The organism is Halomonas sp. B23F22_3 (assembly GCF_043496965.1).
Classification (GTDB): Bacteria; Pseudomonadota; Gammaproteobacteria; order Pseudomonadales; family Halomonadaceae; genus Halomonas.
Genome location: NZ_JBIEKG010000004.1, coordinates 110571 through 168241, shown reverse-complemented (window position 1 = coordinate 168241; position 57671 = coordinate 110571). Strand labels below are relative to the sequence as shown.

Below are 57671 nucleotides of genomic sequence, written 5' to 3'. Positions count from 1 at the left end.
CAGTTGTCAAACGACTGAAGGGGAGCGGGCCGATGCGGGTTCAGTCGTCGCTCGACCAGGCCGCCTCCAGGGCGTGGCGCACCTGGTCGAAATCGAAGCCGCGGCCGGCCAGGAAGCGCTCGCGCCGGGCGCGCTCGCGGGGGGTATCGCCGGGACCGGGAAAGCGCCGCGCCAGGGCCTCGCAGGCCAGGGCGAACCAGTCGCCCTCGCCGCGCCCGGCGGCCTCGTCGAAGGCCTGTCGGATCACCTCGCGATCGAGACCGCGACGCTCCAGGTCGAGGCGAATCTTCAGCGGCCCCTGGCCGCGCAGGGTGCGCGAGCGCAGGAAGCCCTCGGCGAATCGCGCATCGGACTGCAGACCCTGCTCGACCAGGGCATCGAGGCACTCGGCGATCGCCTCGGCCTCGTGCCCCTTGGCCGCCAGCCGCTCGGCGAGCTCCTGGCGCGAATACTCACGCCGGGCCAGCAGCCCGATGGCATCACCGCGGGGCGTCGTCTCGCCGCCCCCAGAGGGCCCACCGCGCATGGTTTAGGCCCGGTCGTCGCCGCCGTCCTCGGCGGCCAGCGCGTCATCGGCGGTCTCTTCCTGCTTCGGCTCCACCGGGGTGAGCAGCTGGGCGCGGATCTGGCTCTCGATCTCCTCCATCACCGCCGGGTTGTCCTCGAGGAACTGGGCGGCGTTGGCCTTGCCCTGACCGATCTTGTTGCCCTGGTAGCTGTACCAGGCACCGGCCTTGTCGACCAGCTTGCACTGCACGCCGAGGTCGACCACCTCGCCGGCGTGGTAGATCCCCTTGCCGTAGAGGATCTGGAACTCGGCCTGGCGGAACGGCGGCGCCACCTTGTTCTTGACCACCTTGACCCGGGTCTCGTTGCCGGTGACCTCGTCGCCCTGCTTGACCGAGCCGGTGCGGCGGATGTCCAGGCGCACGCTGGAGTAGAACTTCAGGGCGTTGCCGCCGGTGGTGGTCTCGGGGCTGCCGAACATCACGCCGATCTTCATGCGAATCTGGTTGATGAACACCACCATGCAGTTGGCGTTCTTGATGTTGCCGGTGATCTTGCGCAGCGCCTGGGACATCAGGCGCGCCTGGAGACCGACGTGGGAGTCGCCCATCTCGCCTTCGATCTCGGCGCGCGGCGTCAGGGCCGCCACCGAGTCGATGATGATCACGTCGACGCCGCCGGAGCGCACCAGCATGTCGCAGATCTCGAGGGCCTGCTCGCCGGTGTCCGGTTGGGAGACCAGCAGGTCATCGAGGTTGACGCCGAGCTTCTCGGCGTAGCTCGGGTCCAGGGCGTGCTCGGCGTCGATGAAGGCGCAGGTCTTGCCCTGCTTCTGGGCCTGGGCGATCACCGACAGGGTCAGGGTGGTCTTACCCGAGGATTCCGGACCGAAGATCTCGACCACCCGGCCCAGCGGCAGGCCGCCGATGCCGAGCGCGATGTCCAGGCCCAGCGAGCCGGTGGAGACCGACGGCATCACCACGCGGGGCGCGTCGCCCAGGCGCATCACGGTGCCCTTGCCGAACTGGCGCTCGATCTGGGAGAGGGCGGCATTCAGCGCCTTGCTGCGGTTTTCGTCCTGAGCCATGAAGGAACTCCTGAGAGATAGCGTGAAAGATGACGACGGCGGCTAACCACTGTATGACTGCACAGTAGTATGGCGAAAAATTCCGGCGACGACCAGCGTCGTGAGCGGCGACGCGCGCCAGGGCCGCGTCAGGGCTGCGCCAGGCGCCGCACCAGGCCGGCCAGTGCCTCGTGCACGGCCTGCGCGCGCACGGCGGCGCGATCGCCGGGGAAGCGATGACACCTCGATTCGGCCCCCTCGGCGCTACCCCAGGCCAGCCAGACCGTGCCCACGGGCTTGTCGGCGCTGCCGCCACCGGGGCCGGCGACCCCGCTGATCGCCACGCCGAGCGCCGCGCCGCTGTCGCGGCAGGCACCGGTGACCATCGCCTCGACGACCTCTCGACTCACCGCACCGTGCTCGGCCAGCAGCGCCTCGGGCACGCCGAGCAGGCGGGTCTTGGCGCCGTTGGCGTAGGTCACGTAGCCGGTCTCGAACCAGGCGGAGCTGCCAGCCACGGCGGTGATGGCGCTGGCCACCCCGCCGCCGGTGCAGGACTCCGCCGCGGTCACGGTGATGCCCCGCGCCAGGCAACCCTCGCCGAGCCGCTCGGCGAGGCTCCGCATGTCCTGGCATTCGAGGGTCTCGTCGCGTGCGGCCATGACCTTCCTCCCTGGCGATGGTGGGGCGTCGGCGGCCTGACGTCGACCGTCCTTGGGCGTAGAATACTGGCTTTGCCCGAGACATGCATGGCGTGCTCGACGCCGGTCTCTCCGCCACTCGCCACCCTACTTCACAGGACGTCCAAGGAAGCCCATGTCACAGGCCAGCGCCCAGCATACCCCGATGATGAGCCAGTTCCTGAAGATCAAGCGCGAACACCCCGACGTGCTGCTCTTCTACCGCATGGGCGACTTCTACGAGCTGTTCTTCGATGACGCCAGGCGCGCCGCCGCGCTGCTCGACATCACCCTCACCCAGCGCGGCCAGTCGGCCGGCCAGCCGATCCCCATGGCCGGTGTCCCCTATCACAGCGCCGAGGGCTACCTGGCGCGCCTGGTGGCCGCCGGAGAGTCGGTGGCGATCTGCGAGCAGATCGGCGATCCGGCGACCAGCAAGGGACCGGTGGAGCGGCGCGTGGTGCGCATCGTCACCCCCGGCACCCTCTATGACGAGGCCCTGCTGGATGCGCGCCGCGACAACCTGCTGGTGGCCATGGCGCCGCTCGGCGAGCGCTGGGGGCTTTCCTGGCTGGAGCTCTCCAGCGGGCGCTTCAGCGTGCTGGAGGTCGAGGGTGAGGGCGAGATGCTCGCCGAGCTCACGCGCCTCGACCCGGCCGAGCTGCTGGTCGCCGAGAGCCTGTCGCTGCCGCCGGCCCTGGCGGAGCGGCGCGGCCTGCGGCGCCAGAGCGACTGGCTGTTCGACCTCGAGAGCGCGACTCGCACCCTGTGCGACCAGTTCCAGGTCCAGGACCTGCGCGGCTTCGGCTGCGCCCACCTGGAGGCGGCTCTCACCGCCGCCGGGGTGCTGATCGACTACGCCCGGGACACCCAGCGCACGGCCCTGCCCCACGTCACCGCCATCGGCGTGGAGAGCCGCGACGACGCCGTGGTGATCGACGCGGCCAGCCGGCGCAACCTGGAGATCGACATCAACCTCGGCGGCAGCGCCGACAACACCCTGGCCAGCGTGCTCGACACCACCGCCACGGCCATGGGCTCGCGACTGCTCAAGCGCTGGCTCAACCGCCCGCTGCGCGATCGCGAGCAGGTCGGCGCCCGCCAGGCGGCGGTAGGGTTGCTGCTCGACGACGAGGGCTTCGAGCCCCTGCGCGACTCGCTCAAGGCGATCGGCGACGTCGAGCGCATCCTCGCCCGGGTGGCCCTCTACAGCGCGCGGCCCAGGGACCTCGCCCGCCTGCGCGACGCCCTGGTCGCCCTGCCCGCCCTCGAGGCCGAACTCGAGCGCTATGCCGAGGGCACCACGCTTGACGAACTCAGGCGCCATATCCATCCCTATCCGGAACTCGCCGACACCCTGAGCCGCGCCCTGGTGGAGAACCCGCCGGTGGTGATCCGCGACGGCGGGGTGATCGCCGAAGGCTTCGATGCCGAGCTCGACGAGCATCGCGGGCTCGCCGAACACGCCGGCGACTACCTGGTGGCGCTGGAGACACGGGAGCGCGAGCGCACCGGGCTCGCCGGCCTCAAGGTCGGCTACAACCGGGTCCACGGCTACTACATCGAGATCCCCCGCGCCCAGGCCCGGGACGCCCCGGTGGACTACGTGCGCCGCCAGACCCTCAAGAATGCCGAGCGCTTCATCATCCCCGAGCTCAAGGAGTTCGAGGACAAGGCGCTGTCGGCCAAGTCCCGCGCCCTGGCCCGGGAGAAGCTGCTCTACGACGGCCTGCTCGACACCCTGAACGCCGAGCTCGCCACGCTGCAGGGTACCGGCCGGGCGCTGGCGGGGCTGGACGTGCTGTGCGCCTTCGCCGAGCGCGCCCGGGCGCTGGAGTTCGTGCGACCGTCGCTGCCCGAGTCGCCGGGCATCGACATCCGCGGCGGGCGCCACCCGGTGGTCGAGCGGGTCAGCGAGGCGCCCTTCGTGCCCAACGACCTGGTCATGGACGACGCCCGCCGGATGCTGGTCATCACCGGGCCCAACATGGGCGGCAAGTCGACCTACATGCGCCAGGCCGCGCTGATCACCCTGCTCGCCCACACCGGCAGCTTCGTCCCGGCGGATTCGGCCGCCATCGGCCCGGTGGATCGCATCTTCACCCGCATCGGCTCCTCCGATGACCTGGCCGGCGGGCGCTCCACCTTCATGGTCGAGATGACCGAGACCGCCAGCATCCTGCACAACGCCACCGACCAGAGCCTGGTGCTGATGGACGAGATCGGCAGGGGCACCAGCACCTTCGATGGCCTGTCGCTGGCCTGGGCCAGCGCCGAACACCTGACGCGCAGCCGAGCCTTCACGCTGTTCGCCACCCACTACTTCGAGATGACGGCACTGCCCGAACAGGCCGAGGGGGTGGCCAACGTGCACCTGACCGCCGCGGAGCACCGCGATGGCATCGTCTTCATGCACCGGGTGGAGGATGGCCCGGCCAGCCAGAGCTACGGCCTGCAGGTGGCCCAGCTCGCCGGCGTGCCCCAGGCAGTGATCGCCCGCGCCCGGGAGAAGCTGGCCACCCTCGAGCAGCAGGAGATCGACCAGGGCAGCCGGCTGCCGGCGGCCGCGACCGGCGACGAGCGAGCTACCGGCGCACCCCGCCAGGCCGACCTCTTCGCCAGCACGCCCCATCCGCTGGTCGAGCAGCTGGGCGAACTCGATCCCGACGCGCTATCGCCTCGCCAGGCCCTGGAGCTGCTCTACCGCTGGAAAGCGGCGCTGTGAATGGCCGACAATGGCGGCCCGACGCGCTTGCGGGCGCCCCGTGCCGCGACTAGAATGGCTCGACCAAAAGCCTTGAAATTATAAGAAATGATTTTCTTATAACCAAAATCGAATCAATGACTATCGGCCACGCCCCGGCCGGAGAATGGGAGACTGGCATGACATTCGTCGTCACCGAGAACTGCATCAAGTGCAAGTACACCGACTGTGTCGAGGTCTGCCCGGTGGACTGCTTCTACGAGGGCCCCAATTTCCTGGTGATCCATCCCGACGAGTGCATCGACTGCGCGCTGTGCGAGCCGGAGTGCCCCGCCGAGGCGATCTTCTCGGAGGATGAGCTGCCGGAGGGCCAGGAGGCGTTCATCGAGATCAATGCCGAGCTGGCCGAGGTGTGGCCCAACATCAGCGAGAAGCAAGATCCGCCGGAAGACGCGGAGAGCTGGGATGGCAAGCCGGGCAAGCTGGAGCTGCTCGAGCGCTGAGCAGGCCCGCCAGACACGACGACGCCGGATGTCTCTCGACATCCGGCGTCGTCGTGACCTGAGCCAGGCCGCCCGCCGCTCGGCCAGACGAACCTCTCGGCCACAAAAAAAGGCGGCCCGCAGGCCGCCCGCTCCCAGCCGTTCCTTGAGCGGTTCCCTCCGCTCGACTCCCGTGATGACGTCCCTGCCCGGGGGCGGCGTCCTGCCACGCCGGGCGCATCACTCTTGCTTGCATCCCAATGCATCCTGCCGGAGAGCGTTGCCACTCTCCCCTAATCCCGAAGTCATTGTGCCACGCCGGCCCTGCCACACAACCTCGCCCCTGGCGGCCGGCGAGCCCCCTCGGCACCCGTTCTACCAGGGCAGCCAAACAAAAATTCGTTTTAAATCAGATAAATAAAAAGGGCCGACCCCGCAAAGGGTCGACCCTGTCCGACGCACGAATGGCGAATGTCGTCGTCACCGTGTAAGCGATCTCCTACACGATCTCACGCCAAAGGCAACGCTGTTCGCTTACTCGCGCGCTTACTGGCCCTTGATCGCGCCGCGCCCCGGGTAGCCGGCCCCGTCGCCCAGCTCCTGCTCGATCACCAGCAGGCGGTTGTACTTGGCGACGCGATCCGAGCGGCACAGCGAGCCGGTCTTGATCTGGCCGGCACAGGTGCCTACCGCGAGATCGGCGATGGTGGTGTCCTCGGTCTCGCCGCTGCGATGGGAGATCACCGCGGTGAAGCCGGCATCCTGAGCCATGCGCACGGCCTCCAGGGTCTCGGAGAGCGAGCCGATCTGGTTGAACTTGATCAGGATGGAGTTGCCGATCTGCTCGTCGATGCCGCGCTTGAGGATCCGGGTGTTGGTGACGAAGAGGTCATCGCCCACCAGCTGGACCTTGTCACCGAGCTTGTCGGTCAGCGCCTTCCAGCCGTCCCAGTCGGACTCGTCCATGCCGTCCTCGATGGAGACGATGGGGTACTGGTCGCACAGCTCGGCCAGGTAGTCGGTGAAGCCCGCGGCGTCGTAGGTCTTGCCCTCGCCGGACAGGTTGTACTCGCCATCCTTGTAGAACTCGGAGGAGGCGCAGTCCAGCGCCAGGGTCACGTCGCTGTCGAGCCCGTAGCCGGCATTGGAGACGGCTTCCTTGATCACCGCCAGGGCCTCGGCGTTGGAGGCGAGGTTCGGCGCGAAGCCGCCCTCGTCGCCCACCGCGGTGGAGAGGCCGCGGGCGGAGAGCACCTTCTTCAGGGCGTGGAAGATCTCGGCGCCCATGCGCAGGCCTTCGCGGAAGCTCGGCGCGCCCACCGGCTGGATCATGAACTCCTGGATGTCGACGTTGTTGTCGGCATGCTCGCCGCCGTTGAGGATGTTCATCATCGGCACCGGCATCAGGTAGCGCCCCGGCTGGCCGTAGAGTTCGGCGATGTGGGCGTAGAGCGGCACGCCCTTGGCGGTGGCGGCGGCCTTGGCGGCGGCCAGGGAGACGGCCAGGATGGCGTTGGCGCCCAGCGTGGCCTTGTTGTCGGTGCCATCGAGCACCCGCATGGCATCGTCCAGGCCGTGCTGGTCGCAGGCATCCATGCCGATCAGGCGCTCGCGAATCGCGGTGTTGACGGCCTCCACGGCCTTCAGCACGCCCTTGCCCAGGTAGCGACTCTTGTCGCCGTCACGCAGCTCCAGGGCCTCGCGGGAGCCGGTGGAGGCGCCGCTCGGGGCGCACGCCACGCCGATGGCGCCGCTCTCCAGGCGCACTTCGGCCTGGACGGTTGGATTGCCGCGTGAGTCCAGCACCTCGAGGGCGCGGATGTCGACGATATGGGTCATCTTGTTGGTCCTTGTCGTGTCAGCGTTGGGAAGAATCAGGAAATCTCGAGCGGCGCGAACCCCTTGACCAGGTCATCGAGGGCCTTCAGCTGGGCCAGGAAGGGCTCCAGGCGGTCCAGCGGCAGGGCGCAGGGGCCGTCGCACTTGGCGTTGTCCGGGTCGGGATGGGCCTCGAGGAAGAGCCCCGCCAGGCCCACCGCCACGCCGGAACGGGCCAGCTCGGCGACCTGCGCACGCCGACCATCGGCGCTGTCGGCCCGGCCGCCCGGGCGCTGCAGGGCGTGGGTGACATCGAAGAAGACGGGGTAGCCCGTCTGCTTCATGTCGCCGAAGCCCAGCATGTCGACGATCAGGTTGTTGTAGCCGAAGCTGGAGCCGCGCTCGCAGAGCAGCAGCTTGTCGTTACCGGCCTCCTCGCACTTGCGCAGGATATGGCGCATCTCATGGGGGGCCAGGAACTGCGGCTTCTTGATGTTGATCACCGCCCCGGTCTCGGCCATGGCCACCACCAGGTCGGTCTGGCGGGCCAGGAAGGCTGGCAGCTGGATGATGTCGGCAACCTCGGCCGCCGGCGCGGCCTGCCAGGGCTCGTGCACGTCGGTGATGATCGGCACCCCGAAGCGCTCCTTCACCTCGGCCAGTATCTCGAGCCCCTTGTCGAGGCCCGGGCCGCGGAAGGAGTGGATGGAGCTGCGGTTGGCCTTGTCGAAGCTCGCCTTGAAGACGTAGGGCATGCCGAGCCTGCCGGTCACCTCGACGTAGGTCTCGGCCACCTCGAGGGCCAGCTCGCGGGACTCCAGCACGTTCATGCCGCCGAGCAGCATCAGCGGCAGGGAGTTGCCGGCCTCGAGGCCGGCAATGCCGATGTGACGCTCGGGGGTCTCGCCTTTCGATGCCGACATCGTCCTCACTCCTGGTGGGCGGACTGGGCGCGCGCGCGCGCCGTCTTGTGCTCCAGCGCCGCACTGACGAAACCGGTGAACAGCGGGTGACCGTCACGGGGCGTGGAGGTGAACTCGGGGTGGAACTGGCAGGCGACGTACCAGGGGTGATCCGCCAGCTCGACCACTTCCACCAGGGAGTTGTCGACGCTCTTGCCGGAGACCACCAGGCCCGCCTGCTCGAGCTCGCCGATGAACTGGTTGTTGACCTCGAAGCGATGACGGTGGCGCTCGACGATCTCGTCGCTGCCGTAGGCCTCGCGGGCCTTGCTGCCAGCCTTGAGCTGACAGACCTGGCCGCCCAGGCGCATGGTGCCGCCGAGGTCCGAGGCCTCGTCACGCAGCTCGACCTTGCCCTCTGGGCTCAGCCACTCGGTGATCAGGCCCACGACCGGATGCTGCGTCTCGTGGGTGAACTCGGTGGAGTCGGCGTCGCTCCAGCCGGCCACGTGGCGGGCGAACTCGATCACCGCCACCTGCATGCCGAGGCAGATGCCGAGGTAGGGGATGCCGTTCTCGCGGGCGTAGCGGGCCGTGGCGATCTTGCCCTCGACGCCGCGCTCGCCGAAGCCGCCGGGCACCAGGATGGCGTCCTTGCCGGCCAGGCGCTCGGTGCCGTGGTGCTCGATGTCCTCGGAGTCGATGTAGTCGACGTTGACCTTGATGCGGGACTGGATGCCGGCATGGATCAGCGCCTCGTTGAGCGACTTGTAGGCGTCGAGCAGCTCCATGTACTTGCCGACCATGGCGATGTTGACCGACTTCAGCGGGTTGAGCTTGGCATCGAGCACCTTTACCCACTCGCCGAGGTCCGCCTCGCCGGGCTCCAGGCGCAGCTTGTCGCAGACGATGTCGTCGAGGCCGTGCTCGTGGAGCATCAGCGGGATGCGATAGATGGTGTCGGCGTCCTGCAGCGGGATGACCGCCCGCTCCTCGACGTTGGTGAACAGCGCGATCTTGCGCCGCTCACTCTCCTCGAGCTCCACCTCGCTGCGACAGATCAGGATGTCCGGCTGGATACCGATCGAGCGCAGCTCCTTGACGCTGTGCTGGGTCGGCTTGGTCTTGGTCTCGCCGGCGGTCTTGATGTAGGGCACGAGGGTCAGGTGCATGAAGATCGCCCGGTTCGCGCCCAGCTCGCTTCTGATCTGGCGGATCGACTCCAGGAACGGCAGCGACTCGATGTCGCCGACGGTGCCGCCGATCTCGACCAGCGCCACGTCGAAGCCCTTGCCGCCCTCGTAGACCCGACGCTTGATCTCGTCGGTGATGTGCGGGATCACCTGCACGGTACCGCCCAGGTAGTCGCCGCGGCGCTCCTTGCGCAGCACGTGCTCGTAGACGCGGCCGGTGGTGAAGTTGTTGGCCTGGGTCATCTTCGTGCGAATGAAGCGCTCGTAGTGGCCCAGGTCCAGGTCGGTCTCGGCCCCATCCTCGGTGACGAACACCTCGCCGTGCTGGAAGGGGCTCATGGTGCCCGGATCCACGTTGATGTAGGGATCGAGCTTGAGCATGGTGACCTTGAGGCCGCGAGCCTCGAGAATCGCCGCCAGCGAGGCCGACGCAATGCCCTTGCCGAGAGAGGACACAACGCCGCCGGTCACGAAGATATATCGTGTCATGGAGAACCTGTCGAAACGTGATCGGTAGGCACGGCAGGAAGCCGCGCCAGGATGGGACGACAGACTAGCAGAATGCGACCAAAGGCTCAATTTCAGCGCCGCGCGCCATAGCCCTAAGCGGCCCGGCCCGCGGCTTTCCGTCGACAGGCCCCGGGTGCCGGACCATCGCGGAGGCGCTGTGAACCCTTCCTTGGGCGCTACATTTGCCATCCATGGCAAATGACCTCCGCTTCGACCTGTCCCCGGCGCCGCTCACCGTGGACTGCGCTGCTTCGAGCTTCGAACAGCATGGTAGCGCCGCCCTGCCGGGGGCCCGACGCTCGTCGCCCGCGGCTTACACCTGCAGGTAGTCGAGGATGCCCTCGCCGGCCTGCCGCCCCTCATAGATGGCGGTCACCACCAGGTCGGAGCCGCGCACCATGTCGCCACCGGCGAAGATCTTCTCGTTGGTGGTCTGGAAGGGATGGGCGCCCTGCTCCGGCGCCTGGACCCGGCCGCGTTCGTCGATCTCGATGCCCACGGTCTCGAACCAGGGCGCCGGGCTCGGCTGGAAGCCGAAGGCCACCACCACGGCGTCGGCGGGAATGACCTCCTCGGAGCCGGGCACCACCTCGGGGCGCTGGCGACCGTTCTCGTCGGGCTCGCCGAGCCGGGTGCGCACCACCTTCACGCCCTCGACCTTGCCCTCGCCGACCACCGCCACCGGCTGACGGTTGAACAGGAACTCCACGCCCTCCTCGCGGGCATTGGCGACCTCGCGCTTGGAGCCCGGCATGTTCTCCTCGTCGCGGCGATAGGCGCAGGTCACGCTGGACGCCCCCTGGCGAATGGCCGTGCGGTTGCAGTCCATTGCGGTATCGCCACCGCCCAGCACCACCACGCGCTGGCCCTTCAGCGAGGTGTACTCGTGGGGCTCCTTCTCGAAGCCCAGGCAGTGGTTGACGTTGCCGATCAGGTAGTCGAGCGCCTTGTGCACGCCGGGCAGGTCTTCACCGGGGAAGCCGCCCTCCATGTACTTGTACGTCCCCATGCCCAGGAAGACGGCATCGTACTCCTCGAGCAGGGTGTCGAAGGCGATGTCCTTGCCCACCTCGACACCGAGGCAGAACTCGATGCCCATCTCCTCGAAGACCGCGCGGCGGCGCTTCATCACCGTCTTGTCGAGCTTGAACTCGGGGATGCCGAAGGTCAGCAGCCCACCGATCTCCGGGTACTTGTCGAACACCACCGGCTTGACGCCGTTGCGCACCAGGATGTCGGCACAGCCCAGGCCCGCCGGGCCGGCGCCGATCACCGCCACCTTGCGGCCGGTCGCGGTGACCTTGGAGAGGTCCGGGCGCCAGCCCATGGCGAAGGCGGTGTCGGTGATGTACTTCTCCACCGAGCCGATGGTCACGGCGCCGAAACCGTCGTTGAGGGTGCAGGCGCCCTCGCAGAGGCGATCCTGGGGGCAGACGCGCCCGCACACCTCGGGCAGCGAGTTGGTCTTGTGGCACAGCTCCACCGCCTCGAGGATGTTGCCCTCGCTGACCAGCTGCAGCCAGTTGGGGATGTAGTTGTGGACCGGGCACTTCCACTCGCAGTAGGGGTTGCCGCAGTGCAGGCAGCGATGCGCCTGCCCGGCCGCCTCCTGGGGCTTGAAGGGCTCGTAGATCTCGGCGAACTCCCGCGCCCGGGTCCGCGCCGCCTTCTTGTCGGGGTCCTGGCGACCCACGTCGATGAACTGGAAATCGTTGCTCAAACGGTTGGCCATGGTCTCTGCTCCTCTCTGCCTGGCTTACTCGGGACGCCGACGGGATTCGGCCAGCAGGCTGCTCAGGCTCGCCGCCTTGGGCTTCACCAGCCAGAAGTGGCGAATGAAGTCGCTGAAATCCTCGAGGATCGCCTTGCCGCGCTCGGAGCCGGTCTCGGCGACGAACTCCTCGATGACCTCCCGCAGGTGCCGCCGATAGGCCTCCATGGCCTCGGTGTTCACCCGGTGGATCTCCACCAGTTCATGGTTGTACTTGTCGACGAAGGTGCGGTCCTCGTCGAGCACATAGGCGAAGCCGCCGGTCATGCCCGCGCCGAAGTTGACGCCCACCTCGCCCAGCACGCAGACCATGCCGCCGGTCATGTACTCGCCGCAGTGGTCCCCGGCCCCCTCGATCACCGCATGGGCGCCGGAGTTGCGCACGGCGAAGCGCTCGCCGGCGGTGCCGGCGGCGAACAGCTTGCCGCCGGTGGCGCCATACAGGCAGGTGTTGCCGATGATCGCCGTCTCGTGGCTTTCGAAGGCGCTGCCGGCCGGCGGCACGATCACCACCCGACCACCGTTCATGCCCTTGCCCACGTAGTCGTTGGCATCGCCCTCCAGGTAGAGGTGCAGGCCGCGGGCGTTGAACACCCCGAAGCTCTGGCCGGCCACGCCCTTGAAGCGGGCGGTGACCGGGGCTTCCTCGAGCCCCGCCTCGCCGTAGCGCTTGGCGATGGCGCCGGAGATCAGCGCGCCCACCGAGCGGTCGCAGTTGGTGATGGTGAAGTCGAACTCGCCGCCGGACTTCGCCTCGATGGCCTCCGCCAGGGCCTCGAGCACCTCCTGGTTCTTGGCGCCCGGATCGTGGGGCACGTTGCGGCTCACCCGGCAGAACTGCGGGGCGTCCTCGGGCACGAAGTCGTTGCCCAGCAGGCCCGACAGGTCGAGCTTGCGCTGGGAGGCGGTGACGCCCTCGAGCACCTCGAGCAGGTCGGTGCGACCGATCAGGTCGGTCAGCTGGCGCACCCCGAGCAGGGCCATCAGCTCGCGCACCTCCTCGGCGATGAAGCGGAAGTAGTGCTTGACCATGTCGACGGTGCCGCGGAAGTGCTCGTCGCGCAGGTACTGCATCTGGGTGGCCACGCCGGTCGCACAGTTGTTGAGGTGGCAGATGCGCAGGTACTTGCAGCCCAGCGCGACCATCGGCGCGGTGCCGAAACCGAAGCTCTCGGCGCCGAGGATCGCCGCCTTCACCACGTCGAGGCCGGTCTTCAGGCCGCCGTCGGTCTGCAGGCGGATCTTGTCGCGCAGGCCGTTGATGCGCAGCGCCTGGTGCACCTCGGGCAGGCCCAGCTCCCAGGGGCTGCCGGCGTGCTTGATCGAGGTCAGCGGGCTCGCCGCGGTGCCGCCGTCGTAGCCGGACACGGTGATCAGGTCGGCATAGGCCTTGGCCACGCCGGTGGCGATGGTGCCGATGCCGGGCTCGGAGACCAGCTTCACCGAGACCTGGGCGTCCGGGTTGACCTGCTTGAGGTCGAAGATCAGCTGCGCCAGGTCCTCGATGGAGTAGATGTCGTGGTGCGGCGGCGGCGAGATCAGCGTCACGCCGGGCACCGAGTAGCGCAGCCGGGCGATCAGCTCGTTGACCTTGCCGCCGGGCAGCTGGCCGCCCTCGCCGGGCTTGGCGCCCTGGGCCACCTTGATCTGCAGCACCTCGGCGTTGACCAGGTAGGCCGGCGTCACGCCGAAGCGCCCGGAGGCGATCTGCTTGATCTTGGAGCTTCGGATGGTGCCGTAGCGGGCCGGGTCCTCGCCCCCCTCGCCAGAGTTGGAGCGCCCGCCGGCCTCGTTCATGGCCTGGGCCAGCGCCTCGTGGGCCTCCGGCGAGAGGGCGCCGAGGCTCATGCCGGCGCTGTCGAAGCGTGGCAGCAGATCCTCGATCGCCTCGACCTCCTCGAGGGGCAGCGGCTCGGCGGCCGGCTTGAGGGCGAGCAGGTCGCGCAGGGTGGCCGGATCGCGCTCGTTGACCAGCCGGGCAAACTTCTTCCACTTGGCGTAGTCGCCCTCCTGGACCGCTTCCTGGAGCGCCGTGACCACGTCGGGGTTGTAGGCGTGATACTCGTGGCCATGGACGTACTTCATCAGGCCGCCCTGGGCGATGCCCTTGCGCGGCGTCCAGGCCTCACGACCCAGCAGCTCCTGCTGCAGCTGGAGTTCGCTGAACCCGGTGCCCTCGATGCGCGACGCCATGCCGGTGAAGCAGAGATCGACCACCTCCGAGGAGAGGCCCACCGCCTCGAACAGCTGGGAGCCGCGATAGGAGGCCAGGGTCGAGATGCCCATCTTGGAGAGGATCTTGTAGAGCCCCTTCTGCAGGCCCTTGCGGTAGTTCTCGCGCGCATCGGCAGGGTTGCCGACCAGCTCGCCCGCCTGGTGCATGTCGGCCATCACCTGGTAGGCCAGCCACGGGAAGACCGCGGTGGCACCGACGCCGAACAGCACCGCCATCTGGTGGGCATCCCGGGCGTAACCGGTCTCGACCACGAGGTTACAGCGCGGGCGCAGCGCCAGCCGGCCCAGGTGGTGGTGCACCGCGCCTACGGCCAGCGCCGCATGGATCGGTACCTGGCCCTTTTCCAGCTCGGCGTCCGAGAGCACCAGGATCACCTTGCCATCGTGGGCGGCCTGCTCGGCCTGGCGGCACAGCGCCTGGATCGCCCCCTTGAGACCGATCTCCTGGGGATCGTAGCCAAGCTTCAGGACATGGCTCGTGAAGGCCGGGTCGTCCTGATGCATCAGCGCGGCGAACTTGCGCGGCGAGAGCACCGGCGTGGTCAGTATGATGCGGTGCGCGTGCTCCGGCGTCGCCTTGAAGACGTTGAGCTCGGCACCGATGCAGGTCTCCAGCGACATCACGATCGCCTCGCGCAGCGGATCGATCGCCGGGTTAGTGACCTGGGCGAACTTCTGGCGGAAGTAGTCGGTGAGCAGGCGCTGCTTGCCGGAGAGCACCGCCATGGGCGTGTCGTCGCCCATCGAGCCCACGGCCTCCTGGCCGCTCTCGGCCAGCGGGCGCAGCACCTGGTCGCGCTCCTCGAAGCTGACCTGGAACATCTTCTGCTGGGCGAGCAGCGCGTCGGCGTCCATGGCGTGGAAGCTGGCGAGCTCGGTCAGCGCCGACTCCAGGTACTGGGCCTCCTGCTTCAGCCAGCGCTTGTAGGGATAGGCGGCCTTGAGACGCTGGTCGATGTCGCTGGTATGCAGCACCTCCCCGGTGTGGGTATCCACGGCCAGGATCTGGCCGGGGCCGACCCGCCCCTTGGCGACCACGTCCTCGGGCGCGTAATCGTAGGTGCCGATCTCGGAGGCCAAGGTGATGTAACCGTTCCTGGTGATCACCCAGCGCGCCGGGCGCAGACCGTTGCGGTCGAGCATGCAGACCGCCTGTCGGCCGTCGGTCATCACCACCCCGGCCGGGCCGTCCCAGGGCTCCATGTGCATGGAGTTGTATTCGTAGAAGGCGCGCAGGTCGGCGTCCATGAGCTCGACGTTCTGCCAGGCCGGCGGCACCATCATACGCACCGCACGGTGCAGCTCCATGCCGCCGGTCAGCAGCACCTCGAGCATGTTGTCCATGCTGGAGGAGTCGGAGCCGGTGGTGTTGACGATCTCGTCGAGCTCGGCGATCTCCGGCAGCCGCTCGCTCAGGAAGTTCTCCTTGCGGGAGTTCGCCCAGCCGCGGTTGGCCTCGACGGTGTTGATCTCGCCGTTGTGGGCCAGCAGGCGGAACGGCTGAGCCAGCGGCCAGCGCGGCGCGGTGTTGGTGGAGAAGCGCTGGTGGAAGACGCAGATCGCGGTCTCGAGGCGCTCATCGCCCAGGTCACGATAGAAGGCCGGCAGGTCCACCGGCATCACCAGGCCCTTGTAGGAGACGACTTCGGCGGAGAGCGAACAGACATAGAAGTCCGGCTCGTCACGCAGCCTCTCCTCGGCGCGACGGCGCGCCATGAAGAGATCGACGTCGAAGCGGTCGCTGCCCTCGGTGCCCGGCTCCACGAACAGCTGGCGGATGCGCGGCAGGCAGTCCAGCGCCATGGGGCCACAGACGCTGGGGTCCACCGGGACCTCGCGCCAGCCCGCCACCCGCAGGCCGCGCGCCTCGAGCTCGGCGACGAGGGTCTCGCGGGCGTGGGCCTCGCGGGCGTCGTCGTCGGGCAGGAAGATGGCCCCGACGGCATAGTGCTCGCCCAGGGTCACGCCCAGCGCCTCCTTCGCCACCTCGCGCATGAAAGCATCCGGCATCTGCAGCAGCAGCCCGCAGCCATCGCCGGTCTTGCCGTCGGCGGCGATGCCGCCACGGTGGGTCATGCAGGTCAGTGACTCGATGGCGGTCTTGAGCAGGTCGTGACTGGCCTGGCCCTCCATATGGGCGATCAGGCCGAAGCCGCAGTTGTCACGGAACTCGCCGGGCTGGTGAAGACCTCTGTTCATGGGCGTGCCTCGGGTTGAGTGGTTTCTTTGGCAGTCATCGCATGGTATTGTTGATGGTTTTTCTTTTTTTATGTCGCTCCTGGCGGGAGCGAGGACTGCTCTGCAAAAGGCCGACCAGCATAGCCAGAGGCGCCCCCGCCGCGCAATCGCCCTCCCCCGACACGCCCATCAAAAACCGCTGAAAATCCGTCACTTGCACGACAACCCAGGCAAAAAAACTCGCTAACTCAAAGGCTTGCAAAGTCAGGCAACGGTTCTTCAACGACACGCGAGGATCATTAGACTTTAGTCGTCATACCCCCAAATCTTCCATGCCGATCCGGCATGAGGCATGCGAATGGCTAAAGAATGCGCCACACGAGACGCCGCCGCATCCCACACACGACGACGCCCGCACTGAGGCGGGCGTCGACATTGACGGACTGGGCATGAGGCGAGCGCCGAATCGAGGCGTCGGCCTGGCGCATCGGCAAACGCTCAGCGGCGAGGGAAGGCCTCGATGAGCGCGGCCAGGGTCTGAGGCGGCGTCTCGTCGTGGATGCAGGCATCGCCCAGCGCGCGCAGCAGGATCAGCCGCAAGCGGCTGTCGAGGTTCTTCTTGTCCAGGCGCATGATGGTGAGGAAATCGTCCACCCCCATCTCGGCCGGAGCGGCCAGCGGCAGGCCGGCGGCCTCGATGAGCGTACGCACGCGAGCCACCTCGGCCTCGCCGAGCCAGCCCAGGCGACACGACAGCTCGGCGGCCATCAGCATGCCGGTGCCGACGGCCTCGCCGTGGAGCCAGTGCCCGTAGCCCTGGTGCGCCTCGATGGCGTGCCCGAAGGTGTGCCCCAGGTTGAGCAGCGCCCTCACCCCCTGCTCGGTCTCGTCCTCGGCGACGATCTCGGCCTTGAGCGCGCAGCTGCGCTCGATGGCGCGTGTCAGGGCGGCGGCATCGAGGCCCCGCAGGGCCGTCATCTCGGCCTCGAGCCAGGCCAGGAAGTCGGCGTCGCGAATCAGCCCGTACTTGAGCACCTCGGCGAGCCCCGCCGAGAGCTCGCGCGGCGGCAGCGTGACCAGGGTGTCGGTGTCGATCAGCACCGCGCGGGGCTGCCAGAAGGCGCCGATCATGTTCTTGCCGCGGGGGTGGTTGACGCCGGTCTTGCCGCCGACCGAAGAGTCGACCTGGGCGAGCAGCGTCGTCGGCACCTGCACGAAGGCCACGCCGCGCTGATAGCAGGCGGCGGCGAAGCCAACCATGTCGCCGGTCACCCCGCCGCCGAGGGCGATCAGGGTGCAGCGGCGATTGAAGCCGGCGGCGAGCAGGGCATCCCAGATACGCTCCACGTGGGCGAGCGTCTTGGTGACCTCGCCATCGGGCAGCACCAGGGTGCGCACCTCGAGGTCTTCGGCGAGCCCCCGGGTCAGCTTCTCGAGGTAGAGCGGGGCCACCGTCTCGTTGGTGACCACCATGACCTGGCGGCCGGCCAGGTGCGGTGTCAGCCACTGCGGGTCGCCCAGCAGGCCGGGGCCGATATGGATGGGGTAGCTGCGCTCGCCCAGCGCCACCTCGAGGGTGGACGGGGCAGCGGGGGACTCGATCATGGGCTCAGGCCTTGCATTGCAGGGGATCGACCAGGCGCGTCACACGCCGCACGATCTCGTTGACCACGGCCCGCGGGCCGCGACGATCGGTGCGCACCACCACATCGGCGGTGGCGCGGTAGAGCGGGTCGCGCAGGGCGAACATGTCGCGCAGCACGGCCTCCTTGTCGGGGCGCTGCAGCAGCGGCCGGTTGCGGTCCTTGGCGGTCCGCCGCAGCTGCTGCTCCACGGTGGTGAGCAGGTAGATCACGGTGCCGCTCTCGCGCAGCACCCGACGATTCTCCTCACGCAGCACGGCACCGCCGCCGGTGGCGATGACCACGTTCTCGTAGTGGGTCAGCTCACGGATCATCTGGGTCTCGCGATCGCGAAAGCCCGCCTCGCCCTCGACGTCGAAGATCCAGGGGATATCGGCACCGCAGCGCGCCTGGATCTCGTGGTCGCTGTCGTAGAACTCGCGTGACAGTTCGGCCGCCAGAAGGCGGCCGATGGTGCTCTTGCCGGCCCCCATCGGGCCGATCAGTATCAGGTTGGGAAGTGCCTGCATCAGCGAATGGCCAGGTTGTCGTCCAGTATTCGGGGCGTGATGAATACCAGCAACTCTACCTTATCATTGGTGTTCTCGGTATAGCGGAAGAGGTTCCCCAGTACCGGCAGATCCCCCAGGAAGGGCGTCTTGAACAAGCTACGGGCCTCCTCGGTGGTGAGGATACCACCCAGCACCACGGTCTCACCGTTGTCCACCAACACCTGGGTCTCAATGGAATTCGTATCGATTGAGGGTACGCCGTTGAAGAGCTCACCTACCGTATCGTTGTTGACCACCAGGTCCATGATGATGCGGTTGTCCGGGGTGATCTGCGGGGTGACCTCGAGCGCCAGCACCGCCTCCTTGAACTCTACGTTGGTGGCGCCACTGGAGGCCGCCTCCTGATAGGGAATCTCGGTGCCCTGCTTGATCACCGCTGTGCGCTGATTGGCGGTGATCACTCTCGGCTGGGAGATGGTCTGGCTCTTGCCCTCGCTCTCCAGTGCGCGCAGCTCGAGGTCGAGCAGGATATCGCCAGACAGGTAGCCGAAGCTGAAGGCGGTGGACGATGCGGCGCTGCCGCCCATGTCCACGGTCAGGCCGCCATTGTCCACGCTGCCGTCTGCCGCTCCGGCGACATCGAAGCGACTGTCGCCGATGCGATCGGGGGACGACAGCCCCCAGTTGATCCCGAGCTCCCGGGTGGCGCTATCGCGGGCGATGACGATGCGCGCCTCGATCTGCACCTGGCGTACCGCCACATCCAGCGTCTCGAAGGTTGCCAGGATGGAGTCGATGTTCTCGGCGGTATCTTGAATCAGCAGGGTGTTGGTACGGGCATCCACGGCCACCTTGCCCCGCTCGGAGAGCAGGCCGAAGCCTTCCTCCCCACGCAGCAGGTCGGCCATGACCTCCGCCTTCGCATACTTTATCTGGATATACTCAGACTCCAATGGCGTAAGCGTCTCGAGCTGTTCGCGCGCCTGGAGTTCGACCTGTTCACGTTGGGCGAGCTCTGTGGCCGGCGCCACCACGATGACGTTGCCCTCCTGGCGACTGGCGAGACCATGGCTCTTTAGCACCAGGTCCAGGGCCTGATCCCAGGGCACGTCCTGCAGGTTGAGGGTGACGCGACCGGTGACGCTGTCGCTGGCCACCAGATTGAGGCCGGTGAAGTCGGCGATGATCGCCAGCACCGAGCGCACCTCGATATCCTGGAAGTTCAGGGTGATGCGCTCGCCGGTATAGGGGAACTGCTCGCGGACGCGCTCCTCCTGCTGCGCCTGGGTGACCGGCTCGGCCTCGATCACCAGCTGACGGCCGCTCTGGGTGGAGAGCATGGCGAATCGCCCTTCACCCTCGATGTCCAGGGTCACGCCGTCACGCCCGACGCGGGGGGTGACGCGCTTGAGCGGGGTACCGAAGTCGCTGACGTCATAGACCTGATCCAGAGAGGCCGGCAGTCGAACATCGCGAAGCTCGGCGACGATACGTTGACCGCTCTCGCGCACCCGGGCATCCACGCCGGAGCGGTCGAAGGTCACGACCAGCCGTCCCGCACCGCCGGTGCCGCGACGGAAGTCGAGGTCCTGAATGCTCGGCCGGCTGTAGACCTGAGACGATGCCGGAGTCGACGCCCGGGTCGACGATGCCACCATCCGCGAGGCGGTCGCCGGCGCGGAGGGCGCTACGGCCGGCTGAGCGGCCGCGCCGCCGATGGCGAGCAGCAGGCGATCCCCCTGCTGGCGGGTGTTGTAGGGCAAGGGGCCTTCCAGCTCGAAGACCAGCCGCGTGCGTGATCCCGCCTCCAGGGCCGTGACCCGCTCGACTCCGCCCATGCCGAGCTCCTCGCGGCGGCGCTCCAGGGCGCTGGCGGTGTCCATCAGGTCGATGGTCAGGCGAGCCGGCTCGTCGAGACGATAGCCACGCACCTCGGGCACCGGCCCGCTGAAGTCGAGCTCCACCTCCAGCGCCCCGTCCGCGCCCTGGCGGAAGGCCAGGTCGGTGAGGGTGGAGGCCGCCATGGCAGCAGTGGAGACTGCCAGCAGCGCCACGATGGCGAAACCACGAATCATCGCATGCATTTTTCCCTTCCCCCTGCGGCCCCCAGCCCGCCACCTGCGGCGGCAGGGCATGAATGTGTTATGCACCCTCGCCGAGGGCAATCTGCCTGGAACGTTCCTGCCAGGCATTGCTTTCCAGCACGGTCTCCACCAGCACCAGCGACACCTCGGTGATGCTCACGATGCGCCCATGATCGAGGCCCATGTGATCACCGATCGTGACCCGGTGCACCTTGCCATCCGGCCCTCGCACCAGGGCCGACGGCTTGCCACCGACCATCAACGTTCCCACCAGATCCAACTCGGCGAGATCGTAGGCCTCGAGCGGCTCTCGTGGGCGATCCGGAGGCGGCGCCAGATCACCGGCCCTCGGCACCTCACGCTGATCCTGCATACGGCGAGGGGTGAAGGGGCTGCGAGCCTCGTTGCCGGCATAGGACACCCGCTCGATTGGCGGAATGTCAGGAAGATCCAGCTGGGGAACTTCCCCCGGGTTCGCGCGCACCTCGACCAGCTGCTGCTCAAGCTGGCGAAGGTCGGGGTCTACACAGCCGCTCAAGAGCACCATTCCGAGAGCGAGCAATGCATATCGCACACTTAGGCGAATCACGGTGTCTCCTCGTCCGGCTGGCGGTAGCTGTAGGTACGAGCGAGCATGGAGAGCTGTAATTGCTGCCCCTCCGCTTCCTCGACAGGCTCGAGAATCAGATCGTGCTGGGTAACGATGCGCGGCAAGCCCGCAACCACAGCCAGAAATTCCGCAATGCGGTGATAATTGCCCTGCACCCGGATATCGAACGGTTGCTCGAGATAGAACTCCTGGGCGACGGGGCTGCGCAGGCGGATGAACTCGATGGCAAGCTGATTACTGATTGCCGCTTCGCTGATGTTGTCGATCAACGAGGGAATCTCAGCATCCGTAGGCAGCATCTCGCGCAGATCGCCCATGCGCTCCTCAAGGACGGCCATCTCCTCACGCATCACATCGAGATGGGCCGCCTGTGCTGCCTTGCTCCGATAGTCTCTGATCAACCGCATCTCTTCCGCCCGGGCCAGTTCCAACTCCTCGGCCTTCGGTGCTCCAAGGTACCAGTACATGCCGGCCAGGGTCAGGCCGAGCACCAGCGCACAGCAGATCAGCTGCAACAGGAAGGGCCAACTACCGGCTTCCTTGACGTCCAGCTCGCCCCAGTCCATGTCACGGAGACGACGCACTTCGTTGGATAGATTCATGGCGCCTCCGTGACCGCTTCACTCTCGACACGGTCTGTATCGGGCATGTGCTGGTTGACGCTGAGGTTGAAGCGACGCATCTCGTCGTCGGCGGCTTCGACCTCGGAGAGAACGGGTCTGGAGAGGGAGGAGGCCGCATCCAGCGATCTAAGCTGATCGGAAACCTGGCGGTTATTCTCTGCCACGCCGGCCATCCGCAGCACATCTCCCTGCCGGTTGAGCTGCGTGTAGTACACGCCGTCGACCAGGCTGGCGACCAGATCATTGACCACGTGAACGGTCTGAGCTCGACCCGTCTGAAGCTCCGTGAAGACCCGCACCTGGGCCTCCATGGTTTGTCGAATCCTCTCCAGTTCGCTGATTTCACGTATCGCGGCATCCAGCTTCTGGGCCTCGACTTCGACGAAGCGGTTGCGCTCCTGCTGAGCACTCAAGCGCTGATCATAGTGCCAGGTCATGCCATAGCCACCACCCAGGCCGACCAGCGCGCTCAACACGATGGCCGTGGCAAACCGCTTGCTGCGACGGGCGCGCACTTCCTCCCGCCAGGGGAGCAGATTGATCTCGATGGTCGTCATTTGCCTACCCTCATCGCCAGGCCGCAGGCCGTGAGCATGGCCGGGGCATCGCCGGCCAGGGTCGGGACGTCGATGCGGGCGTTCACCTTCATGCGACGGAAGGGGTTGGCGATCACCACCTCCATGCCGCTCTCCTCGGCCAACCGCTCGGCCAGGCCCGGCAGCACGCTGGTGCCGCCCGCCAGGATCATGCGACGCACCTCCTGCTTGCGCCCGGCGGTGTAATAGAGCTGCAGGGAACGACCCACCTGCTGCACGAGGGTGTCGAGGAAGGGATCCAGCACGCTGCGCTGATAGTCATCGGGCAGGCCGCCCCGCTTCTTGGCCAGGCCCGCCTCCTCGAGCGTCAGCCCGTAGCGGTTGCGGATCTCGTCGGTGAGCTGACGGCCGCCGAAGACGGTGTCGCGACTGTAGGTGACGCGGCCGTCGCGCAACACGTGGAAGGCGTTCATGGTGGCGCCGATATCGACCAGCGCCACGCACTCCTGCTCGCCACCCTCCGACGGCAGCTGATGGCGAAGCTCCTGGAAGGCGCGCTCCATGGCGAAGGTCTCGACATCGACGGCCGCCGGGGTGAGCCCCGCCTGCAGCACGGCCTCGGTCAGCTGGTTGACGTCCTGCTGACGACAGGCCACCAGCAGCACGTCCTGCTGATCGCCGTAGCGCGAATTGAGGCCGAGACGCTGGAAATCGAAGGCGACCTCGTTGAACGGAAACGGGATATGCCGGTCGGACTCGAGCTGGATGCGCGTCTCGATCTCGCCGTCGTCGAGCGACGCCGGAAATGACAGCGTCTTGGTGATGGCGGCACCGGCCGGAACGGCCACCGCAGCGTTGCGCGAGCCGGGTCGCGCGTGATCCACGGCGCGCTTGAGGGCATCCACCACGGCCGGCATGTCACGGATCCGCCGCTCGACCACGGCACCCTCTCGCAACGGCCGCACGGCGTAGCTTTCCACCTGATAGTGGCCGCCCGCGCGCTTTAGTTCGATGACCTTCACGGTAGCCGAGGTGATATCGACACCGATCAGTCCCTTACCGGGTGCTCTCAGTCGCATCGTATGTCATGCCCCTGCCTGATCCCTGCGGCGTGCCGCTCATTATGATTATCCTGCCCAGACCGAGCTATTACGCATGATGCTTATCATACCCAGGTCCGTAAACGCAGATTACATGATATTGCCGAATCTCACACGATTGGCGGTGTCGCCATGAGTCAACGCTGGTGACCACTCCCTCGGCTTCCTATAATGGCTGCCCCGAGGGAAGGCCACTGCATCGCCACCACTCCGCCCCCGTTCCCAGCATGGATACCCCATTTTCATGAAGTTTCTTAGAACCCTGGTCGTTTCCGTCCTCTGGCTGCTGGTCTCGCTGTCCGCCGCCGGCGTCCTGGGCGTGGTGGGTGCCGCGCTCTACTTCGCGCCCGGCCTGCCCGACGTGCGCCAGCTCCAGGACTTCGAGCTGCAGACGCCGCTGCGCATCTTCACCCGCGACGGCAAGCTGATCGGCGAGTTCGGCGAGGAACGCCGCACCCCGGTGGATTATGCCGAGATCCCGGAGGAGCTGATCGACGCCCTGCTGGCCGCCGAGGACGCGACCTACTTCGACCATGCCGGCGTCGACCCGAAGGGCCTGCTGCGGGCCGCGGTGGAGCTGGCGGCAAGCGGCGGCGACATCCAGTCCGGCGGCTCGACGATCACCATGCAGGTGGCCCGCAACTACCTGCTCACCCTGGACCAGACCTTCACCCGCAAGATCCGCGAGATCCTGCTGGCGCTGCAGATGGAGCAGATTCTCTCCAAGCAGGAGATCCTCGAGCTCTACGTCAACAAGATCTATCTCGGCAACCGCGCCTACGGCATCGCGGCGGCCTCCGAGGTCTACTACGACCGGCCGCTCAGCGAGCTGACCCTGGCCGAGAAGGCGATGATCGCCGGCCTGCCCAAGGCCCCCTCGGCCTTCAACCCGCTGGCCAACGCCGAGCGCGCGCTGATTCGCCGCAACTGGATCCTGTTTCGCATGCGCGAACTCGGCTACATCGACGAGGCCGACTACGAGGAGGCCGTGCAGGCACCGGTCACCGCCCGTCGCCACCTCGCCCAGGTCGAGGTGGAGGCCGACTACGTGGCCGAGATGGCCCGCCAGTTCGCCATCGACCGCTATGGCGATCGGGCCTACACCGGCGGCTATCGCATCCACACCACCCTGGACAGCGAGCTGCAGCCGCTGGCCGGGCGCGCCCTGGCGGGCGGGCTGATCGAATACGACACCCGTCACGGCTGGCGCGGCGCCGAGCAGACCGACATTCCGCGCAGCCTGGCCGAGGCCCAGGAGCGCACCGACCGCGAGGGGCTGGAGGAAGAACTCGCCGAGTCGCCGGAGATCATGCAGACCGCCCGGCGCGCCGCCGAGCGCAGCCAGACCGAGATCGAAGGCATCGAGGGCGATGTCAGCAACTGGCTGCAGGTGCTCGAGCGCACGCCCGCCTTCGGGCCGCTCAAGCCCGCCATCGTGGTCGAGAACGAAGGGCGCGAGATGCGCGTCCTGGCTCGCGGCGGTGAGGTCATCACCCTGCCCTGGAGCGGTCTGGAGTGGGCGGATCCCTACCTGAGCCCCTACAGCCGCGGCACGCCGCCGAACTCGGCCGACGACATCGCGAGCCGCGGATCGCTGGTGCGCATCCTCGAGAACGAGGACGGCAGCTGGCGCCTCTCCCAGCGCCCCGGGGCCGAGGGCTCGCTGGTGGTCATGGATCCCGACAGCGGCGCCATCCTGGCCCTGCAGGGCGGCTTCGACTTCGATGCCAGCAAGTTCAACCGCGCCACCCAGGCGCGCCGCCAGGCCGGCTCGATCTTCAAGCCGTTCGTCTACCTCGCGGCACTGGACAGCGGCGAGATGAATCCGGCGAGCGTGGTCAACGACGCTCCCGTGGTGCTGCAGGACGGCAGCAACGAGCTGTGGCGCCCCGCCAACTCCAGCGGCGACTTCCTCGGCCCGACAAGGCTCAGGATCGCCCTGGCGCGCTCGCGCAACCTCGTGACCATTCGCGTGCTGCAGTCGCTGGGCCTGGAGCGCACCATCGAGTTCCTCGAAGGCTTCGGCCTCGACCCCGACCAGCTGCCACGCGGCCTCTCCCTGGCGCTGGGCAGCGCCAGCCTGACGCCGCTGGAGATGACCAACGCCTACGCGGTGCTCGCCAACGGCGGCTTCCAGGTCTCGCCCTGGTTCATCGACCGGGTGACCCGTGGCGACGACGAGGCGTCTTCAGTCGTCGACGAGGCCTCGCCGCGCGTCGCCTGCCGCGACTGCAGCGACGACCAGATGATGGTCGAGATCGATGGCGAGACCTACGAGGTGGCCCCCCGCGTGGCCGACCCGGCCGCCGTCTACATCCTGCGCGACATGCTGCGCGACGTGGTCGAGCGCGGCACCGCACGCCGCGCCCTGGCCCTCGAGCGCGGCGACATCGTCGGCAAGACCGGCACCACCAACGACCAGCGGGACGCCTGGTTCGCCGGCTTCAACAGCGATCTCGTGGCCACCACCTGGGTGGGCAAGGACAACAACGAGAGCACCGCCGAGTACGGCTCGCAGGCCGCCCTGCCGATCTGGATGGACTTCATGGGCCAGGCCCTCGACGGCAAGCCCGAACGCTGGCCCGAGCGGCCGCCTGGCGTGGTCACCGAGCGCATCGACCCCGACACCGGCCGCCTCTTGCGCGACGGCCAGGGCGGCGGCATCGAGGAGCTGTTCATGGCCGATCATCTGCCCGGCTTCCAGCCGCGCCGGGTCGAGCAGGAGGTCGAGCGCGAGAGCGGCTCCCAGGGCACCGGCGCCTACGAGGCCATCTTCTAGGCCGACGCCCTCCTCCCGTCTCGGGCGGCCGCCAGGCCGCCCGCCCCATGCACCGAAGGCGCCGCGTCGGCAGACGCCGACAGCGGCAACCCCAGAGATCACCATGCCGTACCCCACACCCTCCCTCCGACTGCCTCGCTGGCTGGCCATCGGCGGGCTGATGGCGATCGCCGGAGGCGGTCAGGCCAGCCCCTTCTATGCGCCGCCGCCGCCCGAAAAACACGCCGAGGGGCTCACCGGCAGTGCCGAACTGGGCTACACCCACCTGTCGGGCAACACCGACAGCCAGACCTTGATCGCCAAGGGCCGACTCACCTGGCTGACGGGGAAGTGGACCCATACGCTGCGCGGCGAGGTACGCAACGTCTCCCGCGACGACGAGACCAGCGCCGAGCAGTACCTGGTCGCCGGCCGCGAGCGCTATGAGCTCGATGGACCCCACTACGCCTTCGGCTTCGCCCGCTGGGACCGAGATCGCTTCAGCGGCTACGAGCAGCAGTTCACCGCCATCGGCGGCTATGGCCGCGACCTGATCGACAACGAGCGTCAGCGGCTCTCGCTGGAGGCCGGGCCGGGCTATCGTTACGACCGCATCGTGGGCAAGGAAGACGAATCGCTGGGCGTGGCCTACGGCGCCCTGGCCTACGCCTGGGACTTCTCGGAGACCGCCAGTCTCGAGCAGGAGCTCTCGGTGGAGGCCACCGACGCCAACGTCACCTCGCGCTCGCTGACCGCGCTTACCGCGCGCCTCAACGCGCACCTGGCCCTGAAGCTCTCCCACGAGATCAAGGACACCTCGCGCCCGCCCGAAGACGCCGAGGCCCGCACCGATCGCACCACCTCGGCCTCGCTGCTTTACAACTGGTAGGCCGCTTCCAGCGCCCAGACACGACGACGCCGGCCCTCGGGCCGGCGTCGTCATGCCGCGTGAGAGGCGTCAGCGGCTCAGACGCCGTAGACGTCCTCCGCGGAGCGCAGCGGGTAGTGGGAGGGGTAGGGCTTGCGCGCCACCCCGGAGTCCACCGCCGCCTGGGCCACGGCCGCCGGCACCCGCTCCAGCAGGCGGATGTCCACCGGGGTGGGGATGATGTAGTTCGGCCCGAAGGTCATCTCGTCCATCTCGTAGGCCTCCAGCACCTCCCGCGGAACCGGCTCGCGGGCCAGGTCCTTCAGCGCATGGACGGCGGCGACCTTCATCTCCTCGTTGATGCGGGTGGCGCGCACGTCGAGCGCCCCGCGGAAGATGAACGGGAAGCCCAGCACATTGTTGACCTGGTTCGGGTAGTCGGAGCGACCGGTGGCCATGATCACGTCCGGGCGGATCTCGCGGGCCAGGTCGGGATGGATCTCGGGATCCGGGTTGGTGCAGGCGAAGACCACCGGGTTGGGGGCCATGCTGCGGATGTGGTCGGCGCTCATCAGGCCGGGGCCGGAGAGGCCGACGAAGACATCGGCCCCGTCGATGGCATCGGCCAGGGTGCGCTTGTCCGTCTCCACGGCGAACATCGCCTTGTACTGGTTCAGGTCCTCGCGGCCGCTGTGGATCACGCCCTTGCGGTCGAGCATCACGATGTTCTCGGGATGCGCGCCGCAGGAGACCAGCAGCTTCATGCAGGCAATGGCGGCCGCGCCGGCGCCCAGGCAGACGATGCGGGCGCTGTCCAGCGACTTGCCGGCGATGTCCAGGGCGTTGAGCATGCCCGCGGCGGTGACGATGGCGGTACCGTGCTGGTCGTCATGAAACACCGGGATGCTGCACTGCTCGACCAGCGCCTGCTCGATCTCGAAGCACTCGGGCGCCTTGATGTCCTCGAGGTTGATGCCACCCCAGGTATCGGCGATGCGCGCCACGGTGTCGATGAAGGCCTGCGGGCTCTCGGCATTGACCTCGACGTCCACCGAGTTGATGCCGGCGAAGCGCTTGAACAGCACGCCCTTGCCTTCCATCACCGGCTTGCTCGCCAGGGGACCCAGATTGCCGAGACCGAGGATGGCACTGCCATCGGAGATCACCGCGACCAGGTTGCCCTTGCCGGTGTAGAGGTAGGCGTTCTCCGGATCATTGGCGATCTCGCGCACCGGCTCCGCCACCCCTGGGCTGTAGGCCAGAGACAGGTCCCTAGCGCTGGCGGTGGGCTTGGTGAGCTCCACTGACAGCTTCCCGGGGAAAGGTTTCGCGTGGTAATCCAGCGCCGCCTGCTTCTTCGCGTCCGTCATGCTGAGAGTATCCGGTAGCCGATGATGGGCCAGCCAGTGTATACAAGAACACCAGGGGCCTCAACTTACCCAACATCCACCCCGTTCCCGCCTCGTTTGAAGACGTTGCCGGTCATTTGTCGAAACTTATAGCTGAACGCGCCAGCCATAACGTTTTACTTATCGTGGCGGCGACGCGGACAGCGGGCGTCGCCGACAGGGGCCAGACACGAAGAAACCCGCCTCGGCGGGCGGGTTTCTCGATACAGCGGTGCGCCGGTCGGCTCAGCGCTTGATGGCGGCACCGAAGCGCTTGTTGAAGCGCTCGACGCGACCACCGGTGGTCGCCTGCTTCTGCTTGCCGGTGTAGAAGGGGTGGCACTGCGAGCAGACGTCCAGGGAGAAGTCATGGCCAGAGGTGGAGCCGACCTCGAAGGTGGCGCCGCAGGAGCAGGTCACGTTGACCGCCTTGTAATCCGGGTGGATACCTTGTTTCATCTTGAGCCTCACGAAGCTGTATGCCGCCACCTGATCTTCTGCCAGGCACCGCATACGGGTTGTCTGTACATGCGAACCGGTTGCCGCCAGGCACCCAGGGTGTCCGCAGCGGCGAAGTATTCTAGCAGAGCCCACGCCGGAGGCCAATTGCCCGATTTCCCCCTTCCGCCCGCGCCCCGCGTGCTGGGCGTGGCGGTGCCCTCGCCGCTGCGCCGCCTGTTCGACTACCGGCCCGGCCGCGATGCGCCCCCCGGGGGCTGGCAGCCGGGGCTGCGCGTGCGGGTCCCCTTCGGCCGACGCCACGTCGTCGGCGTGGTCGCCGAGTGCCGCGACGCCAGCGAGCTGCCGCTCTCGAGCCTCAAGCCGGTGGACGCCTGCCTCGATGAGGCACCGCTGCCGGCCGACTGGCTGTGGCTCTGCCGCTTCACCGCCCGCTACTACCAGCACGCCCTCGGCGACACCCTGCAGCAGGCCATGCCGGTGCTGCTGCGCCAGGGGCGTGCGCTGGCCTCGCGCACCCGTGAGCGCTGGTGCGTGACGCCGGCCGGCGAACAGGACGACCCGCCGGGGCTCGCCCGGGCGCCCCGCCAGGCCGAGCTGCTGACCATGCTGCGCCAGCACCCCCACGGCCTGGTCAGCCAGGCGATCCTCGCCCAGTCGTTCACCCGCGACCAGCTGCGTGCGCTGGTCGACAAGGGCCTGGTCGTGCGCCATGAGGAGCCGCTCTCGGCCAGCGCGCCGAGCGACGACGGACAGCAGTTACTGGCCGAGCCCGCCCTGCCCCTCAACGGCGAGCAGGCCACCGCGCTGAGCGCCCTGCACGAGCGGCTCGACGCCTTCCACCCCTGCCTGCTCCACGGGGTCACCGGCAGCGGCAAGACCGAGGTCTACCTGCAGCTCATCGAGGCCGTCATCGGGCGTCACCGCCAGGCGCTGGTGCTGGTCCCCGAGATCGGCCTGACGCCCCAGACCCTGGCGCGCTTTCGCAGCCGTTTCCGGGTGCCGGTGGTGGCCCTGCACTCGGGACTCACCGACCACGAACGCCTGGACGCCTGGGAGGCGGCCGCCAGCGGCCGGGCGCCCATCGTCATCGGCACCCGCTCGGCGATCTTCACGCCGCTGGCCCACCCGGGGGTGATCATCGTCGACGAGGAGCACGACGGCTCCTTCAAGCAGCAGGACGGGCTGCGCTACCACGCCCGCGACCTCGCCGTGGCCCGTGCCCACCATCACCGCATCCCGCTGCTGCTGGGCACGGCCACGCCGTCGCTGGAGACCCTCCAGCGGGCCCAGGCCGGCGACTATCGCCACCTGCGCCTGACGCGGCGCGCCAGCCGTCATGCCCCTGCGCGCCTCGAGCTCGTCGACCTGCGCGGCCGCCAGCGCCGGGCCGGGCTGATTCCGCCGGTGATCGAGACCATCGGCGAGACGCTGGCCGCCGGCCACCAGGTACTGGTCTTCATCAATCGCCGCGGCTTCGCCCCGACGCTGGCCTGCCACGCCTGCGGCTGGCTGGCCGAGTGCGAACACTGCGACGCCCGCATGACCCTGCACCGCCAGCCGCCGCTGCTGGCCTGCCACCACTGCGACCGCCGCCGCGCCCTGCCCGACGCCTGCCCCGACTGCGGCAGCATCGACCTGCGCCCGCTGGGCAGCGGCACCGAGCGCACCGAGGAGACCCTGGCGGCGCTCTTCCCCGAGACGCCGGTGCACCGGATCGACCGCGACAGCACCCGGCGACGCGACGCCCTCGAGCAGGTACTCGGTGAGGTCCGCCGCGGCGAGCCCTGCCTGCTGGTGGGCACCCAGATGCTGGCCAAGGGCCATCATCTGCCTCATGTCACCCTGGTGGTGGTGGTCAACGCCGACGCCGGCCTCTACGCCAGCGATTTCCGGGCCCTCGAGCACAGCGCCCAGCTGCTCGAGCAGGTGGCGGGGCGCGCCGGCCGCGCCGCCCATCCAGGCCGGGTGCTGGTGCAGACGATGCACACCGACGACCCGCACCTGCGCCTGCTCGCCGACGCGGGCTACGACGCCCTGGCCGCCCAGCTGCTCGAGGAGCGCCGCGCCGCCCAGCTGCCGCCCTTCCGCTTCCTGGCCCTGCTGCGCCTGGAGGCGCCCCATGAGGCGGCGGTGGTCGAGCTCGGCGGCCTCGCGGCCGAGGCGCTGCGCGGCTGGCTCGTCGAGCGCGGCCTCGAGGTCGACTGCCTGGGGCCGGTGCCGGCGCCCATGGAGCGGCGCCAGAACCGCTATCACCTGCAGCTGATGCTCTCCTCCGCGCGCCGCAGCCGGCTCCACGAGGCCGGCGCCTGGCTGATCGCCTGGCTGGAGGGCCGCCCCGAGGCGCGGCGGGTCCGATGGTCGCTGGACATCGATCCACAGACCCTGGCCTGACGCCACACCTTTAAAGCCCGGCGCCGATTGCCGATAATGGCGCCCCAGACTCGCCCGGGCGGTCGCTTCGCATCGCCCCCGCCACAGGACACCGGACACTTCCATGAAAGAGACCATCATCGCGCTGCTCGAGGGCGCCCTGGACAACCTCCGGCAACAGGGCGTCGTGCCCGCCGAGATCGCCCCCACCATCAAGGTCGATCCGACCCGCGACAAGGCGCATGGCGACTACGCCACCAACCTCGCGCTGATGCTGGCGAAACCGGCCGGGAAGAAGCCCCGCGAACTGGCCGAGACCCTGGTCGCCGCGCTGCCCGAAAGCGACGCCGTGCAGAAGGTGGAGATCGCCGGGCCCGGCTTCGTCAACTTCTTCGCCGCCACCGACGCCGCCGCCCAGGTGGTGCGTCAGGTGCTCGAGGCCGGCGACGCCTTCGGCCGCAACCTGGCGGGCCAGGGCCAGAAGGTGCAGGTGGAGTTCGTCTCCGCCAACCCGACCGGGCCGCTGCACGTCGGCCACGGCCGCGGCGCGGCGATCGGCGACTGCATCTGCCGGCTGCTGGAGGCCACCGGCTTTGATGTCACCCGCGAGTTCTACTACAACGACGCCGGCGCCCAGATCGCCAACCTGGCGCGCTCGGTGCAGGCGCGGGTGCAGGGCATCGATCCCGGCGACGCCGGCTGGCCCGAGGACGGCTACCGCGGCGGCTACATCATCGACGTCGCCAACAGCTACCTGGCCGGCGAGACCGTGCACGCCGACGACCGCCACGTCACCGCCGCCGGCGACCCGGACGACCTCGACGCCATCCGCGACTTCGCCGTGGCCTACCTGCGCCGCGAGCAGGACCTGGACCTCAAGGCCTTCGGCGTCGAGTTCGACGTCTACTTCCTGGAGTCCTCGCTCTACGAGCAGGGCAAGGTCGAGGCCGCGGTCGAGCGGCTGATCGAGAAGGGCCACACCTACGAGCAGGACGGTGCCCTGTGGCTGCGCACCACCGACTTCGGTGACGACAAGGACCGCGTGATGCGCAAGTCCGACGGCCAGTACACCTACTTCCTGCCCGACGTCGCCTACCACCTCGACAAGTGGCAGCGCGGTTTCACCACGGTGATCAACGAGCAGGGCGCCGACCACCACTCCACCGTGACCCGGGTACGCGCCGGGCTGCAGGCCCTCGAGGCCGGCATTCCCAAGGGCTGGCCGGACTACGTGCTGCACCAGATGGTGATGGTCACCCGCTCCGGGGTCGAGGTGAAGCTCTCCAAGCGCGCCGGCAGCTACGTCACGGTGCGCGACCTGATCGACGAGGTGGGACGCGATGCCACACGCTTCTTCCTGGCCGCCCGCCGCGCCGACTCCCAGCTGACCTTCGACATCGACCTGGCCCGCTCGCAGTCCAACGACAACCCGGTCTACTACGTGCAGTACGCCCATGCGCGGGTCTGCAGCATGCTGCGCAAGGCCGACGCCGAAGGCCTGGCCTTCGACCATGAGCTCGCCATGGCCAAGCTCGCGCTGCTCGACAGCGACCAGGAGAAGGCAGTGCTCAATCGCCTGGCCCGTTACCCCGAGGTGGTCGCCCACGCCGCCGCCGCCCACGAGCCGCAGCAGATCGCCCAGTACCTGCTCGATCTCGCCGCCGACTTCCACACCTGCTACAACGCCGTGAAGGTGATGGTCGACGACGATGCCCAGCGCAACGCCCGCCTGGCGCTGGGCCTGGCCACGCGCCAGGTGCTGCGCAACGGCCTCGACCTGATGGGTGTCGGCGCGCCCGAGGAGATGTAAGCCATGGCCACCCGGAAGACCCCCGCCAAGAAGCGCGGCGCCACCAGCACGCCGCGCCGGCGTGCCGCACCGCCCCCGCGCCGCGGCGTGCCGGGCTGGCTGTGGGGACTGGCCGGCCTGGTGGCCGGCTTCCTGCTGGCCCAGCACCAGCACGGCACCGCGCCCTGGCAGGACAGCGACTCGCCGCTGGCGAGGGTGCTCTCCCAGCCGGAGGGCCGCGAGGCGTCCCAGCAAGAACCGAGTCCCGAGACGCCCGACGAGCCGCCGATGCCGACCTTCGAGTTCTACACCCTGCTGCCGGAATCCGAGGTGATCGCCCCGGGCGGCAAGGTGCCGAGCTCCACGGCGACCCCGCCGCCGCGGCCCGAGCCGGCCCAGGCCGCGCCGGAGCAGGCCGAGCGGGCCGAGCCGGCCGCCAGCGACGACCCCATCGCCCGGGTGATCGCCGCCAACATGGAGGCCGACGAGACCGCACGGCCCGCCGCGACGAGCGCCTCGGACGCCGATGCTCGCTTCGTCTTGCAGGCCGCCTCCTTCCGCGAGGCCAGCGACGCCGACCGCCTGGCCGGTCGTCTCAAGGACTTCGGCCTGCTGGCCAAGATCAGCGAGGTCAAGACCGGCGGCGGCGACACCTGGCACCGCGTCCAGGTCGGCCCCTACAGCGACCGGCGCGAGCTCAACCGCGCCCAGGACCTGATGACCACCCAGGGCATCGAGCCGCTGCTGATCCAGCTGCAGAACTGACGCGCCCGCCGCGGGGCACGACCAAGGTTGAATTCCGCGCGCCCCGCCCGCACTTTCCCCAGAGTTCACCCCGGCGCCTCGGCCCGACCGAGGCGCCGCCAGTCATCGGGAGCTTTTCCCTCCCCCAAGGAGTCCCCTCCATGACCACGATCGTTTCCGTGCGCCGCGGCGACCAGGTGGCGCTGGCCGGTGACGGCCAGGTCTCGCTGGGCAACACCGTGATGAAGGGCAACGCCAGCAAGGTGCGTCGCCTCTACCACGGCCAGGTGCTGGCCGGTTTCGCCGGCGGCACCGCCGACGCCTTCACCCTCTTCGAGCGCTTCGAGGCCCAGCTCGAGAAGTACCAGGGCAACCTGGTCAAGGCCGCCGTGGAGCTGGCCAAGGACTGGCGCACCGACCGCGCCCTGCGCCGCCTGGAGGCGCTGCTCGCCGTGGCCAACAAGGACGCCTCGCTGATCATCACCGGCAACGGCGACGTGGTGGAGCCCGAACGCGGCATCATCGCCATCGGCTCCGGCGGCAACTATGCGCTGTCGGCGGCCCGCGCCCTGCTGGAGAACACCGACCTCGGTGCCCGCGAGATCACCGAGAAGTCCCTGGCCATCGCCGGCGACATCTGCGTGTTCACCAACCACAACGTCACGCTGGAAGAGCTCTGATCATGACCCGGATGACCCCCCGCGAGATCGTCCACGCCCTGGACCAGTACATCGTCGGCCAGCAGGACGCCAAGCGCGCCGTCGCCGTGGCCCTGCGCAACCGCTGGCGGCGCATGCAGCTCGACGGCGAGCTGCGCCACGAGGTGACCCCCAAGAACATCCTGATGATCGGCCCCACGGGCGTCGGCAAGACCGAGATCGCCCGCCGCCTGGCCAAGCTGGCCGGCGCCCCCTTCATCAAGGTGGAGGCCACCAAGTTCACCGAGGTGGGCTACGTGGGCCGCGACGTCGAGTCGATCATCCGCGACCTGACCGAGGCCGCCATCAAGCTGGTCCGCGAGCAGGCCAAGGACGAGGTCGGCCACCGCGCCGAGGACGCCGCCGAGGAGCGCATCCTCGATGCCCTGCTGCCGCCGCCCCGCGGCCAGGAAAACGAGCCGCGCCAGGACAGCTCGACCCGTCAGCTATTCCGCAAGAAGCTGCGCGAGGGCCAGCTCGACGACAAGGAGATCGACATCGAGGTCACGCCTCAGGGCCCCGGCGTGGACATCACCACCCCGCCGGGCATGGAGGAGATGACCAGCCAGCTGCAGAACCTGTTCGCCGGCATGGGCAAGCAGAAGAGCGAGACCCGCCGGGTCGCGGTGAAGGACGCCATCGGCCTGCTGCGTGACGAGGAGGCCGGCAAGCTGGTCAACGAGGACGACATCAAGAGCCGCGCCATCGAGGCGGTGGAGCAGAACGGCATCGTCTTCCTCGACGAGATCGACAAGGTCTCCAAGGGCAGCGGCCAGTCCAGCGGCGGCGAGGTCTCCCGCGAGGGCGTGCAGCGCGACCTGCTGCCGCTGATCGAGGGCTCCACGGTTTCCACCAAGTACGGCATGGTGAAGACCGACCACATCCTCTTCATCGCCTCCGGCGCGTTCCACCTGTCGCGCCCGTCGGACCTGATCCCGGAGCTGCAGGGCCGCCTGCCGATCCGCGTCGAGCTCAACGCCCTGACCCCGGACGACTTCAAGCGCATCCTGACCGAGCCTTCCGCGGCGCTGACCAAGCAGTACCAGGCGCTGCTCGCCACCGAAGGGCTCGACGTCGCCTTCACCGAGGATGGCATCGCGCGCATCGCCGAGATTGCCTGGAAGGTCAACGAAGGCACCGAGAACATCGGCGCACGCCGCCTGCACACCGTGATGGAGCGCCTGCTCGAGGAGGCCTCCTACGCGGGCGGCGACTTCGGCAGCCCGCTGTCGATCGACGCCGCCTACGTCGACTCCCAGCTCGGCGAGCTGGCGATGGACGAGGACCTGTCGCGGTATATCCTGTAACACCAGCCGTATACGCACGGCGTCGGGGGCAGCTCGGAGCGGAGGTCCTTTTCCAGGGAAGGAAAAGGTAGCGCCCAGGGAAGGGTTTACAGCGCCTCCGCGAAGGGCTGCCGCCGAGATGCCGCGATATATCAAGGTCTGCTGACACTGCGGAGTCTTGCCATGACAGCCCCGATCCCCACCAACGTGCACTACCACCGCAAGGAGCGCGAGCTCGAGCTCACCTACGCCGAGGGCGAGTCCTACCGGCTCTCGGTGGAGTACCTGCGGGTCTTCTCGCCCTCCGCCGAGGTGCGCGGCCACGGCCCCGACTCCGCCACCCTGCAGGTGGGCAAGAAGGACGTCGGCCTGAAGGACATCACCCCGGCAGGGCGCTACGCGCTGAAGCTGCACTTCGACGACGGCCACGACAGCGGCCTCTTCAGCTGGGACTACTTCTACGACCTGATCCGGCGCCGCGAGGCCAACTGGGCCGACTACCTGCGCCGGCTCGAGGAGGCGGGCGCCTCGCGGGAGCCGCTGGGCATCGAGATCAAGCAGCTCTGAGGCCAAGGTCGCCGGCCCCTCGGGGCTGATCCGGCGGCAGGCCTTCGCGGAGGCGCTGTGAACCCCTCCCTGGGCGCTACATTCGCCATCCATGGCGAATGACCTCCGCTACGACCTGCCCCCGGCGCCCCTCGTGTCTCCATCAGGAGCCGCCTCCGTCAAGACAATCGTCATCGGGGAGGGCTACAATGGCGCCCATCGGCGAGGCCGCCAGGCCCGCCCCCACCGCAGCGATTCGGGAGCCCCACGGCATGAGCGCCAGTGACAAGCACACCACCCACTTCGGCTACCAGGAAGTCCCGGTCGACGAGAAAGCCTCTCGCGTGGCCCACGTCTTCCATTCGGTGGCGGCTCGCTACGACATCATGAACGACCTGATGTCGCTGGGCATCCACCGCCTGTGGAAGCGCCTGGCCATCGAGCGCTCCGGTGTGCGTCCCGGCCATAGCGTGCTCGACATCGCCGGCGGCACCGGCGATCTCACGGCCAAGTTCTCGCGCATGGTAGGACCGCGCGGCCGGGTGGTGCTGGCCGACATCAACGAGTCGATGCTGCGGGTCGGCCGCGACAAGCTGCTCGACCACGGCATCGGCGGCAACGTCGAGTACGTGCAGGCCAACGCCGAGTGCCTGCCCTTCCCCGACAACAGCTTCGACTGCATCACCATCGCCTTCGGCCTGCGCAACGTCACCGACAAGGATGCCGCCCTGCGCTCCATGGCCCGCGTGCTCAAGCCGGGCGGGCGCCTGCTGGTACTGGAGTTCTCCAAGCCGGGCAATCCGCTGTTCTCCAAGGCCTACGACGAGTACTCCTTCCGCCTGCTGCCGAAGATCGGCGAGCTGGTGGCCAGCGACGGCGAGAGCTACCGCTACCTGGCCGAGTCGATCCGCATGCACCCCGATCAGGAGACCCTCAAGGCCATGATGGAGGGTGCCGGGCTCGAGCGGGTCGAGTACACCAACCTCACCGGGGGCATCGTCGCCCTGCACCGCGGCATCAAGCTGTGAGGGCATGATGTCGCTGTCTCCCACTCTGCTGCTCGCCGGTCTCGAACGCACCCTCAACGCCCTGCTCGCCCGGGATCCCGCGGCGCCGGGGAGGCTTGCGCGACTCGCCGGCCAGCGCGTCCTGCTGCGCCTGGAGCGCCCCGAGCTGGCGCTGGCCCTGCACTTCCATCCGGCGGGCATCGACCTGCTGCGCCCCGACCTGACCGACGAGACGGCCTTCGACGAGGCGGCCTTCGACGCCGTGGTCGAGCTGGATGCCGAGACCCTCGGCGAGCTGCTCGGCGGCGCCTCCATCGAGCGCCTGATGTTCCAGGGCAAGCTCGCCGTGCGCGGGCGCACCCACCTGCTGGAGGCGACCCGCGACCTGCTGTTCGACCTCGATCTCGACTGGGAGGGCGAACTCGCCCGCTGGCTCGGCGATATCCCCGCCCATAGCCTGGCCGAGGGCGTGCGCAGCCTCTCCCAGTGGGGGCTGCGCACCCGCCAGGAGCTCTGCGCCGACATCGGCGAATACGTCTTCGAGGAGGCGCGCCTGCTGCCGGGACGCCACCAGCTCGAGGCGCTGCGCGATCACATGACCGAGCTGGAGATCGCCACCGACCGCGTCGAGGCCCGCCTGGCCCGGCTGCGCCGGCGCCTGGCCGCGGCGGAGGCGCCCTCATGATCCTGAGACTGGCGCGCATCGTCTGGGTGATCACCCGCTACCGCCTCGACACCCTGCTGCCCCTGGCGCGCCTGCCCTGGTGGCTGCGCGGCCTGTTCCTGCTCTCGCCGCTGCGCCTGGTGCCGATCGGCGAACGCTCCCGGGGCGAGCGCCTGCGCCTCGCCCTGGAGTCCCTCGGCCCGATCTTCGTCAAGTTCGGCCAGATGCTCTCGACCCGCCGCGACCTGCTGCCCGAGGACATCGCCAACGAGCTCCAGCGCCTCCAGGACCAGGTGCCGCCCTTCCCCGGCCACCAGGCCATGGCGCTGGTCGAGGAGGAGCTCGAGATGTCGCTGGAGGAGGCCTTCGCCTCCTTCGAGCCCGAGCCGCTGGCCTCGGCCTCCGTCGCCCAGGTGCACGTCGCGCGACTGCACGACGGCGAGGCCGTGGTGGTCAAGATCATCCGCCCGGGCATCGATCGGGTGATGCGCCAGGACATGGCGCTGATGTACCGCTTCGCCAGCGTGCTGGCGCGGATTCCCGAGGCGCGCCGCCTGCGTCCCGTGGAGGTGGTCCGCGACTACGAGTCCACGCTGTTCGACGAGCTCGACCTGACCAAGGAGGCCGCCAACACCTCCCAGCTCAAGCGCAACTTCAAGGGCTCGCCGCTGCTCTACGTGCCGGCCATCCACTGGGAGCTGACCCGCCGCCGGGTGATGGTCCAGGAGCGGATCTACGGCGTCCCGGTGGCCGACACCGCGGCGCTGATCGCCCAAGGCACCAACCTCAAGAAGCTCGCCGAGCGGGGCGTGGAGATCTTCTTCACCCAGGTGTTCCGCGACAACTTCTTCCACGCCGACATGCACCCGGGCAACATCTTCGTCGCCTACGAGCACCCCGAGGATCCCCAGTACATCGCCATCGACTGCGGCATCGTCGGCAGCCTCACCCGCGAGGACCAGGACTACCTGGCGCGCAACCTGCTGGCCTTCTTCCACCAGGACTACTACGAGGTGGCCGCCCTGCACATCGAGTCCGGCTGGGTGGGCGAGGAGACCCGCGCCAACGAGTTCGCCGCGGCGGTGCGCACGGTGTGCGAGCCGATCCTCGAGAAGCCGCTCAAGGACATCTCCTTCGGCCAGGTACTGCTGGGGCTCTTCCAGACCGCGCGCCGCTTCAACATGGAGGTGCAGCCCCAGCTGGTGCTGCTGCAGAAGACGCTGCTGAACATCGAGGGCCTGGGGCGCCAGCTCTATCCCGACCTCGACCTCTGGGCCACCGCCAAGCCCTATCTGGAGCGCTGGATGAAGGAGCGCGCCGGCGCCCGCGGCCTGCTGGAGTCCTTGAAGCGCCAGGCGCCCGAGCTCTCCCGCCAGCTGCCGGAGCTGCCGGTGCTCGCCCACCAGGCGCTCTCCCGGGCCGAGCAGGAACATCGCCAGCGTCGTCGCCAGTCGGCCGCCATGGGCGACATCTCGCGCCAGCTGACGCGCCAGGGCCATCGCCATCGTCGGCTGCGCCTGGGCCTGCTGCTGGTCGTCGCCGCGCTGGCCTGGCAGCCGCTCCACGAATGGGCCGCCGGCCAGCCCTGGCCGGCACTCGCCGCCGCCGGCCTCGGCCTGCTGCTGCTGGCCTGGAACTGACCCCAAGCAATGGAACCCCGCCCCATGAGCGATATACTGGACCGACTGCACGACGTGCTCGAACAGCGCCGCCTGGCCGATCCCGACAGCTCCTACGTGGCCGCCCTGCATCACAAGGGGCTCAACAAGATCCTCGAGAAGCTCGGCGAGGAGGCCACGGAGACGCTGCTGGCGGCCAAGGATGCCGAGCACGGCGACGCGGCGGCGCATCAGGCGTTGATCGCCGAAACGGCCGACTTGTGGTTTCATAGCCTGGTGATGCTCTCGCACCTAGACCTCGACCACGGCGCGGTCCTGGATGAGCTGGCCCGTCGCTTCGGCGTCTCGGGACACGACGAGAAGGCCGCACGGCAACCCTAGCGTCAACTGGCCCTTCCGGGCCTCCCCGGAGCCCCAACCTGAGGAAGCAACTATGTTAGGTGGTATCAGTATCTGGCAGCTGCTGATCGTTCTCGGCATCATCATCCTGATCTTCGGCACCAAGAAGCTGCGCAACGTCGGCGGCGATCTCGGCGGCGCCGTGAAAGGCTTCAAGAAGGCCATGCACGACGAGGAGAAGGGCGAGAAAGGCGAGGACGCGCAGGCGGACGATCCCCAGGCCCGCGTCAGCCATGACGACGACGGGGTCAACACCTACGACGTCAAGGCCGAGAAGAAGGCCGAGGACTCGGAAGAGCGCAAGTAAACCGCCATGTTCGATATGGGCTTTCTCGAACTGATGATCATCGGCGTGGTGGGCTTGCTGGTGCTCGGTCCCGAGCGCCTGCCCAAGGCCGCGCGCACCCTGGGGCTGTGGATCGGCAAGATCAAGCGCACGGTCTCGGGCATGCAGAGCGAGATCAGCGCCCAACTCGAGGCCGAGGAGCTGCGCCAGAAGCTCAACGAGCAGCAGAAGAAGCTCGACGAGGGCGTCCAGCAGGTCAAGCGGGGCGTGGAGAGCATCGCCGAGGATGACGACGGCAAGTCAGCCTCGACCTCGCGAAGCAAGGCCGCGCCCGCCGAGCAGCGCCTCGACGATGCCCTGGCCAGGGCCCGCTCGGACACCGAGGGCGATGATCACCAGCGCTCCGCCGATGCCCCCACTGCCGACAAGGATTCCGCCTCCCGATGAGCAAGACCGGTGATCCCCAGGAACAGAATCAGGCCCCGCTGATCGAGCACCTCATCGAGCTTCGCTCGCGGCTGATGCGCGCGGTGATCGCGATCCTGGTGATCTTCCTCGGGCTCTATGCCTTCGCCAACGACATCTACCTGTTCGTCGCCCAGCCGCTGATGGCGCTGCTGCCGGAAGGCTCGCAGATGATCGCCACCGAGGTCGCCTCGCCCTTCCTCGCGCCCTTCAAGCTGACTCTGGTGGTGGCGGTCTTCGCCGCCGTGCCCTATGTGCTGCATCAGGCCTGGGCCTTCGTGGCGCCGGGGCTCTACGACAACGAGAAGGCGCTGGCCCTGCCGATCCTGGCCTCCAGCATCGCGCTGTTCTACGGCGGCGCCGCCTTCGCCTACTACGTGGTCTTCCCGCTGCTGTTCCAGTTCTTCACCCAGACCGGGCCGGAGAACGTGGCGGTGATGACCGACATCAACCAGTACCTGAACTTCGTCCTCAAGCTGTTCTTCGCCTTCGGGGTGGCCTTCGAGATCCCCATCGCCACCTTCCTGCTGATCCTCTCGGGCGCCACCACGGTGGAGAGCCTGTCGAAGAAGCGCCCCTACGTGGTACTCGGTTGTTTCGTCATCGGCATGCTGCTGACCCCACCGGACGTGGTCTCGCAGAGCCTGCTGGCGGTGCCGATGTACCTGCTCTACGAGGTGGGCCTGCTGTTCGGTCGGCTGGTGCGCCGCAAGCGCGACAGGGACGCCGGCGAGACGGCGAGCGACGACGAGGGATAAGGGCCTGGGGCGGTGCCGCGCGCTGCAACAGGCGCGCCTCGCCACTCACACGCCCACGCAACAAGACGCCCAGCGGCATCGCCGCTGGGCGTCTTGCGTATCGGGGAGCGAGCCTCTTCGGCCTCGCCCCTTGCGGCCTTCGCGTCTAGAGGTCCATCAGCTCGTCGATGCGATCGACCAGCTTGAAGATGCCGGTCGCCGCCTCGCTGATGCGGGTCACCAGCATGTAGGCCGGCGTGGTCACCACCCGGTTCTCGAAGTCCAGCACGATGTCCTCCACCCCGCAGCTGCGGTGCAGGCCGCCCATGGCGCTGATCGCGCCGGCGACGCCGGGATCGCTGCCCACGGTCACGGCGATGCCCGGGCCGAGCAGGCGCGGCACCAGCACCGGGCTGATGCACATCAGGCCGATCGGCTTGCGCGCCTCGTGGAAGCCGGCCAGCGCCTCGGTCAGCGCCTCGATCACCTGCAGGCCATCGCCGGCCACGGCGAAGTCCGAGAGGTTCTTGGCGACGCCGAAGCCGCCGGGCAGGATCACCGCATCGAACTCCTCGGCCTCGAGCTCGTCCAGGGGGGAGATCTCGCCGCGGGCCAGGCGCGCCGACTCGGTCAGCACGTTGCGGGTCTCGCCCTCGACCGGCACGCCCCGACGATGATCGATGACATGGTGCTGCTCGATATCGGGGGCGAAGCAGCGATAGCCCAGGCCCAGCTGATCGAGGCGCAGCAGCGTCAGGGTCGTCTCGTAGATCTCGGATCCATCCTGCACCCCGCACCCCGAGAGGATCACCGCCACCTGTTTGCTCATGCCTTTCTCCTTGAAGGTAGGCGCCTGTCGAAGCCAGGCCCTGAAATCACAAGGCCTTCACTTTAGAGAGTCGACAGGGGTGCGACAAGGCGCGACTTTCGACGCCTGTCGACACTGATATACTCGAGGGCAGTCGACCCCATGTCATCGTTTCGTCATCTTGCGCCGCCACCATCGTACCGTGGCGGCCTCGATCCCCACTTCCGGAGAGACGCCTTGAGTTTCACGACCCCACGCCAGTTTCCGACCGCCCGCCCGCGCCGCATGCGCCGCGACGACTTCTCGCGTCGCCTGATGCGCGAGCACACCCTGACCGCCGCCGACCTGATCTGGCCGGTCTTCGTGCTGGAGGGCGAGGGCCAGCGCGAGGCGGTGCCCTCGATGCCCGGCGTGGAGCGTCTCTCCATCGACCTGCTGATCGAGGAGGCCCGCGAGGCCCATAAGCTCGGCATTCCGGCCATCGCGCTCTTCCCGGTGGTCGGCACCGAGCTCAAGAGCGAGCTGGCCGAGGAGTCGTACAACGCCTCGGGACTCGTCCAGCGCAGCGTGCGCGCCCTCAAGGCGGCGCTGCCCGAGCTCGGCATCATCACCGACGTGGCGCTGGACCCCTACACCAGCCACGGCCAGGACGGGATCCTCGACGAGGCCGGCTACGTGCACAACGACCGCACCGTGGCGACCCTGATCAAGCAGGCCCTCTCCCACGCCGAGGCCGGCGCCGACGTGGTGGCGCCCTCGGACATGATGGACGGACGCATCGGCGCGATCCGCCGGGTGCTGGAGCAGGAGACGCTGGTCAACACGCGGATCATGGCCTATAGCGCCAAGTATGCCTCGCGCTACTACGGCCCCTTCCGTGACGCGGTGGGTTCCGCCGGCAACCTGGGCAAGGCGGACAAGACCACCTACCAGATGGATCCGGGCAACGGCGACGAGGCGCTGCACGAGGTGGCCCTGGACCTGGCCGAGGGTGCCGACATGGTGATGATCAAGCCCGGCATGCCCTACCTGGACGTGGTGCGCCGGGTGAAGGACGAGCTGAAGGTGCCCACCTTCGCCTATCAGGTGAGCGGCGAGTACGCCATGCACATGGCCGCCTTCGAGAACGGCTGGCTGGAGGCCGACACGGTCATCCTCGAGTCGCTGCTCTGCTTCAAGCGCGCCGGCGCCGACGGCGTGCTCACCTACTTCGCCAAGCGGGCAGCGCGGCTGCTCGCAGGCTAGCCGACGGGAGGGTCGCCCCCCTTCCGCCTGACGACAGGGAGCTCCCATGGACGAGACGCGCGACCCCATCCCCCAGCACGATGCGGGGCAGAACCCGCCGGGCGGCGAACTGCCCGAGCCCCCCGCCCCGCGCCTGAACCAGACCCGCACCGGCATCAAGCCCAAGGCGCTGCCGGACCCGGAGGCCGACCTCACCGATCCCGGCCTCTACTTCAATCGCGAGCTCTCGCACCTGCAGTTCAACGTCCGGGTGCTGGAGCAGGCCCTCGACGAGGCCCATCCGCTGCTCAACCGGCTGATGTTCCTGCTGATCTTCTCGTCGAACATGGACGAGTTCTTCGAGATCCGGGTGGCCGGCCTGAAGCACCAGGTGCTGCTGGGCGACGAGTCCACCGGCGCCGACGGCCGCTCGCCCCGCTCGGTGCTGGCCGAGATCGCGCGGATCGCCCATGAGCAGGTGGCCCGCCAGTACCAGATCCTCAACGAGGTGCTGATCCCGGCCCTGGAGACCCAGCGGCTGCGCTTTCGCCGCCGCGGCGACTGGACCGAGGCCCAGCGCGCCTGGGTGCAGGAGTACTTCGCTACCGAGATCATCCCGGTGGTCAGCCCCATCGGCCTGGACCCCTCCCACCCCTTCCCGCGGCTGGTCAACAAGAGCCTCAACTTCATCGTCCAGCTCGAGGGCAAGGACGCCTTCGGCCGCGAGGGGGGGCTCGCCATCCTGCCGGCGCCGCGCTCGCTGCCGCGGGTAATCGCCCTGCCCGAAGAGCTCTGCGAGGAGGGCTTCGCCGAGTACGTCTTCCTGTCATCGATGATCCACGCCCACGCCGAGGAGGTCTTCCCGGGCATGACGGTGCTCGGCTGCTACCAGTTCCGCCTGACCCGCAACGCCGACCTCTCGGTGGATCCCGAGGAGGTCTCGGACCTCGCCTCGGCGCTGCGCGGCGAGCTGCTGTCGCGCCGCTACGGCAGCGGAGTGCGCCTCGAGGTGGCCGACAACTGCCCCGACGAGCTCGCCGATTTCCTGCTGCGCCAGTTCCAGCTCGAACCGGCCGATCTCTATCGGGTCGACGGCCCGGTGAACCTGACGCGCATGATGTCGGTGCTCGATGCCGTGGAGCGCCCCGAGCTGCTCTACCGCCCCTTCACGCCGGGCCTGCCCAAGTCGCTGCTCAAGGCCGACAGCCTGCTGGGGGTGATCGCCGAGGGCGACATTCTCCTGCACCATCCGTTCCAGTCCTTCACCCCGGTGGAGAAGATGCTCGGCGAGGCCGCCCGGGACCCCGACGTGCTGGCCATCAAGCAGACCCTCTATCGCACCGGCGCCGACTCCCCCATCGTCAACGCCCTGGTCGAGGCCGCCGGCAACGGCAAGGAGGTCACGGTGGTGATCGAGCTCAGGGCGCGCTTCGACGAGGCCGACAACCTGGCGCTGGCCTCACGCCTGCAGGAGGCCGGCGCCATCGTCATCTACGGGGTGATGGCCTACAAGACCCACGCCAAGATGATGCACATCGTGCGCCGCGAGCGGGGCAAGCTGCGCCACTACGCCCACCTGGGCACCGGCAACTACCACTCCAAGACCGCCCGGCTCTATACCGACTACAGCCTGCTCACCGCCGACCCGGTGCTCTGCGCCGACGTGCACAAGGTCTTCCAGCAGCTCACCGGCATGGGCCGGGCACGGCATATCGAGAAGCTGCTCCACGCCCCCTTCACCCTGCACGAGCAGATGGTGGCCAAGATCGACCGCGAGGCCGAACACGCCCGCAAGGGCAAGCGCGCCCACCTGATCATCAAGTGCAACTCGCTCACCGAACCCAAGCTGATCCAGGCGCTCTACCGCGCCTCCCGAGCCGGCGTCGAGTGCGACCTGATCATCCGCGGCATGTGCTGCCTGCGCCCGGGGCTCCCGGGCATCTCCGAGACCATCCGGGTACGCTCGGTGATCGGCCGCTTCCTGGAGCACACCCGGGTGTTCCACTTCCACAACGACGGCAAGCCCGAGACCTGGGGCTCCAGCGCCGACTTCATGGCCCGCAACATGTTCCACCGGGTGGAGACCTGCTTCCCGCTGCTCGACAAGAAGCTGGCCGCCCGGGTCCGCAAGGACCTCGAGACCTACCTGGTGGACAACTGCCAGAGCTGGCTGCTCGGCAGCGACGGCCTCTACGTCAAGCAGCAGGCCGGCGGTGCCGCGCCGATCAGTGCCCAGGAGACCCTGCTCTTCGCCTACGCCGCCCGGGCCTGAGCCCACAACGCCCCCAGAACGAAGCAGGCCCCTGCCGATGGCAGGGGCCTTCTCACGAGCGGAGGCGGCGAGGATCAGACGCCGACCGGGCCGCCGTCACGCTTCTGGATCACCACGGTGGCCGCCCGGGGACGCACCTGGCCGTCGGGGGCGCGGGTGGCATCCTCGGCCGCCGGCCAGTTGCCCGGGTGCTGGATATTGATGAACAGCGCCGAGCGATCCGGAGTGGCGAAGATACCGGTCACTTCGCTGCCGTTGGGCCCCACGGCGAAGCGCCTGAGCGCCTGCTGGTTGCCCGCATTCACCACCGAGGACGCGCCCTCGGTCGCGCCCAGGGCGCCGGGCACCACCGCCAGCACCTGGTCGTTGGTGTGCTCGGCGACGCCCTCATAGCCGTTATCGGTCTGGATCCACAGGATGCCGTCGCCCTCCCCGCGATCATCGAACCACAGGCCGTCGGGGCTCGCGAACTGGTTGGCCTCGGTCAGCCCGGAGGGGTTGTCGGCATCGTCGGCCGCCGCGCCGAAGACGAACACCTCCCAGTCGAAGCGGGTGGCGTCGTCCGCCTCGCGCCAGCGGAGGATCTGGCCGGCGGCGTTGTCGGGGCGCGGGTTGGACGCGTTGACCGGGGCCGTGGCGAAGCCCACGCCGGGCTCGTCGATCGCCTGGCCGTCGCCGGTGAAGGTGGCGTCGGTGCCCTCGGCGGTGCGCTGGCTGTTGTTGGTCAGGGTCATGTAGACGTCGCCCGAGGCCGGGTCCACGGCGCCCCACTCGGGCCGATCCATGGGCGTCGCCCCCATCAGGTCGGCGGCGTCGCAGGTGTGGATGAGGATGCCCGCCCGGTCATCGGCGGCGAGCCCCAGGGCCTCGTGCAGGCGGCGGCCGTCCCGGGTGACGGCGTCCGGGGTCAGGGCGAGCCACTCGCCGCGGCCGTCGGCCTCGAAGCGCGCCGCGTAGAGGGTGCCCTCGTCCAGGTACTTGGCGCCGATGGCCAGGCGATCCATGGGCTCGCCCGGGCGGCTGGCGTCGGCCGGATCCCAGGCGGCGGCGGAGACGAACTTGTAGATGTACTCGTTGCGGGCGTCATGGCCGGAGTAGAAGACCACCGGCTGGCCCGGGACGAGCTGGCCCGGCCAGCAGCCCTCGTGGCGGAAGCGCCCCAGGGCGGTGCGCTTCACGGCGCGCTCGCCGGTGTAGGGATCGACCTCCACCACGTAGCCGAAGGTGCGCGCCTCGTTGCGGTAGTCCTCGCGGGCGTCGGCGCCGGTGGGGGTGGTGTCGAAGCGGGCGAACTCGCCGTCGCGCTCACTGGCGTCGCCGGCCGCGCTCTCCCAGCCGTAGCGGCCGCGCTCGCGGCCGATCCCCAGACGCTCGTCGTCCCGCTCCCGGGCCTCGCGACGAATGAAGTAGTCGGGCCAGTTCTCCTCGCAGGTGAGGTAGGTGCCCCAGGGCGTGTAGCCGCTGGCGCAGTTGTTGTTGGTGCCGCGGGTCAGCCGGCCCTCCGGCGAGAAACGCGTGCGCACGTAGTCGCTGCCGGCCACCGGGCCGCCCAGCGCCATCACCGAGGCGCTGGTATAGCGGCGGTTGTAGGCGGAGTCCGGCACGTGGCGCCAGCGGCCGTCGGCCTGCTTCTGGAGGTGCACCAGGGTGACGCCATGGGCCTGGATCTCGGTGCGCACCTCGTCGGCGGGGCGACGCCCCTCGTCGGCGGCGGTGGGCCCGCCCTGGGGTGCCCAGAGCGCCGCCTGGTCGATGTACTCGTTGTTGAGCGCGAGCAGGAATTCCCGGGAGCCGCCGTCACGGTCGAGGGGGAAGTGGTACATGCCGTCGTGGTGCATGCCGACGCTTCGGGCCTGGCGCTCCGGGGTCATCGCGAGCCCTTCATGCCAGTCGGGCGCCTCGCCGTCGAGCGGCGTGCCCCAGGGCACCAGCACCTGGGCGGTATAGCCCTCGGGCACCATCACGGCGTCGCGCTGGGCCCCCTGGACCGCCGCGAAGGCCAGGCTCAGCGGCGTCTTCTTCGCACCGCTCGCCGCCAGCGCCTGGGCGGCGCCGCCGAACCCGAGCATCGAGGCGGCCGCCAGGCCCAGGCCGCCGCGCATCACGCTGCGCCGCGAGACATGACGGTCGAGAACGGAGGTGAAGGGTTCGTTGCCGCTGGCGTTATGAACGCGATGATCCTCGATTTCCTTGCTCATGCTGCTCTCCTCGTCTGGGGGGCGAGGCGCCGCGGGCGCCTTCGGGTCGACGAGTCGAGCCTAGATCGAGAAGGTGACAGGGCGATGACCCCCTGGCCGCGCCCTACCCCTTGCGAAAACCGCTCAGGTCCTCGAGGTCGAGGCCCTCGACGCGCTCGGGCAGCCCCCGCTCACGCCGGGCGTGACGCACCACCTCGCGCTCGGCCAGCAGCTCGGCGTCGTCGTCGAGGGTGCGCCCCTCGAGCTCGGAGAGCTGGGCCATGCCCTGGTGGTAGAAGGCCAGCACCGCCAGCGCCGCCTCGTCGCCCTCGCCCATGCCGCGACGCAGGGCCGGCAGGTAGGCGCTGACCCGCGCCAGGTGGTGCTTCAGCCGCCAGACGTAGCGGATGGCGGCCATCCAGGGGCGCTGTCGCAGCACGGCGAAGACCAGGCTGGTGGCGGCCAGGCCCAACAGCACGCCCAGGGCGTTGATCCAGAGACTGCCGCCGAAGGCCGCGACGAGCAGCTGCGAGAACAGCAGCCCGAAGACGATCAGCTGGCCGGCCATGGCCAGGCCGGTGAGGCGGGAGAGGCGGCGGTAGGTGGCGGGATCAAAGTGCTCGAAGCGAAACGTCATGGAGGACCTGTGCAATGGGAGGCGATGCGGCGATTATCCGCACATCGCCTCCCCGGGTACAGGCGCGGCCCTGCTTATGCTCGCCCGGGGCCGCTCGGCTTTCTTTACTCGCCCGGGGCCGCTCGGCCCTGCTTAGGCTCGCCCGGGGCCGCTCGCCGCAGGCGTTCCGCCGCGGTCATCAGCAGGTGCTCGGTGGTCTCCCAGCCGATGCAGGCGTCGGTGACCGAGACGCCGTAGCGCAGCCGCCCCGGCACCAGGGGCTGCTTGCCCTCGTGGAGGTGGCTCTCGATCATCAGGCCCACCAGCGAGGCGTCGCCCGCCTCGCGCTGGCCCAGCACGTCGAGCAGCACCTCGCTCTGGCGGCGGTGGTCCTTGCGGGCGTTGGCGTGGCTGCAGTCGACCATGATCCGCGGCGCGAGACCGGCGGCCTGAAGGGCACGCCGCGCCGAGAGGACATGGGCGGCCGAGTAGTTGGGCTCGCCGTGGCCGCCGCGCAGCACCAGATGGGTGTGGGCGTTGCCGGCGGTCTCGCGGACCGTGGGGCGGCCGTCCTCGGCCATCGCGAAGTGGCGATGGGCATGCGCGGCGGACTGCATGGCATCCATGGCGACCTGCAGTTCGCCGCCGGTGCCGTTCTTGAAGCCGACCACAGCCTCCAGGCCGCTGGCCACCTCGCGGTGGAGCTGCGACTCGGTGGTGCGGGCGCCGATCGCCACCCAGGCGAGCAGGTCGTCCAGGTAGGGCGCGAGCATCGGCTGCAGCAGCTCGGTGGCCACCGGCAGGCCGAGCGCGGCGATGTCACGCATCAGCGCGCGGGAGGCGTGCAGGCCGCGGTCCATGTCGCCGCTGCCATCCAGGTCGGGGTCGTAGGCGAGCCCCTTCCAGCCCACGGTAGTGCGCGGCTTCTCAACGTAGACGCGCATCACGATCAGCAGGCGATCGGCGACCCGTGGCGCCAGCTCGGCCAGGCGGCGCGCATAGTCCAGGGCGGCCTCGGGGTCGTCGACGGAGCAGGGGCCGACCACCACCAGCAGGCGGTCGTCATGGCCGTCGAGGATGGCGCGGATCGCACGCCGCTGGGCCGTGACCTGTTCGGCGAGGGCCGGGGCGAGCGGCAACGCTCGGCGCAGCTCGCCGGGGGTGGGCAGCGACGCGTCGGACGTCGAGGCGGCCTGGCGCGGGGCGGGGGTCAGCGAAACGGGGGCATTCATGGGCATCAACTCCGGGTAGCGATCGTACATCGTGTCTGTCGGGAACCACCGATCTCGCTACGGCCGGGCGTGGCGGAGTGAGCCGACCGCAGCTCGCTAAATCGCCAATAGCCGTAATAGCCCACGAAGCCCCGGGTCTGGCGAATGGCGATGGATGCGGTCATGGTCTCTCTCCTTGTCGGTCGTCGTGAAGCTCGAATGCCGTAAAACGCAGAACCCCCGGGCGGGGTTGCCGTCCGGGGGTTCTGGGAGGAGGCAACCCGGTGGGCGTGCCTCGTGGCGCTGTCCTTGGTGCGGCTCAGGACATGGCCACCGGCACACCGGTGCTAAACCAGTAGCCATACCAGCCCTGGAAGCCCTGCAGCTCCGCCTCGCCGATCCAGGCGCCCACGCACGCGTCATCGCGACGCGAGGCGTCGAGATAGGAGCGAAGGATCGGGTGCGAAGCGGGGGTCATGGTCATCTCCTGAGCGTTGTTGCCATCCTGCCGCATCGGGGCGGCCTCGGCAAGGGGCGGCGCGACGGCGATCAGCCGGTCGCAAGCTGGATCCAGCCGATGGTGGCCGGCAGCGCGCTCATGCCCAGCAGCACCGCCAGGCCCAGGAAGACGGCCAGCAGGCCGCTATCATCCTTGAAGTTCTCGTCGTGTCCCGCCATCTCGTGATCCTCTTCGGGGTTGTCATCAGGGGTGCCGGGCATTCTAGCGAAGATGCCGCCCGCCATCGACTGGCAGGGTGATGCCCGTCACGAAGCGATTGTCGAGCAGGTAGCGCAGGCTCTGATAGATCACCCCGGGCCCGGGGATCATCTCCATGGCCGACTTGGCGCGCGCCTTCTCAGCGTAGGCCTCGTCGTCGCCCTGGTTGAGCATGATCATCGCCGGAGCGATGGCGTTGACCTGGATGCTCGGCGCGAACATGGCGGCAAACGACAGCGTCAGGTTATCGAGCCCCGCCTTGGTGGCGGCGTAGGCGGCGTGCTTGCGGGAGCCCTTCTGCACCACGTAGTCGGTCAGGTGAACGATGTCGCGCTGGGGCTCGCTGCAGGCCTCGAGCAGCTCCTGGCCGTGCAGGTTGATCAGGTAGGGCGCCAGCATGTGCACGCGAAACAGCCGCTCGAAGTTGGCGCCGGCATCATCGCCGCGGCTGTCCGGCGCCCAGTCGCTGGCGTTGTGCACGATGGCACGCAGCGAGGAGGTCTCGGCCTTCAGCCGCTCGAGGAAGTCCATGATGCCCGCCTCGCTCGAGAAATCCGCTGGCAGGGTGACGATGCCCCGGGCACGCAGCGCCTCGAGCTCCTCGCGTTCGCGCCGATAGCTGATGATCACCGGGTGGCCGTCGTCGCGCAGGCGCTCGGCGCAGTGGCGTCCCAGGCGCTGGGCCCCGCCGGTGATCAGGATCGGCGAGGCGCTCATGAACCGCTCTCCCTCACCAGGCTCCCCGCGGTGGGCACGATGGGATCCCGGGGGGCGTAGGCGAAGACGTCCGAGAAGACTCGCGAGGCCGAGAGCCCCAATGAGGCCAGCACGTCGACGCAGGCATAGACCATGCCCGGCGAGCCGGAGACGTAGACATCGTGGCCGGAGACGTCCTCGAGGCCGGTCGCCAGTGCGCGGTCGATGCGGCCGTGATGGGCCTGAACGCGCGGCCCGTCGATGGCCTGTTCCGGCGCGACCTCGGTCACGGCATGGAAGCGCACCTTGGCATGCCCTTCCGCCCACTCGCGGGGCAGGCGCTCCAGGTAGAGGTCGCGACGCTCGCGGGCCGCCCACCACAGATCGATCTCGCGGTCGGGATCCTCGTGCAGGGCCGCCTCGGCGATCGCCTTCATCTGCGAGAAGCCGGTGCCGGCGGCGACCAGCAGCAACGGGCGCGTGCTGTCCGGGTCCAGCACGCAGTCGCCGCCGGGCAGGCGCACGGTCAACCGCTCGGCGACCTGCATCAGCTCACGCAGCCGCGCCGAGTTGTCGCGCTCCGGCCAGTGCTGGATGTGCAGCTCGATGGTGCCATCGCCGGCATGGGCGTTGGCGATGGAGAACGGCACCCAGATGTCCTCGGCGAGCTGGAGTTCCAGGTACTGGCCGGGGTCGTGGGCCACGGCCTCGGCGCGGCCCTCTAGCCGGACGCGGAAGACGTCCGGGGTGAGGTCCTCGACCTCGGTGACCAGGCAGGTCAGGGTCCTTGGCGTCATGAATGCCTCGTGTCGTTGTCAGGGGGAAGCGTGATGCCCAGGTCGTTCCAGCGGTCGCTGACGCGGGCCTTGACGGCCTCGTCCATGACGATGGGCGTGCCCCACTCGCGGTCGGTCTCGCCGGGCCACTTGCTGGTCGCATCCAGGCCCATCTTGGAGCCCAGGCCGGCCACGGGGGAGGCGAAGTCCAGGTAGTCGATGGGGGTGTTCTCCACCATCACGGTGTCCCGGGCGGGGTCCATGCGGGTGGTGATGGCCCAGATCACGTCCTTCCAGTCGCGGGCGTCGACGTCGTCGTCGAGCACCACCACGAACTTGGTGTACATGAACTGGCGCAGGAAGCTCCACACGCCCATCATCACCCGCTTGGCGTGCCCAGGGTACTGCTTCTTCATGGTCACCACCGCCATGCGGTAGGAGCAGCCCTCGGGGGGCAGGTAGAAGTCGACGATCTCGGGAAACTGGCGGCGCAGGATCGGCACGAACACCTCGTTCAGCGCCAGCCCCAGGATCGCCGGCTCATCCGGCGGCCGACCGGTGTAGGTGGAGTGGTAGATGGCGTTCTCGCGCATGGTCATGCGCGTCACCGTGAACACCGGGAACTGCTCGACCTCGTTGTAATAGCCGGTGTGGTCGCCGTAGGGCCCCTCGGGCGCGGTGTCGTCCGGGTAGATGAAGCCCTCGAGGATGATTTCGGCGGAGGCCGGCACCTGCAGGTCGGCGTGGCCGCACTCGACGAGCTCGGTGCGCGAGCCGCGCAAGAGCCCCGCGAAGGCGTACTCGGAGAGGCTGTCCGGCACCGGCGTCACGGCGCCGAGGATGGTGGCCGGGTCGGCGCCCAGCGCCACGGCCACCGGGAAGGGCTCGCCGGGATGCGCCTTCTGGAACTCCTGGAAGTCGAGCGCCCCGCCGCGATGGGAGAGCCAGCGCATGATCAGCCGGTTCCTGCCGAGCTTCTGCTGGCGGTAGATGCCGAGGTTCTGGCGCGCCTTCTGGGGCCCCTTGGTGATCACCAGCGGCCAGGTGACCAGCGGCGCGGCGTCGCCCGGCCAGCAGTGCTGGATCGGCAGGCGGTCGAGGTCGACCTCGTCGCCATCAAAGACGAGCGCCTGGACGGGGGCCCGGCGCACCGTCTTGGGGCCCATGCTCATCACCTGCTTGAAGATCGGCAGCTTGCTCCAGGCATCACGGAAGCCCTTGGGGGGCTCCGGCTCCTTGAGGAAGGCCAGCAGCTCGCCCACCTCACGCAGCGCGGCCACCGAGTCCTGCCCCATGCCCATGGCCACCCGCTTCGGCGTGCCGAACAGGTTGCCGAGCAGCGGCATGTCGTGGCCCTTGACGTTCTCGAACAGCAGGGCCGGCCCGCCGGCCCGCAGGGTGCGATCGCAGATCTCGGTGATCTCGAGGTAGGGGTCCACCTCGGCGGTGACGCGCGTGAGTTCTCCCTGCTCCTCGAGCACCGCGATGAACTCGCGAAGGTCCTGGTACTTCATTCGGATATCCCGCTCCAAAACGAGGAAGGGGCAGCATAGCATGCTGCCCCTTCCCGATACCGCCGACAGGACACATCTGCGGAGACGGGCCGATTAGGAGGCGCTGTGGCCCCATCCCTGGGCGCTACCGACGCCATCCCTGGTGTAGGACCTCCTCTTCGGCCCGCCGCCGTCACCGCTTATCGTGGCAAGTCGATCAACGGCGCTTCATGGCCTCGAAGAACTCCAGGTTGGTCTTGGTATCCTTCAGGCGATCGATCAGGAACTCGGTGGCGGCCGTATCCTCCATGGGATTGAGCAGCTTGCGCAGGATCCACATGCGCTGCATCTCGTCCTCGGAGGCGATCAGGTCCTCGCGGCGGGTGCCGCTGCGGCGAATGTTCATCGCCGGGTAGACGCGACGCTCGGCCAGCTTGCGGTCGAGGTGGGCCTCCATGTTACCGGTGCCCTTGAACTCCTCGAAGATCACCTCGTCCATCTTGGAGCCGGTGTCGACCAGCGCCGTGGCGATGATGGTCAGGCTGCCGCCCTCCTCGATGTTACGCGCCGCGCCGAAGAAGCGCTTGGGCTTCTCCAGGGCGTGGGCGTCGACGCCGCCGGTCAGCACCTTGCCGGAGCTCGGCACCACGGTGTTGTAGGCGCGGGCCAGGCGGGTGATGGAGTCGAGCAGGATCACCACGTCCTTCTTGTGCTCGACCAGGCGCTTGGCCTTCTCGATGACCATCTCGGCCACCTGCACGTGACGGGCCGGGGGCTCGTCGAAGGTCGAGGCCACCACCTCGCCGCGCACCGTGCGCGACATCTCCGTCACCTCCTCGGGGCGCTCGTCGATCAGCAGCACGATCAGGTGGCACTCGGGATTGTTGCGGGTGATGGAGGTGGCGATGTTCTGCAGCATCAGGGTCTTGCCCGCCTTGGGCGGGGAGACCAGCAGGCCGCGCTGGCCCTTGCCGATGGGCGCGGTGAGGTCGATGATCCGCGCGGTGAGATCCTCGGTGGAACCGTTGCCGATCTCCATGCGCAGCCGCTCCTGGGGGAACAGCGGCGTGAGGTTCTCGAAGAGGATCTTGTGCTTGGCGTTCTCCGGCTTGTCGAAGTTGATCTCGCTGACCTTCAACAGCGCGAAGTAGCGCTCCCCCTCCTTCGGCGGACGAATCTTGCCGGAAATGGAGTCGCCCTTGCGCAGGTTGAAGCGGCGAATCTGCGACGGCGAGACATAGATGTCATCGGGGCCGGCCAGGTAGGAGCTGTCGGCGCTGCGCAGGAAGCCGAATCCATCCTGCAGGATCTCCAGCACGCCATCACCGAAGATCGGCTCACCGCTCTTGGCATGCTTCTTGAGGATGGCGAAGATGATGTCCTGCTTGCGGGAGCGCGCCAGGTTGTCGATGCCCATCTCGCGGGCGATCTCCAGAAGCTCCGGCACTGGCTTTTGCTTGAGTTCGGTAAGATTCATCGGTGTGTTCAGAATTTGCTCGTGGAAGCCGGGCGGCAGTGCGCCGTGAGGAAAGACAGGAGGCGAGACGATGACGCCCTGTGGATGCGTTCAGAGCCCGGACAGGCTACCTCTCGTCGTGAAGCATCGAATGGCCTGGGCGGGCAGCCGCCATCGAGAGGGGGTGCCGGGCCGATATCGGAAGCGAGGAAGCAGGTTCGTTTTCGCCTGATCAGCGATGCCGGGCACGTGGCCGGGATCGCAGGCTGAAGCAGTGGGCTGTCTGACGACTTGGAAACTGACCGCGACGGGAACGCCGTGGGACGGTCGTGAAGCATTCGGAACAGGCGAACGCCTCGATATTAGTCAAGGGCGCGAGCAAACGCAAGCCCTGCCGCGGCGGCCGTCGCGGGGCAATTGACAACGCCGGATGCCACCCGCAACCTCCTTTCCCATAGCCCATCAGGACTCGCCATGACAGTGCCAACGGACCGGTTCTCAGTCGCCGCGAGCGACCCCGCGATCACCGCCGAGCCCCGCCGCCTCGCCGCCATCGATCTCGGCTCCAACAGCTTCCACCTGCTGGTCGCCAACTACCAGGACGATCGTCTGCAGGTGGTCGCCCGGCTCGGCGAGAAGGTGCAGCTGGCCGCCGGACTCGACGAGGAGGGCGTGCTGCGCGAGGACGCCATGACCCGGGCGCTGGACTGCCTGGCCCGCTTCGCCCCCTTCCTCGAGGGCATCGACCGCCGCGACCTGCGGGTCGTCGGCACCAACGCCCTGCGCGATGCGCGCAACAGCCAGACGCTGATCGACCGCGCCGAGGCCCTGCTGGGCACCCGCATCGAGATCATCGCCGGCCGCGAGGAAGCGCGCCTGATCTATCTGGGCGCGGCCCATGCGGTGGCCGAGGATGGTCGCCGACTGATCGTCGACATCGGCGGCGGCTCCACGGAGTTCATCATCGGCGAGCACTTCGAACCGCTGGCCCTGGAGAGCCTGCGGATGGGCTGCGTGACCTTCACCCGGCGCTTCTTCGACGGCGGCGAGCTCAGCGAGAAGCGCATGCACCGCGCCGAGCTCGCTGCCCTCTCGGAGCTGGCCAACATCCGGCGCCCCTACCAGCGCCTGGGCTGGAGCGATCCGGTGGGCTCCAGCGGCACCATCAAGGCCGCCGCCGCGGTGATCGCGGCGGCCGGCCAGGGACCCGAGGGGGTGATCACTCGCGAGGGCCTCGTGGACCTGCGTCGCCAGCTGATCAAGTGCAAGCATCTGGACAAGGTCGACATGCCCGGGCTCAAGGCCGACCGCTCGCGGATCTTCCCCGCGGGCATCGCGATCCTCGGCGCCATCTTCGAGGCCTTCGAGCTGGAGCAGATGCGCTTCGCCGACGGCGCGCTGCGCGAAGGCGTGCTCTACGACATGGTGGGCCGCCACAGCCCCGAGGATTCGCGGCTCAAGACCCTGGACGGCCTGGCCCGCAACTACCGGGTGGACTCACGCCAGGCCGAGAACGTGGCCGCGACGGCCCTCGCGCTCTGCGAGCAGGTGCGTGAGGCCTGGGCGCTGGACGATGACGAGGTCCGCTTTCTCGAGTGGGGGAGCCGGCTCCACGAGATCGGCCTGGCCATCTCCCACAGCCAGTTCCACCGGCACGGCGCCTACCTGCTGGAGCACTCCGACCTGGCCGGCTTCTCGCGCCCGGAGCAGCGACTGCTGGCCTTCCTGGTGCGCGCCCACCGGCGCAAGTTCCCGGTCAAGGAGTGGCAGGCGCTTCCCGACAGCGAGCAGCGCTCCCACGCCCGGTTGGCGCGCCTGCTGCGCCTGGCCGTGCTGATCAACCACTCCCGGCCCGAGCAGCCGCCCGACGTGTCGCGCCTCGCGGCCGACGGCGAGTCGCTGCACCTGACCCTCGCCAACGAGGAGGACCCGGCCCTGCTGCTCAACGATCTGGAGCAGGAGGTCGACTACCAGGCGGCCGCCGGCTTCACGCTGACGCTGTCACGCGGCTGACCACCCTTCGGCCGCGAGCCGCCAGCGCCCCGACGGCGCCAGCACCGCCACCGCCTCCTCGCCGTGATGGACCACCAGCAGCCGCCCGCGCTCCCAGGGCGGCACCTCGAGTTCCTGCAGCAGCCGCTTGAGGTCGCGCCGACCGCGCCCGGCCAGGCGCAGGCGCTCGCCGCCCCCGCGCGGCGCCACCCTCAAGGAAACCGCGGCGCCGTCGTCCCGACGCAGCGTGACGTTCCACACGCCCCAGGGCGTGGCGAGCGGTGCCTGCCCGTCCCATGCCACCGGCCACTCCAGCCACCCTCCGCCCCGTCCGTCGTCAGACGGTCCCTCCTCGACGGGCCTCAGCAGGTAGAGATGGCCCCGCCAGACCCGCGCCTCGACCCCGGGCCAGGCCACCCGCACCTCGCCGTCCACGCGCGCCTCGAGCTGGTCGAGCAGCGATTCGAGGCGCCGGGCGGGCGGGGTCGAGAGACCCAGGCGCTGGCAGGCATAGCGAATCAGCAGCCGTTGGCGCGGGGCGGAGAGCGCCTGGAGCTCGACCACCGGCAAGAGGGCCGGATCGCCGCCGAGGCGCGCAAGGTCCAGCGCGGCGAGCTCGTCGAGCAGGTCGTCGGCCTCACCGGCCAGCGCCGCGCTGCGCGCGAGGCGAGGCGTCGCCGCGGGCCAGCGGGTCTCGAGCAGCGGCAGCACGCGATGGCGCAGGAAGTTGCGATCCAGGCGCTCGTCCGCGTTGCTGGGATCCTCCACCCAGGCGAGCCCGAGGCGTTTCGCCTCGGCCTCGAGGGCGGCCCGCGACGCGCCGAGCAGCGGACGCGCCAGGCGCCACCCTCGCCCGTCGCGGCTCGATGGCATGCCGGCCAGGCCGCGCACGCCGCTGCCGCGCAGGGCGGCCAGCAGCAGGGTCTCGGCCTGATCGTCGGCGTGCTGGGCCAGCCACAGGGTCTCGCCCGGCGCCAGGCGTCGCGCGAAGGCGGCGTAGCGCGCCTCCCGGG

49 protein-coding genes (1 of these 49 only partly in view) are annotated in these 57671 nt (G+C 68.8%); 20 read left to right on the top strand and 29 right to left on the bottom strand.

The window, feature by feature from the left end:
• Window positions 1-40: 40 nt before the first annotated feature.
• The 3 genes from ACGTNG_RS09950 to ACGTNG_RS09940 form a co-directional block, all read right to left on the bottom strand.
• Window positions 41-526 (bottom strand): regulatory protein RecX, encoded by a 486-nt coding sequence (locus ACGTNG_RS09950; RefSeq protein ID WP_394576864.1) that lies wholly within the window; start codon window positions 524-526, stop codon window positions 41-43.
• Window positions 527-529: 3 nt separating this feature from the next.
• Complete coding sequence (recA, locus tag ACGTNG_RS09945) at window positions 530-1594, bottom strand: recombinase RecA (RefSeq protein ID WP_108445224.1); 1065 nt, start codon at window positions 1592-1594, stop codon at window positions 530-532.
• A gap of 128 nt (window positions 1595-1722) precedes the next feature.
• The gene (locus ACGTNG_RS09940; RefSeq protein ID WP_394576863.1) at window positions 1723-2235 is read right to left on the bottom strand and encodes a CinA family protein; all 513 of its coding nucleotides are present in this window, start codon (window positions 2233-2235) and stop codon (window positions 1723-1725) included.
• A 154-nt stretch (window positions 2236-2389) separates the two neighbouring features.
• Here ACGTNG_RS09940 and mutS point away from each other — a divergent pair, with 154 nt between their 5' ends.
• Both mutS and fdxA read left to right on the top strand, forming a co-directional pair.
• Window positions 2390-4978: a DNA mismatch repair protein MutS gene (gene mutS / locus ACGTNG_RS09935; RefSeq protein WP_394576862.1), complete on the top strand. Its 2589-nt coding sequence runs from the start codon at window positions 2390-2392 to the stop codon at window positions 4976-4978.
• Window positions 4979-5136: 158 nt separating this feature from the next.
• Window positions 5137-5460 (top strand): ferredoxin FdxA, encoded by a 324-nt coding sequence (gene fdxA / locus ACGTNG_RS09930; RefSeq protein ID WP_394576861.1) that lies wholly within the window; start codon window positions 5137-5139, stop codon window positions 5458-5460.
• A 525-nt stretch (window positions 5461-5985) separates the two neighbouring features.
• Here fdxA and eno read toward each other — a convergent pair.
• The 13 genes from eno to pilM all read right to left on the bottom strand — a co-directional run bounded on the left by eno (window position 5986) and on the right by pilM (window position 23112).
• Window positions 5986-7278: a phosphopyruvate hydratase gene (eno, locus tag ACGTNG_RS09925; RefSeq protein WP_394576860.1), complete on the bottom strand. Its 1293-nt coding sequence runs from the start codon at window positions 7276-7278 to the stop codon at window positions 5986-5988.
• A gap of 35 nt (window positions 7279-7313) precedes the next feature.
• On the bottom strand, window positions 7314-8180 hold the full coding sequence (kdsA, locus tag ACGTNG_RS09920; protein ID WP_394576859.1) for a 3-deoxy-8-phosphooctulonate synthase: 867 nt from the start codon (window positions 8178-8180) through the stop codon (window positions 7314-7316).
• 5 nt (window positions 8181-8185) lie between these two features.
• The gene (pyrG, locus tag ACGTNG_RS09915) at window positions 8186-9841 is read right to left on the bottom strand and encodes a CTP synthase (protein ID WP_394576858.1); all 1656 of its coding nucleotides are present in this window, start codon (window positions 9839-9841) and stop codon (window positions 8186-8188) included.
• Between the two features lie 334 nt (window positions 9842-10175).
• Entirely contained in the window at window positions 10176-11594 is a 1419-nt protein-coding gene (locus ACGTNG_RS09910) for a glutamate synthase small subunit GltD family protein (protein WP_394576857.1), read from the bottom strand.
• 24 nt (window positions 11595-11618) lie between these two features.
• On the bottom strand, window positions 11619-16067 hold the full coding sequence (gene gltB, locus ACGTNG_RS09905; RefSeq protein ID WP_394576856.1) for a glutamate synthase large subunit: 4449 nt from the start codon (window positions 16065-16067) through the stop codon (window positions 11619-11621).
• 34 nt (window positions 16068-16101) lie between these two features.
• Window positions 16102-16335 (bottom strand): hypothetical protein, encoded by a 234-nt coding sequence (locus ACGTNG_RS09900; protein ID WP_394576855.1) that lies wholly within the window; start codon window positions 16333-16335, stop codon window positions 16102-16104.
• A gap of 209 nt (window positions 16336-16544) precedes the next feature.
• Window positions 16545-17651 carry a 3-dehydroquinate synthase gene (aroB, locus tag ACGTNG_RS09895; RefSeq protein ID WP_394576854.1) on the bottom strand — a complete coding sequence of 369 codons (1107 nt, stop codon included), beginning with the start codon at window positions 17649-17651 and terminating at the stop codon, window positions 16545-16547.
• Window positions 17652-17655: 4 nt separating this feature from the next.
• Window positions 17656-18198 carry a shikimate kinase AroK gene (aroK, locus tag ACGTNG_RS09890; protein WP_349758847.1) on the bottom strand — a complete coding sequence of 181 codons (543 nt, stop codon included), beginning with the start codon at window positions 18196-18198 and terminating at the stop codon, window positions 17656-17658.
• The gene (locus ACGTNG_RS09885; protein ID WP_394576853.1) at window positions 18198-20264 is read right to left on the bottom strand and encodes a type IV pilus secretin PilQ; all 2067 of its coding nucleotides are present in this window, start codon (window positions 20262-20264) and stop codon (window positions 18198-18200) included. The genes aroK and ACGTNG_RS09885 overlap by 1 nt, the downstream gene beginning before the upstream one ends.
• A gap of 58 nt (window positions 20265-20322) precedes the next feature.
• Complete coding sequence (locus ACGTNG_RS09880; protein WP_394576852.1) at window positions 20323-20853, bottom strand: pilus assembly protein PilP; 531 nt, start codon at window positions 20851-20853, stop codon at window positions 20323-20325.
• On the bottom strand, window positions 20850-21476 hold the full coding sequence (locus ACGTNG_RS09875; protein ID WP_394576851.1) for a type IV pilus inner membrane component PilO: 627 nt from the start codon (window positions 21474-21476) through the stop codon (window positions 20850-20852). Before ACGTNG_RS09875 ends, ACGTNG_RS09880 begins: the two co-directional genes overlap by 4 nt.
• A complete protein-coding gene (locus ACGTNG_RS09870) occupies window positions 21473-22054 on the bottom strand; it encodes a PilN domain-containing protein (RefSeq protein WP_394576850.1) in 582 nt (193 codons plus the stop codon). Before ACGTNG_RS09870 ends, ACGTNG_RS09875 begins: the two co-directional genes overlap by 4 nt.
• Window positions 22051-23112, bottom strand: a complete 1062-nt coding sequence (pilM, locus tag ACGTNG_RS09865) for a type IV pilus assembly protein PilM (protein WP_394576849.1) — start codon at window positions 23110-23112, stop codon at window positions 22051-22053. The genes ACGTNG_RS09870 and pilM overlap by 4 nt, the downstream gene beginning before the upstream one ends.
• Window positions 23113-23377: 265 nt before the next feature.
• Here pilM and ACGTNG_RS09860 point away from each other — a divergent pair, with 265 nt between their 5' ends.
• Window positions 23378-25912, top strand: coding sequence for a penicillin-binding protein 1A (locus ACGTNG_RS09860; protein ID WP_394576848.1), 2535 nt, complete (start codon window positions 23378-23380; stop codon window positions 25910-25912).
• Window positions 25913-26015: 103 nt separating this feature from the next.
• Complete coding sequence (locus tag ACGTNG_RS09855) at window positions 26016-26780, top strand: DUF481 domain-containing protein (RefSeq protein ID WP_394576847.1); 765 nt, start codon at window positions 26016-26018, stop codon at window positions 26778-26780.
• A 77-nt stretch (window positions 26781-26857) separates the two neighbouring features.
• On the opposite strand, the gene ACGTNG_RS09850 is transcribed toward ACGTNG_RS09855, so the two are convergent.
• Window positions 26858-28129: a malic enzyme-like NAD(P)-binding protein gene (locus ACGTNG_RS09850; protein ID WP_394576846.1), complete on the bottom strand. Its 1272-nt coding sequence runs from the start codon at window positions 28127-28129 to the stop codon at window positions 26858-26860.
• 264 nt (window positions 28130-28393) lie between these two features.
• A complete protein-coding gene (gene rpmE, locus ACGTNG_RS09845; RefSeq protein WP_394576845.1) occupies window positions 28394-28606 on the bottom strand; it encodes a 50S ribosomal protein L31 in 213 nt (70 codons plus the stop codon).
• Between the two features lie 147 nt (window positions 28607-28753).
• On the opposite strand from rpmE, the gene ACGTNG_RS09840 reads away from it, so the two are divergent.
• From ACGTNG_RS09840 to tatC, 13 genes are all read left to right on the top strand, one after another.
• The gene (locus ACGTNG_RS09840; protein ID WP_394576844.1) at window positions 28754-31000 is read left to right on the top strand and encodes a primosomal protein N'; all 2247 of its coding nucleotides are present in this window, start codon (window positions 28754-28756) and stop codon (window positions 30998-31000) included.
• 103 nt (window positions 31001-31103) lie between these two features.
• Window positions 31104-32789 carry an arginine--tRNA ligase gene (gene argS / locus ACGTNG_RS09835; RefSeq protein ID WP_394576843.1) on the top strand — a complete coding sequence of 562 codons (1686 nt, stop codon included), beginning with the start codon at window positions 31104-31106 and terminating at the stop codon, window positions 32787-32789.
• A gap of 3 nt (window positions 32790-32792) precedes the next feature.
• Complete coding sequence (locus tag ACGTNG_RS09830) at window positions 32793-33533, top strand: SPOR domain-containing protein (RefSeq protein WP_394576842.1); 741 nt, start codon at window positions 32793-32795, stop codon at window positions 33531-33533.
• 140 nt (window positions 33534-33673) lie between these two features.
• A complete protein-coding gene (gene hslV, locus ACGTNG_RS09825) occupies window positions 33674-34192 on the top strand; it encodes an ATP-dependent protease subunit HslV (protein ID WP_394576841.1) in 519 nt (172 codons plus the stop codon).
• Window positions 34193-34194: 2 nt separating this feature from the next.
• Window positions 34195-35517 carry an ATP-dependent protease ATPase subunit HslU gene (hslU, locus tag ACGTNG_RS09820; RefSeq protein WP_394576840.1) on the top strand — a complete coding sequence of 441 codons (1323 nt, stop codon included), beginning with the start codon at window positions 34195-34197 and terminating at the stop codon, window positions 35515-35517.
• 162 nt (window positions 35518-35679) lie between these two features.
• Window positions 35680-36063, top strand: coding sequence for a gamma-butyrobetaine hydroxylase family protein (locus ACGTNG_RS09815; RefSeq protein ID WP_394576839.1), 384 nt, complete (start codon window positions 35680-35682; stop codon window positions 36061-36063).
• Window positions 36064-36314: 251 nt separating this feature from the next.
• The gene (ubiE, locus tag ACGTNG_RS09810) at window positions 36315-37070 is read left to right on the top strand and encodes a bifunctional demethylmenaquinone methyltransferase/2-methoxy-6-polyprenyl-1,4-benzoquinol methylase UbiE (RefSeq protein ID WP_394576838.1); all 756 of its coding nucleotides are present in this window, start codon (window positions 36315-36317) and stop codon (window positions 37068-37070) included.
• A 7-nt stretch (window positions 37071-37077) separates the two neighbouring features.
• On the top strand, window positions 37078-37734 hold the full coding sequence (locus ACGTNG_RS09805) for a ubiquinone biosynthesis accessory factor UbiJ (protein ID WP_394576837.1): 657 nt from the start codon (window positions 37078-37080) through the stop codon (window positions 37732-37734).
• Complete coding sequence (ubiB, locus tag ACGTNG_RS09800; protein ID WP_394576836.1) at window positions 37731-39353, top strand: ubiquinone biosynthesis regulatory protein kinase UbiB; 1623 nt, start codon at window positions 37731-37733, stop codon at window positions 39351-39353. The genes ACGTNG_RS09805 and ubiB overlap by 4 nt, the downstream gene beginning before the upstream one ends.
• A 24-nt stretch (window positions 39354-39377) precedes the next feature.
• Window positions 39378-39713 carry a phosphoribosyl-ATP diphosphatase gene (locus ACGTNG_RS09795; RefSeq protein ID WP_394576835.1) on the top strand — a complete coding sequence of 112 codons (336 nt, stop codon included), beginning with the start codon at window positions 39378-39380 and terminating at the stop codon, window positions 39711-39713.
• Between the two features lie 52 nt (window positions 39714-39765).
• The gene (gene tatA / locus ACGTNG_RS09790) at window positions 39766-40038 is read left to right on the top strand and encodes a Sec-independent protein translocase subunit TatA (RefSeq protein ID WP_394576834.1); all 273 of its coding nucleotides are present in this window, start codon (window positions 39766-39768) and stop codon (window positions 40036-40038) included.
• A gap of 6 nt (window positions 40039-40044) precedes the next feature.
• Entirely contained in the window at window positions 40045-40464 is a 420-nt protein-coding gene (gene tatB / locus ACGTNG_RS09785; protein ID WP_394576833.1) for a Sec-independent protein translocase protein TatB, read from the top strand.
• On the top strand, window positions 40461-41240 hold the full coding sequence (gene tatC / locus ACGTNG_RS09780; RefSeq protein ID WP_394576832.1) for a twin-arginine translocase subunit TatC: 780 nt from the start codon (window positions 40461-40463) through the stop codon (window positions 41238-41240). The genes tatB and tatC overlap by 4 nt, the downstream gene beginning before the upstream one ends.
• A gap of 145 nt (window positions 41241-41385) precedes the next feature.
• Here the strand turns inward: tatC and elbB are convergent, their stop codons facing one another.
• Window positions 41386-42048, bottom strand: a complete 663-nt coding sequence (elbB, locus tag ACGTNG_RS09775) for an isoprenoid biosynthesis glyoxalase ElbB (protein WP_394576831.1) — start codon at window positions 42046-42048, stop codon at window positions 41386-41388.
• 216 nt (window positions 42049-42264) lie between these two features.
• Here elbB and hemB point away from each other — a divergent pair, with 216 nt between their 5' ends.
• Window positions 42265-43272 carry a porphobilinogen synthase gene (gene hemB, locus ACGTNG_RS09770; protein WP_394576830.1) on the top strand — a complete coding sequence of 336 codons (1008 nt, stop codon included), beginning with the start codon at window positions 42265-42267 and terminating at the stop codon, window positions 43270-43272.
• Window positions 43273-43318: 46 nt separating this feature from the next.
• Window positions 43319-45523, top strand: a complete 2205-nt coding sequence (gene ppk1, locus ACGTNG_RS09765) for a polyphosphate kinase 1 (protein ID WP_394576829.1) — start codon at window positions 43319-43321, stop codon at window positions 45521-45523.
• A gap of 74 nt (window positions 45524-45597) precedes the next feature.
• On the opposite strand, the gene ACGTNG_RS09760 is transcribed toward ppk1, so the two are convergent.
• From ACGTNG_RS09760 to rho, 9 genes are all read right to left on the bottom strand, one after another.
• Window positions 45598-47721: a PhoX family protein gene (locus ACGTNG_RS09760; RefSeq protein WP_394576828.1), complete on the bottom strand. Its 2124-nt coding sequence runs from the start codon at window positions 47719-47721 to the stop codon at window positions 45598-45600.
• Window positions 47722-47824: 103 nt separating this feature from the next.
• Window positions 47825-48337, bottom strand: coding sequence for a DUF3087 family protein (locus ACGTNG_RS09755; protein ID WP_394576827.1), 513 nt, complete (start codon window positions 48335-48337; stop codon window positions 47825-47827).
• Between the two features lie 104 nt (window positions 48338-48441).
• Window positions 48442-49548, bottom strand: coding sequence for a 3-deoxy-7-phosphoheptulonate synthase (locus ACGTNG_RS09750; protein WP_394576826.1), 1107 nt, complete (start codon window positions 49546-49548; stop codon window positions 48442-48444).
• A 298-nt stretch (window positions 49549-49846) separates the two neighbouring features.
• Window positions 49847-50005: a hypothetical protein gene (locus ACGTNG_RS09745; RefSeq protein ID WP_394576825.1), complete on the bottom strand. Its 159-nt coding sequence runs from the start codon at window positions 50003-50005 to the stop codon at window positions 49847-49849.
• A 71-nt stretch (window positions 50006-50076) separates the two neighbouring features.
• A complete protein-coding gene (locus ACGTNG_RS09740; protein ID WP_275668727.1) occupies window positions 50077-50205 on the bottom strand; it encodes a hypothetical protein in 129 nt (42 codons plus the stop codon).
• 43 nt (window positions 50206-50248) lie between these two features.
• A complete protein-coding gene (folM, locus tag ACGTNG_RS09735; protein WP_394576824.1) occupies window positions 50249-50962 on the bottom strand; it encodes a dihydromonapterin reductase in 714 nt (237 codons plus the stop codon).
• Window positions 50959-51738, bottom strand: a complete 780-nt coding sequence (locus ACGTNG_RS09730; protein WP_394576823.1) for an NAD(P)H-flavin reductase — start codon at window positions 51736-51738, stop codon at window positions 50959-50961. The genes folM and ACGTNG_RS09730 overlap by 4 nt, the downstream gene beginning before the upstream one ends.
• Entirely contained in the window at window positions 51735-53231 is a 1497-nt protein-coding gene (gene ubiD, locus ACGTNG_RS09725) for a 4-hydroxy-3-polyprenylbenzoate decarboxylase (RefSeq protein ID WP_394576822.1), read from the bottom strand. Before ubiD ends, ACGTNG_RS09730 begins: the two co-directional genes overlap by 4 nt.
• Window positions 53232-53427: 196 nt before the next feature.
• Window positions 53428-54687 (bottom strand): transcription termination factor Rho, encoded by a 1260-nt coding sequence (gene rho / locus ACGTNG_RS09720; RefSeq protein WP_138181403.1) that lies wholly within the window; start codon window positions 54685-54687, stop codon window positions 53428-53430.
• 453 nt (window positions 54688-55140) lie between these two features.
• Between rho and ppx the strand changes: the two genes are divergently transcribed.
• Window positions 55141-56679 (top strand): exopolyphosphatase, encoded by a 1539-nt coding sequence (ppx, locus tag ACGTNG_RS09715; protein ID WP_394576821.1) that lies wholly within the window; start codon window positions 55141-55143, stop codon window positions 56677-56679.
• Here ppx and tilS read toward each other — a convergent pair.
• Window positions 56668-57671 carry the 3' portion of a tRNA lysidine(34) synthetase TilS gene (gene tilS, locus ACGTNG_RS09710; RefSeq protein WP_394576820.1) on the bottom strand. The gene runs 304 nt beyond the window's last position, so the window shows 1004 of its 1308 coding nt (coding positions 305-1308); the start codon falls outside the window, past its right edge — the gene reads right to left on this strand; its stop codon occupies window positions 56668-56670. The two genes, ppx and tilS, sit on opposite strands and share 12 nt — an antisense overlap.

Bases quoted from the DNA above. Each gene is read 5' to 3' on its own strand.
- ACGTNG_RS09950 (WP_394576864.1), bottom strand. From the start codon at position 526: ATGCGCGGTGGGCCCTCTGGGGGCGGCGAGACGACGCCCCGCGGTGAT.
- recA (WP_108445224.1), bottom strand. From the start codon at position 1,594: ATGGCTCAGGACGAAAACCGCAGCAAGGCGCTGAATGCCGCCCTCTCC.
- ACGTNG_RS09940 (WP_394576863.1), bottom strand. From the start codon at position 2,235: ATGGCCGCACGCGACGAGACCCTCGAATGCCAGGACATGCGGAGCCTC.
- mutS (WP_394576862.1), top strand. From the start codon at position 2,390: ATGTCACAGGCCAGCGCCCAGCATACCCCGATGATGAGCCAGTTCCTG.
- fdxA (WP_394576861.1), top strand. From the start codon at position 5,137: ATGACATTCGTCGTCACCGAGAACTGCATCAAGTGCAAGTACACCGAC.
- eno (WP_394576860.1), bottom strand. From the start codon at position 7,278: ATGACCCATATCGTCGACATCCGCGCCCTCGAGGTGCTGGACTCACGC.
- kdsA (WP_394576859.1), bottom strand. From the start codon at position 8,180: ATGTCGGCATCGAAAGGCGAGACCCCCGAGCGTCACATCGGCATTGCC.
- pyrG (WP_394576858.1), bottom strand. From the start codon at position 9,841: ATGACACGATATATCTTCGTGACCGGCGGCGTTGTGTCCTCTCTCGGC.
- ACGTNG_RS09910 (WP_394576857.1), bottom strand. From the start codon at position 11,594: ATGGCCAACCGTTTGAGCAACGATTTCCAGTTCATCGACGTGGGTCGC.
- gltB (WP_394576856.1), bottom strand. From the start codon at position 16,067: ATGAACAGAGGTCTTCACCAGCCCGGCGAGTTCCGTGACAACTGCGGC.
- aroB (WP_394576854.1), bottom strand. From the start codon at position 17,651: ATGATCGAGTCCCCCGCTGCCCCGTCCACCCTCGAGGTGGCGCTGGGC.
- aroK (WP_349758847.1), bottom strand. From the start codon at position 18,198: ATGCAGGCACTTCCCAACCTGATACTGATCGGCCCGATGGGGGCCGGC.
- ACGTNG_RS09885 (WP_394576853.1), bottom strand. From the start codon at position 20,264: ATGCATGCGATGATTCGTGGTTTCGCCATCGTGGCGCTGCTGGCAGTC.
- ACGTNG_RS09875 (WP_394576851.1), bottom strand. From the start codon at position 21,476: ATGAATCTATCCAACGAAGTGCGTCGTCTCCGTGACATGGACTGGGGC.
- ACGTNG_RS09870 (WP_394576850.1), bottom strand. From the start codon at position 22,054: ATGACGACCATCGAGATCAATCTGCTCCCCTGGCGGGAGGAAGTGCGC.
- pilM (WP_394576849.1), bottom strand. From the start codon at position 23,112: ATGCGACTGAGAGCACCCGGTAAGGGACTGATCGGTGTCGATATCACC.
- ACGTNG_RS09860 (WP_394576848.1), top strand. From the start codon at position 23,378: ATGAAGTTTCTTAGAACCCTGGTCGTTTCCGTCCTCTGGCTGCTGGTC.
- ACGTNG_RS09855 (WP_394576847.1), top strand. From the start codon at position 26,016: ATGCCGTACCCCACACCCTCCCTCCGACTGCCTCGCTGGCTGGCCATC.
- ACGTNG_RS09850 (WP_394576846.1), bottom strand. From the start codon at position 28,129: ATGACGGACGCGAAGAAGCAGGCGGCGCTGGATTACCACGCGAAACCT.
- rpmE (WP_394576845.1), bottom strand. From the start codon at position 28,606: ATGAAACAAGGTATCCACCCGGATTACAAGGCGGTCAACGTGACCTGC.
- argS (WP_394576843.1), top strand. From the start codon at position 31,104: ATGAAAGAGACCATCATCGCGCTGCTCGAGGGCGCCCTGGACAACCTC.
- ACGTNG_RS09830 (WP_394576842.1), top strand. From the start codon at position 32,793: ATGGCCACCCGGAAGACCCCCGCCAAGAAGCGCGGCGCCACCAGCACG.
- hslV (WP_394576841.1), top strand. From the start codon at position 33,674: ATGACCACGATCGTTTCCGTGCGCCGCGGCGACCAGGTGGCGCTGGCC.
- hslU (WP_394576840.1), top strand. From the start codon at position 34,195: ATGACCCGGATGACCCCCCGCGAGATCGTCCACGCCCTGGACCAGTAC.
- ACGTNG_RS09815 (WP_394576839.1), top strand. From the start codon at position 35,680: ATGACAGCCCCGATCCCCACCAACGTGCACTACCACCGCAAGGAGCGC.
- ubiE (WP_394576838.1), top strand. From the start codon at position 36,315: ATGAGCGCCAGTGACAAGCACACCACCCACTTCGGCTACCAGGAAGTC.
- ACGTNG_RS09805 (WP_394576837.1), top strand. From the start codon at position 37,078: ATGTCGCTGTCTCCCACTCTGCTGCTCGCCGGTCTCGAACGCACCCTC.
- ubiB (WP_394576836.1), top strand. From the start codon at position 37,731: ATGATCCTGAGACTGGCGCGCATCGTCTGGGTGATCACCCGCTACCGC.
- ACGTNG_RS09795 (WP_394576835.1), top strand. From the start codon at position 39,378: ATGAGCGATATACTGGACCGACTGCACGACGTGCTCGAACAGCGCCGC.
- tatA (WP_394576834.1), top strand. From the start codon at position 39,766: ATGTTAGGTGGTATCAGTATCTGGCAGCTGCTGATCGTTCTCGGCATC.
- tatB (WP_394576833.1), top strand. From the start codon at position 40,045: ATGTTCGATATGGGCTTTCTCGAACTGATGATCATCGGCGTGGTGGGC.
- tatC (WP_394576832.1), top strand. From the start codon at position 40,461: ATGAGCAAGACCGGTGATCCCCAGGAACAGAATCAGGCCCCGCTGATC.
- elbB (WP_394576831.1), bottom strand. From the start codon at position 42,048: ATGAGCAAACAGGTGGCGGTGATCCTCTCGGGGTGCGGGGTGCAGGAT.
- ppk1 (WP_394576829.1), top strand. From the start codon at position 43,319: ATGGACGAGACGCGCGACCCCATCCCCCAGCACGATGCGGGGCAGAAC.
- ACGTNG_RS09760 (WP_394576828.1), bottom strand. From the start codon at position 47,721: ATGAGCAAGGAAATCGAGGATCATCGCGTTCATAACGCCAGCGGCAAC.
- ACGTNG_RS09755 (WP_394576827.1), bottom strand. From the start codon at position 48,337: ATGACGTTTCGCTTCGAGCACTTTGATCCCGCCACCTACCGCCGCCTC.
- ACGTNG_RS09750 (WP_394576826.1), bottom strand. From the start codon at position 49,548: ATGAATGCCCCCGTTTCGCTGACCCCCGCCCCGCGCCAGGCCGCCTCG.
- ACGTNG_RS09745 (WP_394576825.1), bottom strand. From the start codon at position 50,005: ATGACCCCCGCTTCGCACCCGATCCTTCGCTCCTATCTCGACGCCTCG.
- ACGTNG_RS09740 (WP_275668727.1), bottom strand. From the start codon at position 50,205: ATGGCGGGACACGACGAGAACTTCAAGGATGATAGCGGCCTGCTGGCC.
- folM (WP_394576824.1), bottom strand. From the start codon at position 50,962: ATGAGCGCCTCGCCGATCCTGATCACCGGCGGGGCCCAGCGCCTGGGA.
- ACGTNG_RS09730 (WP_394576823.1), bottom strand. From the start codon at position 51,738: ATGACGCCAAGGACCCTGACCTGCCTGGTCACCGAGGTCGAGGACCTC.
- ubiD (WP_394576822.1), bottom strand. From the start codon at position 53,231: ATGAAGTACCAGGACCTTCGCGAGTTCATCGCGGTGCTCGAGGAGCAG.
- rho (WP_138181403.1), bottom strand. From the start codon at position 54,687: ATGAATCTTACCGAACTCAAGCAAAAGCCAGTGCCGGAGCTTCTGGAG.
- ppx (WP_394576821.1), top strand. From the start codon at position 55,141: ATGACAGTGCCAACGGACCGGTTCTCAGTCGCCGCGAGCGACCCCGCG.